The following is a 56,675-nucleotide window of genomic DNA, read 5'->3' on the forward strand; positions in this document are numbered from 1 at the left end:
GTTGGAAGCCCACCCAGGGGGCGGGCTCTCCGGACCACAGTTCGCGTCGGCCCATGTCCTGGAAGGACATGATGACCGTCTTGCCGAGCGGGTAGAGGTAGACGGCGGCGATCGCCACGATCGCCGGAAGGATCAGGAAGTAGGGGAGGAGCTCACCCTTTTTCCGCTTCCTCTTCTGTACCCGGGGCGCATCGCCGTCGGCGGACGACGGCTTCCCGGTCGGCTGCGGGTCGGGTGGTACGGGGACCGGCGGCCCGACGGCCTTGGTATCAGCGGCAGACACGTGGCTGACCTTCCATCGCGGGTCCGAGGCGGGCCCCGGAATTCACGGCGTTCACTTGCTGAAAAGGGGGCGGGGGCCCGGCATCTCTGCCGGGCCCCGCCTGGCGACCGGAAGGTCAGGCCTTCTTGTTGATCAGGGCGTTGATCTTGTCGTCGGCCTTCTTGGAGGCGTCGGCGACGGAGGAGCCCTTGAGGATCTCCAGGAGCAGGTTCTCCAGGATCTCCTCCTTCTCGATGGAGGCCCAGCCCGGCGCGATCGGCGTGAACCAGGCGTCCGGCACCGCGTTGGCGATGGCTGCGGTTTCCGGCTTCGTCTTCAGCGGCTCGAGCTGCTTCTCGTTGTTGGGAAGCACGTTCTTCGACGCGAGGACGTCGCCGCCCTTGGCGTTGGTGAAGAGGGCGATCCACTCCTGGCCGAGGTCCTGGACCTTGGACTTGGAGATCGTCGCGAGGTCCGAGCCGCCGATGAAGGACGGGAGGGCCTTGCCCTCGGGGCCGGGGATACCGGCCGTGGCGATCTTGCCCTCGAGCTTCGGGTTGCCGTTCTCGCCCGTGGTGACGCTGCCGGCCTCCCAGGCCTGGCCGTAGATCACGGCGGCCTTCTCGTTGGCCATGACGTTGGCGTGGTCCTGCTCGTCCTTCGTCTGGTCGGCCTTGTTGTACTTCTTGACCAGGTTGACGTAGTGCTCAAGGCCCTTCTGCGACTCGGGGGAGGACAGCGAGCCCTTCCACTCCTTGGCGCCCTCGTCGTACGTGGCTATCTTGCCGCCGTAGGCGGCGACGTAGGACATCGCGGCGTACCAGTAGCGGCCCGGGAAGTAGAGCGAGGAGGCGCGCTTGTCCTTCTTGCCCAGCTCGGCGTCGACCTTGTCCATCGCGGCGAGGAACTCGGCCTCGGTCTGCGGGAGGACGTCGCTGCCGGTACCGGCCTTCAGGATGTCCTTGTTGTAGACGGCCAGACGGGCACTGGCGTAGTAAGGAACGCAGTACGTCTTGCCCTCGAAGGTGCAGGTGTCCTTCAGACCCTTGATCCAGGTGTCCGAGTTCTCGTACTTCTTGGGGTCGATTTCCCCGAGCGCACCATTGAGGATGTACTGCATGGTCTCGGTGTTACCGAGTTCGACGACATCCGGGAATTTGTCGCCACCGAGGGAGGTGTCGAGCTTCTTGACCTTGTCAGCCCACTGCTGGTACTGAACGTTGACCTTGACACCCGGGTACTTCTTGTTGAACTCGGTGTTGACGTCCTTGACCAGCTCGGGCCAGGTCGACTGGGCCTCGCCCATCAGCCAGACGGTCAGGTTCTCCTTGCGGTCCGCCGGCTTCTGCGACGAAGAGTCTCCGTCACCGGAACCACATGCCGCGACCGAAACCAACATGCCCGCGACACCAATAGCCGCGATGAGCTTGCGCTTCACGTCAAACCCTCCTCAGGGATGCTGCAACCCCACCCACCGCGAAGACATTCGACGAGTTCTGCTGGGGCTGGACCTGGTCTTTAATGGTTTAGACCAGTACCGGGAGCTTGGCCTAGACCTTTAGGGGTGTCAAGGGTGTATAAGAAGTGCACTCGCGTCCGTTATAGGACCGACACCTAAGGGAGGGCGACGACCCGTGACCGGACCGTGCCACCATGTGAGCCGCGACAGACGGAGGAGCCGGTGACGGCAGCAACACAAGCGTCGGGAAGGCGGGCCATGGGTGCCGACGGGGGCAGTTCGGGGAGCGAGGCCGGCAACGGTACGCGCACCGCGCGCGTACCGAAGTACTACCGGCTCAAGCGGCATCTCCTCGACATGACCGATACCTTGCCGCCCGGTACCCCGGTGCCGCCCGAACGCACCCTGGCGGCCGAGTTCGACACCTCGCGCACCACCGTGCGCCAGGCCCTGCAGGAGCTGGTCGTCGAGGGCCGGCTCGAACGCATCCAGGGCAAGGGGACCTTCGTCGCCAAGCCCAAGGTCTCCCAGGCGCTCCAGCTGACCTCGTACACCGAGGACATGCGCGCCCAGGGCCTGGAGCCGACGTCCCAGCTGCTCGACATCGGCTATGTCACGGCGGACGACACGCTCGCCGGTCTGCTGGACATCTCGACGGGCGGCCGTGTGCTGCGCATCGAGCGGCTGCGGCTCGCCAGCGGGGAGCCGATGGCGATCGAGACCACCCATCTTTCGGCCAAACGCTTCCCCGCGCTGCGCCGTTCGCTGGTGAAGTACACCTCGCTCTACACCGCGCTCGCCGAGGTGTACGACGTCCGCCTGGCCGAGGCGGAGGAGACCATCGAGACCTCGCTCGCCACCCCGCGCGAGGCGGGTCTGCTGGGGACGGACGTGGGGCTGCCGATGCTGATGCTCTCCCGTCATTCGATCGACGGGCAGGGCGAACCGGTGGAGTGGGTGCGATCGGTGTACCGGGGCGACCGGTACAAGTTCGTGGCCCGCCTGAAGCGGCCGACCGACTGAGAACCAGCACCATGCGAACAGGCGTTGGACCGGGGATTCCCTTCCCGGGCCAACGCCTGTTTTCGGTCATCCCCGGTGGAGCCGGATCGCGTGAACCGATCCCGCCCGCCGTCCGTGTCCTTACTGCGGAACTTCGGTGGAGACATCGGCGATACGCGACCGGTATGCGGACAGGGGTTCCGGAGAGCGGCCGTACCACCTAGATTTCGCGCACGTTACGACAGTGATCACGCGAGGGGACGGATCGATATGCCGGAATCGCCCACACCAGCACCACCGGTTCCACGAGCACCGGGACGGCGGACACTGTCCCCCAAGTCCATAGTCGTCTGGAGCCTGGTCGCCCTGGCCGGCGCCATCGGCTGGGCCACCCTCGCGCTCTCGCGCGGTGAAGAGGTCTCCGCCGCCTGGATGCTGGCCGCGGCGCTGGGCTCGTACGCCATCGCGTACCGCTTCTACTCCCGGTTCATCGCCAACCGGGTGCTGAAGGTCGACAAGAACCGCGCGACCCCCGCCGAGCTGCTGGACAACGGTGTCGACTTCCACCCCACCGACCGCCGGGTCCTGTTCGGCCACCACTTCGCCGCCATCGCCGGGGCGGGCCCGCTGGTCGGCCCCGTGCTCGCGGCACAGATGGGCTACCTGCCCGGCACGATATGGCTCGTCGTCGGCGTCATCTTCGCCGGTGCCGTCCAGGACATGGTGACACTGTTCTTCTCCACCCGCCGCAACGGCCGTTCGCTCGGGCAGATGGCGCGCGACGAGATAGGCCCGGTCGGCGGGATCGCCGCCCTGATCGCGGTCTTCGTCATCATGATTATCCTGCTCGCGGTCCTCGCGCTGGTCATCGTGAACGCGCTCGCCCACTCGCCGTGGGGCGTCTTCTCCATCGGCATGACGATCCCGATCGCCCTCTTCATGGGTGTCTATCTGCGCACCCTGCGGCCCGGCAAGGTCAGCGAGGTCTCCTTCATCGGCGTCGCGCTGCTGCTGCTCGCGATCGTCTCCGGCGGCTGGGTCGCCGAGTCCTCCTGGGCGGGCTTCTTCACCCTGGAGCCGGGCACACTGGTCATCTGGATGATCGTGTACGGGTTCCTCGCCTCCGTGCTGCCCGTGTGGCTGCTGCTGGCCCCGCGCGACTACCTCTCCACCTTCATGAAGGTCGGCACCATCGGGCTGCTGGCCCTCGGCGTGGTCGTCGCGCTGCCGACCCTGAAGATGCCCGCGGTCACCGACTTCGCCACCAGCGGCTCGGGCCCGGTCTTCGCCGGCTCGATGTTCCCGTTCGTCTTCATCACCATCGCCTGCGGCGCGCTCTCCGGCTTCCACTCCCTGGTCTCCTCCGGCACCACGCCGAAGATGGTCCAGAAGGAGACGCAGATCCGGATGATCGGCTACGGCGCCATGCTGGTCGAGTCGTTCGTGGCGATCATGGCGATGATCGCCGCCTGCATCATCGACCCGGGCCTGTACTTCGCCATCAACGCGCCCGTCGGCGTGATCGGTGACAGCGTCCAGTCCGCCTCCCAGGCCGTCGCCAACTTCGGCTTCACCATCACCCCGGATGCCCTCGCCCAGGCCGCCAAGGACGTGGAGGAGGCGAGCCTGCTCTCCCGGACCGGCGGCGCGCCCACGTTCGCGCTCGGCATGTCGGAGATCTTCTCCGCGGTGATCGGCGGGACCGCGATGAAGGCGTTCTGGTACCACTTCGCCATCATGTTCGAGGCGCTCTTCATCCTCACCACCGTGGACGCCGGCACCCGGGTCGGGCGCTTCATGCTCCAGGACATGCTGGGCAACGCCTACAAGCCGTTCCGCGAGGTCAGCTGGAAGCCGGGGGTCTGGTTCGCCAGCGCCGTCGTGGTGGGCGGCTGGGGCTACTTCCTCTGGGTCGGTGTGCACGACCCGCTGGGCGGCATCAACCAGCTCTTCCCGCTCTTCGGCATCGCCAACCAGCTGCTGGCCGCCGTCGCGCTGGCCGTCTGCACCACCCTGCTCGTCAAGTCCGGCCGCCTGAAGTGGGCGTGGGTCACCGCGGTCCCGCTCGCCTGGGACGTGGCGGTCACCCTCACCGCGAGCTGGCAGAAGATCTTCTCGCCGGACGTGAAGGTCGGCTTCTTCGCCCAGCGCGACAAGTACCAGGCGGGCATCGACGCGGGCGAGGTGCTGCCGCCGGCCAAGTCCATGGACGACATGCAGACCGTCGTCACCAACTCCACCGTCGACGGCGTGCTGTGCACGCTCTTCGCCGTCCTCATCATCGTGGTGCTCGTGGACGCCGGCCGGGTCTGCTTCAACGCCATCCGCGACCCGGAGAGCGCCAGGCTCCACGAGGCGCCGTACGTCGAGTCCAAGCTCGTCGCCCCGGCCTCGCTCCTCGCGACCAAGGAGGAGAAGGCCGAACTGGCCGCCGCGGGCGTCGGCCCCGAGGGAGGCATCCGCAAGGAGGCGGCGGGGACAGGGAGCCGGACATGACCGGCGCGGACGTACGGCGGGTGGCGGGACGGATCCGCTGGTACGTCCGTGAACTGACCGGCGAGTCGGCGTACGACCGCTATGTGGCGCACGCCCGGTCCCACGATCCGGGCACGCCGGTCATGACCCGCCGCGCCTTCGAACACAGCCGCACGGACGCCCGCGAGGCGGACCCCCGCGAGGGCTTCCGCTGCTGCTGACCACCACCGGCCGAACGGGGCCGTCGCACCCCTCCCAGGGGCGCGGCGGCCCCATTTCGCACCCCCGCAAGAGGGCCCGCGTGCGCCGCCGATACGGAAAAAGCCGGGCGAAGAAGCCAGACCGCCGTACCGACATCTGTTCACGCCGACACAACATGTGGGGGCTTCCTCAACGAGCGCCCCCCACATGTATGCTCGACCTCGCTGTCGCCGCAGGGGAATCCGGTGCGAATCCGGAACTGTCCCGCAACGGTGTGATCAGTGTGCTTTTGCACACCCGAAGTCCGAAGACCTGTCGACAGCGCGTCCGGCTCGACCGAACCGGACGCCAGACGTCCGGGCCTCGCGGATGGGCCGGTGGACGCCGTGAGCAGTGCTGCCCTTCGGGGCATCGTGCTGCCCGGCTCCCCCGCTCGCCGCCGGCCCCCAGCCGAGCGAGGGAAAGCCCAGTGACCATCGCGCCCGCCGATCCGGTTTCAGCCACCGAATCCGCTGCCTCCACCGCGTCCGGAGCAGGCACGAACGACGGACCCGGGACCGCCCTGCTGCGGACCCTGACCGACCTCACCGTCGATCTGCCCGACACCGACCCCGGACGGGTCGCCGCCTCCGCGCTGCGCGGGCGCAACGCCCGCTCCGACGAGGCCGAGCTGCGCTCGCTGGCCACCGAGGCCGCCGCGGGGCTGATCTCCGAGGACCCGGCGTACTCCAAACTCGCCGCCCGGCTGCTGACCCGCACGATCGCGGACGAGGCCGCCGGCCAGGGCGCCACGCGCTTCTCCGCCTCCGTCGCCGTGGGCCACCGCGAGGGTCTGATCGCCGACCGCACCGCCGACTTCGTCGCGCTCCACGCGGCCGCGCTCGACGAACTCGTCGAGCAGGCCATGGCCGAGGGCGCGGACGACCGCTTCGGCTACTTCGGTCTCCGTACGCTGCACAGCCGTTACCTGCTGCGCCACCCGCTCACCCGTCAGGTCATCGAGACCCCGCAGCACTTCATGCTGCGCGTGGCCGCGGGTCTGGCCGAGGACGACTCGGTGCGGGCGCTGGACGAGGTCGCCGCGCTCTACCGGCTGATGAGCCGACTGGACTACCTCCCCTCCTCCCCCACGCTCTTCAACTCCGGCACCCGGCACCCGCAGATGTCCTCCTGCTACCTGCTGGACTCGCCCAAGGACGAGCTGGACTCGATCTACGACCGCTACCACCAGGTGGCGCGCCTCTCGAAGCACGCCGGCGGTATCGGCCTCTCCTACTCCCGTATCCGCGCCCGTGGTTCGCTGATCCGGGGCACCAACGGGCACTCCAACGGCATCGTGCCGTTCCTCAAGACGCTGGACGCCTCCGTCGCGGCGGTGAACCAGGGCGGCCGCCGCAAGGGCGCGGCGGCGGTCTACCTGGAGACCTGGCACGCGGACATCGAGGAGTTCCTGGAGCTCCGCGACAACACCGGTGAGGACCAGCGCCGTACGCACAACCTGAACCTGGCGCACTGGATCCCGGACGAGTTCATGCGCCGCGTCGACACGGACACCGACTGGTCGCTGTTCTCCCCCGCCGAGGTCCCCGAGCTGGTCGACCTCTGGGGCGACGAGTTCGACGCCGCCTACCGCGCGGCCGAGGCCAAGGGCCTGGCCCGCAAGACGATTCCGGCGCGTGAGCTGTACGGCCGGATGATGCGGACCCTCGCGCAGACCGGCCAGGGCTGGATGACGTTCAAGGACGCCTCCAACCGGACCGCGAACCAGACCGCCGAGCCGGGCCGGGTCGTGCACTCCTCGAACCTGTGCACGGAGATCCTCGAAGTCACGGACGACGGCGAGACGGCCGTCTGCAACCTGGGCTCGGTCAACCTGGGCGCCTTCGTGGCGAACGGCTCGATCGACTGGGAGCGCCTGGACGCCACCGTGCGTACCGCCGTGACGTTCCTGGACCGGGTCGTCGACATCAACTTCTACCCGACCGAGCAGGCCGGGCGCTCCAACTCCCGCTGGCGGCCGGTCGGCCTGGGCGCGATGGGCCTCCAGGACGTCTTCTTCCAGCTGCGCCTGCCCTTCGACTCCCCCGAGGCCCGCGCGCTCTCCACGAAGATCTCCGAGCGCATCATGCTCGCCGCGTACGAGGCGTCCTGCGACCTCGCCGAGCGTTCGGGCCCGCTGCCCGCATGGTCCGAGACCCGGGCCGCACGCGGTGTGCTGCACCCCGACCACTACGACACCGAGCTGAACTGGCCGGAGCGCTGGGACACCCTGCGCGCCCGGGTCGCGAAGACCGGCATGCGCAACTCGCTGCTGCTAGCCATCGCCCCGACCGCCACGATCGCCTCGATCGCCGGTGTGTACGAGTGCATCGAGCCGCAGGTCTCCAACCTGTTCAAGCGCGAGACGCTCAGCGGTGAGTTCCTCCAGGTCAACGCCTACCTGGTGAACGAGCTCAAGAAGCTCGGCGTGTGGGACGCCCGCACCCGTGAGGCGCTGCGCGAGGCGAGCGGCTCGGTGCAGGGCTTCGCCTGGATCCCCGAGGACGTGCGGGCGCTGTACCGCACCGCGTGGGAGATCCCGCAGCGCGGCCTGATCGACATGGCGGCGGCCCGTACGCCGTTCCTCGACCAGAGCCAGTCGCTCAACCTGTTCCTGGAGACGCCGACGATCGGCAAGCTCTCCTCGATGTACGCGTACGCCTGGAAGCAGGGGCTGAAGACGACGTACTACCTGCGTTCGCGCCCGGCGACCCGGATCGCCCGTGCCGCGTCCGGCCAGGCGTCGGCCGCCGCCCCCATTCCCGTACAGCAGGCTTCGGCTCCCGACGCGGACGCCATCGCCTGCTCCCTGGAAAACCCTGAGTCCTGCGAGGCCTGCCAGTAATGAGCACCAACGACACCAAGAACCTGCTCGACCCGGGCTTCGAGCTGACCCTGCGTCCCATGCGCTACCCGGACTTCTACGAGCGCTACCGGGACGCGATCAAGAACACCTGGACCGTCGAGGAGGTCGACCTCCACTCGGACGTCGCCGACCTCGCGAAGCTTTCGCCGGGTGAGCAGCACATGATCGGCCGGCTGGTGGCGTTCTTCGCGACCGGTGACTCGATCGTCTCGAACAACCTCGTGCTGACGCTGTACAAGCACATCAACTCCCCCGAGGCGCGGCTGTACCTGTCGCGGCAGCTCTTCGAGGAGGCCGTGCACGTCCAGTTCTATCTGACGCTGCTGGACACCTATCTGCCCGACCCGGACGACCGGGCGGCGGCGTTCGACGCGGTCGAGGAGATCCCCTCGATCCGCGAGAAGGCCCAGTTCTGCTTCAAGTGGATGGACTCGGTCGAGAAGATCGACCAGCTGGAGACGAAGGCCGACCGCCGCCGCTTCCTGCTGAACCTGATCTGCTTCGCGGCCTGCATCGAGGGGCTGTTCTTCTACGGCGCCTTCGCGTACGTGTACTGGTTCCGCTCGCGCGGTCTGCTGCACGGTCTCGCCACGGGCACCAACTGGGTGTTCCGTGACGAGACGATGCACATGAACTTCGCGTTCGAGGTCGTGGACACCGTCCGCAAGGAGGAGCCGGAGCTCTTCGACGACGCTCTCCAGCAGCAGGTCACCGACATGCTGAAGGAAGCGGTCGAGGCGGAGCTGCAGTTCGGCCGCGACCTGTGCGGCGATGGCCTGCCGGGCATGAACACCGAGTCGATGCGCCAGTACCTGGAGTGCGTCGCCGACCAGCGGCTCGCCCGCCTCGGCTTCCCGACGGTGTACGGGTCGGAGAACCCGTTCTCCTTCATGGAGCTGCAGGGCGTCCAGGAGCTGACGAACTTCTTCGAGCGCCGCCCGTCCGCCTACCAGGTGGCGGTCGAGGGCTCGGTCGGGTTCGACGACGACTTCTAGGCCTTCGCCCAACCCTTCGGGTAGGAGCGCCGCGTGACCTTATAAGGTCGCGCGGCGCTTTCCGTTTCCGTGGGCTGCGCCTCCCCCCGTTCCGCGTCGCGGAGCCGGCGGTCGATACGGCGCTCGCGGACGAAGCCGATGGCGGCCGGGAGAGCGACGAAGGCGAAGAGGGCGGTCACGGTGAGGTAGTCCAGGAAGAGGTTCATGGCTCCACCTTCGTCCGCCTGGAGAGATTTAGTCAGTGGCAGCACTGCCACACAGCATCAAATTCCTGCCACACTGGCTCCATGCTGAAAAACGTCGCCGCCCTGCTGCTGGACGAGGTCCACCCCTTCGAACTCGGCGTGCTGAGCGAGGTCTTCGGCCTGGACCGCAGCGAGGAGGGCCTGCCCGTCCACGACTTCGCGGTGGTCTCCGCCGAGGGCCCCGAGCTGCGCACCCACGCCGGCTTCACCATCCGCACCGAACACGGCCTGGAGCGGCTGGAGGAGGCCGACCTCATCGCCGTACCGGCGGGCAGCCACTTCATGGACCGGGAGTACCCGGAAGAGGTCCTTGAGGCGCTGCGCCGGGCCGTGGAGCGCGGGGGGCGGGTGCTGAGCGTCTGCTCCGGCGCGTACGTCCTCGGGGCGGCGGGCCTGCTGGACGGCCGCCGCTGCACGACGCACTGGCGCCACGCGGCGGAGCTGGCCCGCCGCTATCCGAAGGCGATCGTGGAGCCGGACGTGCTGTACGTCGACGAGGGCCCGGTGATCACCTCGGCCGGGACCGCCGCCGGGATCGACGCCTGCCTCCACCTGGTGCGCCAGGCGTACGGGCAGGACGCGGCCAACACCATCGCCCGGCGCATGGTGGTGCCGCCGCACCGGGACGGCGGGCAGGCGCAGTACATCAGCCGCCCGCTGCCCCGGAACGCGTGCGACACGGTCGGCTCCACGCTGGCGTGGATGGAGCACCACCTGGACCGGGAGATGTCGGTGGAGCAGCTGGCGGCGCTGGCCCACATGTCGCCGCGCACCTTCGCCCGCCGGTTCCAGCAGGAGACCGGGACGACTCCGTACCGCTGGCTGCTGCGGCAGCGGGTGCTGCTGGCCCAGCATCTGCTGGAGACCTCCGACCGGACGATCGACACGATCGCCGGGCAGACGGGCTTCGGCACGGCGGCGACCCTGCGCCACCAGTTCGTCCGCACGCTCGGGACGACGCCGAACGCCTACCGCCGGACCTTCCGGGGCCCGGCGGGCACGGTGCCCGACGTCGCCTGAGCGCGGTGCGGGTGGGGCGTGCTCAGGCGTTCGGGACGGTCTCGTAGCGCGGGGTGCCCTCTTCCATCTGCCGCAGCGCGTCCTTGCGGTCGCGCTTGGAGAGCCGGTCGATGTACAGGTAGCCGTAGAGGTGGTCCGTCTCGTGCTGGAGGCAGCGCGCGAAGTAGCCGCTGCCGCGCACCTTGATCGGGTTGCCCTGGGCGTCCTGGCCGCGCACCACCGCGTAGTCGGGGCGGGCCAGGGAGGCGTACGCGGTCGGGACCGAGAGGCAGCCCTCGTTGGAGTCGTCCAGCACCCGCGCCTCGGGGGCCAGCTCCTCCAGGACCGGGTTGCAGACCACGCCGGTGTGCCGGTTGCCGTCGTCGTCCGGGCAGTCGTAGACGAAGACCTTGAGGTCGACGCCGATCTGGTTGGCCGCCAGGCCCACGCCCTCGGCCGTCTTCTGGCTGGCGAACATGTCGTCGATCAGCTGGGCCAGCTCGTCGCCGAACTCGGTGACGTCCTTGCACTCCTTGTGCAGCACCGGGTTGCCCACGACCGTGATCGGACGCGACGTGCCGCGCTCCCGGTACGCGGCCTCGCGCGCCTCGCAGTCCTCGGTGTCGACGATGAACCCCTCGTCGTCCACGCCGATCCGCCCGTCCGTCTCCTGCTGCGACATGTCCGCCGTACGCCTTCCTGCAAAACCTGAACTCGGTGACCCCGCCGGACCCGGTCGAAACCCGGGAACCACGGGAGGAACAGCACCGCGATCGGTGCGCGTACAGCCTACGGGCAGCGGTCAGCAGACTTCTTCGAGATCCCGCCACTCGCGGCTGTCCGGGCTGTCGGCGACCCAGCCGTCCAGCAGCCCGCGGACCAGTCCGGCCGGGGCCGCGAGACCGCACTCGCGCTCGGGGACCCAGAGGTCACCGCCGCCCGCGGTGCGGTGGCCCAGCGGTCCCGGGTGGCCCGGCTCGCTGTGGTCGTGCGGGTCCAGGTGCTCCCCGTCGCCCTCGTCGCTCTCCATCCGGCTCTCCGAACAGGCCCGGCAGAGCAGCCGTACGGAGGAGGACCAGTCCTCGGCCGCGAACCCGGCGTCCGATGCCAGCTTCTCCAGCGCGTCCCGGTCCTCCTCGGTGGCCGCCTCCAGCAGCACCACCCAGGTCGGCACCGGGGAGGGCGCCCACAGCTCGATCTCGTCGAAGACCGGGTACGAGGGTCCGGCGGCGGTGACCCGCTCGCCGTTGGGCACCCCGTCGTGCAGCACGACCTCGCCCCAGCGCCGGCCTGAGGACGGCAGCGGGATGGAGAGCACCTCCATCCGGGCCGGGTCGAGCCGGCGCCCCCAGACGACCTCGGCCTCGCCCTCCGGCGAGAGCCGGACCGCCGCGCTGCCCAGCTCCATACCGGCAGGCTCGGTGGTGGCCGCGCTGTTCAGCCCGGAGCCGGGCACCTTGAGGCCGTACGCCTGCCAGGCCCGGCGCGCCAGCGGCCAGTCCTGGAGCGCGGTGGCGGCGATGCCCACGTTCCACCAGTCCGGGGCGCCGGACTCGCGGTCCAGCAGCGCGACCGCCCGCAGGCCCGCCGCGCGCGCCTGCTCCCAGTCGTGCCGGAACTTGTGGAGCAGCGCCAGATTGAACCAGGACTCCGAGAGCCAGGGCTCCAGATCCGCCGCGCGCGTCAGCAGCGCCCCCGCGTCCTCGTACCGGCCGTCGCCGATCAGCGTGAACGCGCGGTCCGTGGCCTGCCGCCAAGAGGCGGACGGCCGATGCCGTACCTTCCCGAAGATCCTCACGATTCCCGCCTGTCCCGACTGGACACCCTCGTTTTCCGCTCTGCTTTCGCATCCAACCATGCCCGGCCGGACGCCCGCTCATTACCCATGGGTTACCCAGCCCCGGCCCGGGTCAGACCGCCCCGGCCGAGGACTCTCGCGAGGGCTTCCACCACCTGCGGCTGGTGGTCGTGGCCGGTGGAGAGCCTGAGCTCCTCCAGCGCCCCCAGCGGCCCGCCGACGCCTTCCCCGCACAGGTCGTCGTATGCGTTGACCGTCCTGACGATCCTGGCGGCAGGGAGCTGCTCCCGGTACGGATCGGCCTGCTGTTCCACCACCGCGGCGACCTCCGGGTCCACCCCGGTCAGGCGCACCACGGCCCCGCCGAGCAGCGCGATCCGGCGCTGGTCGGCGGCGGGCAGCCGGGCGGTGGCCCCGTCGGCGACCGGGTCGAGCAGGGAGAGCTGGCCGATGTCGTGCATCAGGGCCGCGTACTCCAGCACGGTCAGCTGCGCCCCGGTGAGCCCCAGCTCCCGCCCGACGGCGGTGGCGAGCGCGGCGACCCGGCGGGCGTGGCCGGGCGGGGTGTACCCGGCGATCTCGGTGGCGCGGGCGAGCGAGGCGATGGTCTGCCGGTAGGTCGTGCGGACGGCCGCGTACCGGCGGAAGGAGACCTGGGTCAGCAGCAGCGGCACACAGAGCACGGGCAGCGCCCACAGCCCGGCGACGGCCACCCCGAGCGCCAGCACCACCCCGCTCGCCCCGACCGCGGGCCCGATCCCGGCGAGCGCCCGCAGTTCCTCGCCGAGGAACGGTCCGTACGGGGGCGGGGTCCCGGTGCCGTACGGCAGGGCCCGGCAGCGCGCCACGAGGGCGGCGAGCAGGGCGTCGCAGACGGCGGTCAGCGCCAGCAGCCCGAGCAGGAACAGCGCGAAGTACAGGCCCTCACCGAACCACCGCACCGCCTGCCCGGAGTTGTAGAGCGGCTGGAAGCAGACGGCCGCGAACCCCACGGTGAGCACCCGCCGCGCCGCCCGGTCCACCTCAGGACCGCCGCCCCCGGCGAGCTGCGGCACGGCGGCCACGAGCTGTGCGGCGACGACCACGGTGACCACCTGCAGGGGCCCGTGCCCGGTCGGCTCCCCCGCGCTGTCCCCGAGCAGGGCGTACGCGAGGGCCCCGGCGGCGGCGAGCGGCGCGGGCTCCCGCTCCCCGGGCGCCCCGCCCCGGCGGGCCAGCTCCCCGAAGGCGACGAGGAGCCCGAAGGCGAGGGCGTGGCCCGGTCCGGTGAGGCCGTATCCGAGGGTGTGGGCCGACGCGGCGAGGGTGAGGACCAGGGCGGCGGCGCGCATGGCTAGGAGGGCGGGCGGGATGAGGATCCCCGACGGGGTGAGGCTTTTCACGGGGACCGGTCCGGGGCGGGGCGGCGGTCCTGGGTCCGGGCCGGCCCGCGTGCTCCGGCCCGGCCCCGGGCCGTGGGCACCTCCGCCAACGTCTCGTCCGCCGTGACGGCGGTGCCGGCTCCGCTCCAGCCGTGCCGGTCCAGGGCACGGACGAGCGCCCGCACCATCCGCGGGTCGAACTGGCTGCCCGCGCACCGCCGCAGTTCGGCCAGGGCGGCGGGTACGGGCCGCGCGCGCCGGTAGGAGCGGGTCGAGGTCATGGCGTCGAAGGCGTCGGCGACCGCGACGATCCGGGCGGATTCGGGGATGGAAGCGCCGCTGAGCCCGTACGGATAGCCGGTGCCGTCCAGTCGTTCGTGGTGGTGCAGAATCGCGGCGCGGGCCTCGTCCAGGAAGCCGATGGACCGGACGATCTCGTGCCCGTACTCCGGGTGCAGTTCCATGACCCGGCGCTCGTCGGGGGTGAGCGGGCCGTCCTTGCGCAGCACCCGGGTGGGCACGCCCAGCTTGCCGACGTCGTGCAGGATCCCGGCGAAGCGGAGCGCCTCCAGCCGGCCGGGGTCCATGCCGAGTTCACGGGCGATCAGGACGGAGGCCCGGCCGACCCGCTCGCTGTGGCCGCGCGTATAGGTGTCCTTGATGTCGACGGCCTGGACCAGTGCGCGGATGGTGGCGCGGTGGGCGGCGTCCTCGCGGTGGTACTGGGCGAAGACCCAGCAGGAGATGTACATCGGCAGCAGCACGAAGAGCGCGGAGAGCGGCCCGTACGAGCTGCGCCAGAGCACGGCCATCATCAGCCCGGCGAGCGCGTGCACCAGGTGGGGTCCCAGGGCGCGCGGCAGCAGGGTGCGCCAGGAGCGGCGTACGGGCTGCCCTTCGGCCGCCGCGAGGATGAGGCAGTCCAGGGCGGTCAGCACCAGGGAGAAGGTGAGGGCGGCCGCGCCCGCGGGCAGCAGGGCGTACGGGAAGTCCGGCGTGGAGGCGCCCCCCAGGGTGGCGGGGCCGCCGAGGAGTACGTGGGTCCAGGAGGCGGCCCAGCAGGCGAGGGCGAGCTGGGCGGCCCGCCAGGTCCTGCGGGCCGCGAAGGGCGGCCGGTCCACCCGGCCGGCCAGTGACGCCACCGCCGCGACCAGCGCGGCGGCCGGGGGCGGCAGCAGGAAGGCGGCGGCAGGCAGCAGGGGGAGGAACGATCCGGCACCGGTCCGGACGGAGCCCGGGTCGAAGCGGCGGCCCACCGCCTCGCAGGCGAGGCAGAGAGCGGCGAGCAGCACCGCCGTGCGCCAGGGGGTTGCGGCCTCCGGGCGCAGGGCCGGGAGGGCGCAGCAGGCGGCGCAGACCACCACCGCCAGGATGCAGGCGCGCGCCGCCGCCGGTGTGCCTCTCACGCCCGCACTCGCCCCCCGCTGGTCGCTGGAGGCGCCACGTTAGCGACGCGGCGGGCTCACCGAGCCGCAACGGGGGTGATTAGCACATTCGGGTGACTATTCGCGCGCCGTGGCGGCCTGGTCCGTTCCGGCGACGGTGATGTCCTGCTCGGGCACGGCCTCGCCGGCCCTGATCAGGTCGATCCTGCCCATCACCTTGGAACGCAGGTCGGTGGGGACCTCGTCCTGTCCGCAGCAGCGCTTGACCAGCTTCTTCACGGCCTGTTCCAGGCCGTACTTCTCCAGGCACGGCGAGCACTCCTCGAAGTGCACCTCGAACTTGGTGCAGTCGCCCTCGGGCATCTCCCGGTCGAGAAACTCGTAGAGATGGTCGAGGACCTCCGAGCAATCCGTCTCGTGCGGCTCTCCGCAGCTCATGAGGTAGAGCCCTTCCGATCGTCCGAGTCACCGGCACCGGCCGCGACGAGCCCGCGCTCACGGGCGTAGTCCTCCAGCATGCCGCGCAGCTGACGGCGGCCGCGGTGCAGCCGGGACATCACCGTACCGATGGGAGTCCCCATGATGTCCGCGATCTCCTTGTAGGCAAAGCCCTCTACATCGGCGAGATAGACGGCGATGCGGAACTCTTCGGGAATCGCCTGGAGCGCCGACTTCACGTCGGAGTCCGGCAGGTGGTCGAGGGCCTGGGACTCGGCCGAACGCAGACCGGTCGACATGTGCGACTCGGCGCGCGCCAGCTGCCAGTCCTCGATCTCCTCGGCGGCGCTGCGCTGGGGCTCACGCTGCTTCTTGCGGTACGAGTTGATGAAGGTGTTGGTGAGGATGCGGTACATCCACGCCTTGAGGTTCGTGCCCTCACGGAACTGGTGGAAGGAGCCGTACGCCTTCGCGTAGGTCTCCTGGACCAGGTCCTCGGCATCGGCGGGGTTGCGCGTCATGCGCAGCGCGGCCGAGTACATCTGGTCGAGAAAACCGAGGGCGTCCCGCTCGAAGCGCGCGTTGCGCTCGGCGGTCGTCTCCGGTGCACGGCCGTCGTCGGTCCCTGTGTCGGTCCCAGTGACCGGACCCACCTCCTCCAACGATGTGGCGGAGCCGAAACCGGACCCGCTCGCCTCGGAGAATAGTCGACCTTGCTTCGAGACGGGCTGTCGATCCTGCTTCGTGGCAGGCTGCCGATCGGATCCGCCCACGGACCGCTCAGGAGTGGTCCTCGCCGCATGCAGCACGGTCCACTCCAGTTCAGCGGCGTTCGAGCGGCTCGGGCAGATGGTCGAACCCATGCGACGGACTCCCTCTCCACGTACGACGTTGTTGTACCGACGTCCCGAACAACAGCGCCCCCGTACGCCGCATTCCCGGGGTCCGGGTCACCGGAGTGCGACGAGCCACTTCTCCACCGCACCGGTCAGAACGCCCATCGCCCCGGCCTCGTCCAGCCCTGACTTCTTCGGTACGGCGAAGCCGTGGTCGCCGTACGGCACCTCCCGCAGCTCGTACGGCCCGGGCGGGAACTCGTCCGGTCGGCCGAACGGGTCGTTGCCGCCCTGGACCACCAGGGTGGGCACGCCGGTGCCGAGCAGCTCGTCCGCCCGGGACTTCTCGGGCCTGCCCGGCGGGTGCAGCGGGAAGCTGAGGGCGAGCACGGCCAGGGCGCCCAGCTCGGTGGCGGTCCGGCAGGCGACCCGGGCCCCGGCGCTGCGCCCCGAGGAGACGACCGGGAGCCCGGGGGCGGCCAGGGCGGGCCACACTCCGCGCCAGCCGGTGTCCAGGGTCTTCGGGGCGGGGGCCATCTTCTTGCCGGCCACCCGCCAGGGCTGCTCCACCAGGGCGACGGTGACCCCGTGTCCGGGCAGGGCGGCGGCCAGGGCCTTCAGGTCGCGGGCCTCGATGCCCCCGCCCGCCCCGTGGCCCGCGGCCAGCAGGAGACGGGGCTCGGGCGCGGGGAACCAGGTGATCCTGGCCTCACCGGCGTCGGTGGTGACGTTCTGCGTACGCGGTTGAGGGCTCACCGCGCCATCCTCTCCCGCACCCCGCTCAGAACAGCGTGGACTCCTCCGGCGCGGCCAGCTCCTCCAGCAGTTCGGGTCCGTTGTTGCGGACGTTGCTGACGGCGGTGGCGACCGGGTAGGCGCGCATCAGCCCGCCGGGCGGCGGCTCCAGCAGGGCGCGCAGCTCGTCGAGGCCCGTGTGCGTGGGGTCGAGCCAGGTGTCCCAGCGGTCCGGGGTGAGCATCAGCGGCATCCGGGGGTGGATGTCGGCGAGCGCGCCGGGGCCCTCGGCGGGGGCGACGGCCAGGGGCGTGGTCTCGGCCTCGGTGGTGATCACCGAGCACGTCACCCACCAGGCGTTCCCGTGGTCGCCGGGGAGGGTCGGGTCGCGCCAGAACTCGTACAGTCCGGCCATCGCGAAGACCGAGCCGTCGGCGGGGGTGACGAAGTAGGGCTGCTTGCGCGCCCTCTTCTTGCCCTTCTTCTCCTCCAGCTGCCGTTCCTCGGCGCCGGTGACCCACTCGTAGTAGCCGTCGGCGGGCAGGATGCAGCGGCGCTGGGCGAAGGCGCGGCGGAAGGAGGGCTTCTCGTGCACGGTCTCCGCGCGGGCGTTGATCATCCGGGCGGCGCCCTCGGGGGTTTTCGACCAGGAGGGCACGAGCCCCCACTTCAGGGCTCGCAACTGGCGAACCGGACGCTGGTCGTCCGCGTCCTTAACAGGACGCTCCAGTACCGCGTAGACCTCTTTGGTCGGCGCCACGTTCCAGTCCGGCTCCAGGGTCTCGGTGGGTTCCCACTTCTCGATCCCGAAAAGTCCGGTCAGGTCCTCGGGCCGCCGACTCGCTGCATACCGTCCGCACATAAGTGCCAGACTGCCACGACCGCCCGCCCCCGCCGCAAGGAGTCGCCCGGCCGATGAACAGCACCGAACTGGGCGATCTGTGGGATCGCCTCACCGGCACCCAGTCGGCCCCCGAACAGTGGCTGGTGGTGGTGACGGCCGCCCTGGCGCTCATCGCGGTCGTGCCGAACCCGATATGGCGGCTCGCGCGCAACACCATCACCATCGCCCACGAGGGCGGCCACGGACTGGTGGCCCTGCTCACCGGGCGTCAGCTCTCCGGCATCCGGCTGCACTCGGACACCAGCGGGCTGACCGTGAGCCGCGGCAAGCCCACCGGGATCGGCATGATCCTCACCGCGGCGGCCGGCTACACGGCCCCCTCGCTGCTGGGCCTGGGCGGTGCCTGGCTGCTGACCAACGGCCGGATCACGCTGCTCCTGTGGATCGCGACGGCGCTGCTCGCCACGATGCTGGTGATGATCCGCAATGTGTACGGGGCTCTCACCGTCATCCTGACCGGCACGGTCTTCCTGCTGGTTTCCTGGCTGACCTCCTCCGACGTGCAGTCCGCCTTCGCGTACGCGGTGGTCTGGTTCCTGCTGCTGGGCGGGGTGCGGCCGCCCTTCGAGCTCCAGTCCAAGCGGCGGTACGGGGGTGCGCCGGACTCCGACGCCGACCAGCTGGCCCGCCTGACGCACGCCCCGGCACCGCTGTGGCTGTTCCTCTTCCACGCGGTGTCGCTGTGCTCGCTGATCGGCGGCGGGCGCTGGCTGCTGGGCTGGTGAGGGCCCGGACCGGAGCTGCGGGGCCCTGGAGACCGGGGCTCCGAGGCCCTGAAGGGCAACTCCGGTCCGTACCAGTCTTTCGTTAGGAGCCGGTTTCCGCCCTTTTCCGCAGGACCCAGGTTCACTCGGAACCACTAAAGTGATGGCCATGACCGAGAGTTCCGTGCACCCCGCCCTCTGGCCCGCCCCTCACGCGAGCGGAGCCGTCGACGCGACCGTCACCGTGCCCGGATCGAAATCGGTCACCAACCGGGCGCTCGTCCTGGCCTCGCTCGCCTCCGAGCCGGGCTGGCTGCGCCGCCCGCTGCGCTCCCGCGACACCCTGCTGATGGCCGAGGCGCTGCGCGCCATGGGCGTCGGCATCGAGGAGACGGTCTCCTCCAGCTCCACCGTCGCGGGCGAGCCCGACGGATCCGGCGAGGCCTGGCGGGTCATCCCGGCGGGGCTGCACGGCCCTGCCACCGTCGATGTCGGCAACGCCGGCACCGTCATGCGCTTCCTGCCGCCCGTCGCCACCCTCGCCGACGGCCCGGTCCGCTTCGACGGCGACCCCCGCTCCTACGAGCGCCCGCTGACCGGCGTGATCGAGGCGCTGCGGGCCCTGGGCGCGCGGATCGACGACGACGGGCGCGGCGCGCTGCCGCTGACGGTGCACGGCGGCGGGGCGCTGGACGGCGGCCCGGTGGCGATCGACGCGTCGTCGTCCTCGCAGTTCGTCTCGGCGCTGCTGCTGTCGGGGCCGCGCTTCAACCAGGGCGTGGAGGTCCGGCACACCGGCTCCACCCTCCCCTCGATGCCGCACATCCGGATGACCGTCGACATGCTGCGGGCCGTCGGGGCGCAGGTGGACGAGCCGGAGACGGGTGGCGAGCCGAACGTCTGGCGGGTCTCCCCCTCCGCGCTGCTCGGCCGGGACCTGACGATCGAGCCGGACCTCTCCAACGCGCAGCCGTTCCTGGCCGCCGCGCTGGTGACGGGCGGCCGGGTCACCATCCCCGACTGGCCCGAGCGCACCACCCAGCCGGGTGACGCGCTGCGCGAGATCTTCACCGCGATGGGTGGCAGCTGCGAGCTGACCGAGCGCGGGCTGACCTTCATCGGTACGGGCCGGATCCACGGCATCGACGTGGACCTCGGCGAGGTCGGCGAGCTGACCCCGGGCATCGCGGCGGTCGCGGCGCTGGCCGACTCCCCCTCCACGCTGAGCGGCGTCGCCCATCTGCGTCTCCACGAGACGGACCGGCTGGCCGCGCTCACCAAGGAGATCAACGAGCTGGGCGGTGACGTCACCGAGACGGCCGACGGGCTGCACATCCGCCCGCGCCCGCTGCACGGCGGCGTCTTCCACACGTACGACGACCACCGCATGGCCACGGCCGGGGCGATCATCGGCCTCGCGGTCAAGGGCGTGGAGATCGAGAACGTGGGCACCACCGCCAAGACCCTGCCGGACTTCCCGGACATGTGGACCGGAATGCTCGGGGCCTAGGACATGCGCCGCTACGGGAAGAACCCCGACGAGGACGACATCCGCGTCCGACCCAACCGCAAGGGCAACCGGCCGCGTACGCACATCCGGCCCAAGCACGAGGACGCCGAGGACGGCATGGTCCTCACCGTCGACCGGGGCCGGCTCACCTGCCTCGTCGACGGCCGGACCGTGGTGGCGATGAAGGCCCGCGAGCTGGGCCGCAAGGCCGCCGTGGTGGGCGACACCGTCTCCATCGTCGGGGACCTCTCGGGCGAGAAGGACACCCTGGCCCGGATCGTGCGCATCGCCTCACGCCGTACGGTGCTGCGCCGCACGGCCGACGACGACGATCCGTACGAACGTGTGGTCGTGGCCAACGCCGACCAGCTGGCGATCGTGACCGCGCTGGCCGACCCGGAGCCGCGCCCGCGCATGATCGACCGCTGTCTGGTGGCGGCGTACGACGGGGGTCTCACCCCGCTCCTGGTGCTGACCAAGTCCGACCTGGCGTCGCCGGACAAGCTGCTGGAGGCGTACACGCCGCTCGGCGTCCCGTACATCGTGACCAACCGCGAGGAGCTGGAGAGCGGCGGCGCGGCGGACCGGGTGCGCGAGCAGCTGAACGGCAAGATCACCGCGTTCGTCGGACACTCCGGTGTCGGCAAGACGACGCTGGTCAACGCCCTGGTCCCGAAGGACCGGCGGCGGACCACCGGCATCGTCAACGCGGTCACCGGCCGCGGCCGGCACACCACCACCTCCGCGCTCGCGCTGCCGCTGCCCGACGGCCGCGGCTGGGTCGTCGACACCCCCGGCGTACGGTCGTTCGGGCTGCACCACGTCGACCCGTCGCGCGTCATCAACGCCTTCCCCGACCTCCAGCCGGGCACCGAGAACTGCCCGCGCGGCTGCACCCACGACGAGAATCAGCCGGAGTGCGCGCTGGACGCCTGGGTGGCCGAGGGGCACGCCGATCCGGCCCGGCTCGACTCCCTGCGTCGGCTGCTCTCGACCCGCGAGCGGCGCGAGGGCGACTGACCCGGCACCGGCGCCTTGGACCGGCCGCGATGTGACCGCATTCGGCCCTTGCGCTCCGGGCGGGTTTGCGCGAGTTTCAACGATTGGTAAAGGCATAATCGCACCGAACGGAACCCATCAGTCACCTACGCAGGAGGCAACGGACGATGGCATGGCTGCTGGTCGTGGTCGCCGGACTGCTGGAGACCGGCTTCGCCGTCTGTCTGAAGCTCTCGCACGGGTTCACCCGGCTCTGGCCGACAATCGCGTTCGCCGCTTTCGCCCTGGGCAGTTTCGGCCTTCTGACGCTGGCCCTGAAGAAGCTGGACGTCGGACCGGCGTACGCGGTGTGGACCGGCATCGGAGCGGCCGGTACGGCGATCTACGGCATGGTCTTCCTCGATGACGTGGTCTCGACGCTGAAGCTGGTGTCGATCTCGCTGGTGATCCTCGGAGTGATCGGGCTCCAGCTGTCCGGCTCCACGCACTGACGCCGCCGTCAGCCCTGGGAGGCGGCCTCCCGGATCAGCGGCTCGAACTCGTTCCGTACATAGGTGTCGAACGGCTCCCTCAGCGCGCCGTCGATCACCCGCCGCACCCGGTGCTCCGCGGCGAACGCCCTGATCGCCGCGCGGGAGCCCGGACCCACACCCCCGCCGATGATCAGCACGCCGAACTCCCCGGTCCGCAGCAGCGTCAGGGCCTCCTCGTCGGTGCTCACCCCCTGCGCGTCGAAACCGTCCGCGCGCAGCGTGGCCAGCACCGCCGTCACCCTGGCGGGCGTCCTTCCCAGCACCAGCGTCCTCATGGCCGTTCCTCTCCCGTGGGTCGACATCGGCGCCCCTGAACCTAGAGCCTCAACCAGGCTTGAGGTCAACCCCTGCTCCCCCGTCGTGGCAGCAGCACGATGCGCCGGGCAGGACCGGTCACGGCAGGGCACGATCACGCAGGAGAGCGCGAGCCTCAGCACGAGCTCGCAGCGCTCCGCCGCCCTGCCCGCCGCCTCGGCCGAGTCCGGCTCCGCAGTCGAGTCCGGCTCGGCGGCCGAGGCCGGCCCCGCGACGGGAAGCGACGCCGCCGCCATCCGGTCCCGGGCCAGCCCGAGCAGCCGCGCGGGGCCCGGGACATCGCGGCCGGGCCGCGGCAGCCCTTCCTCCCAGAGCCCCGTGAGCAATCCCTTGACCAGCGGGTCCTCGCGGGCGGCCCGTACGGTCCAGAACGCCACGGCCGCCGGGTGCTCCGGCGCGGGCGCCGTCAGTGCGCGGTCCACGCCGGTCAGGTAGCTGTCGGCGGCCTGTGTCAGCAGGGCGGTGGCCAGCCCGCCCTTGGTGCCGAACTCGTTGTAGAGGGTCTGCCGGGAGACACCGGCCAGCGCGGCGACGTCGACCATCCGCACCGTGCGCCAGGGCCGGTCGGCGAGCGCCCTGAGGGCGGCGTCCAGCAGGGCTTCTCGCGCTGTCGGCATCGCCGCCTCCCATACCCAGGGGCCTGCGGTTCAGAGTTGAGGCGCACATGACGACTGTCAAGGGTCCGCGTACGGGACGGGGGCCGGTGGCCCCTGCACCGTACGGCTGGATACTGTGACGGCATGCCCGACTACCACGATGATCTGCGCCTCGCCCACGTACTGGCGGACGCCGCCGACGCGGCGACGATGGACCGGTTCAAGGCTCTCGACCTGAAGGTGGAGACCAAGCCGGACATGACGCCGGTGAGCGAGGCCGACAAGGCCGCCGAGGAGCTGATCCGCGGCCACCTCCATCGGGCCCGCCCAAGGGACGCGATCCTGGGCGAGGAGTACGGCATCGAGGGCACCGGGCCGCGGCGCTGGGTGATCGACCCGATCGACGGCACCAAGAACTACGTACGCGGTGTGCCGGTGTGGGCGACGCTGATCTCGCTGATGGAGGCGGGCGAGAACGGTTTCCAGCCGGTGGTCGGGGTGGTCTCCGCGCCGGCGCTGAGCCGGCGCTGGTGGGCGGCGAAGGGCGCGGGCGCGTTCTCCGGGCGGAGCCTCACCTCCGCGACCCGGCTGCGGGTGTCGAAGGTGGAGACCATCGCGGACTCCTCGTTCGCGTTCTCCTCGCTGACCGGCTGGGAGGAGCAGGGCCGCCTCGACGGCTTCATGGACCTGACCCGGGCCTGCTGGCGGACGCGGGGGTACGGGGACTTCTGGCCGTACATGATGGTCGCCGAGGGTTCCGTGGATATCTGCGCGGAGCCGGAGCTCTCGCTCTGGGACATGGCGGCGAACGCGATCATCGTCCAGGAGGCGGGCGGCCGGTTCACCGATCTCGACGGGGTCGACGGTCCCGGTGGCTCCAACGGGGCCGCGTCGAACGGCCTGCTCCACGACGAGCTGCTGGGCTACCTCAACCAGCGCTACTGAGACCCCTGCCGGTCACCGGGCGCCCCGGGGAGTGCCGCGCGTGCTTGCGCACTCCCCCGGTACGCGCCCGGTCCACCCCTTGTTGAGTCGGCCCAAGGGTGCAACTCTGAGAGTCCCCCCCACTTGTGAACTTGTGAATCGGCTCACAGAGTCGGCGCACCGAGGAGGTGGCTCGTTTCATGCTCGTCCGTGACGCCATGAGCACGGTGGTCCTCACCATCGGCCCCACCCACACGCTCCGCCAGGCCGCCCGGCTGATGTCGGCCCGCCGCATCGGGGCCGCCGTCGTCCACGACCCGGACACCTGTGGGCTCGGGATCATCACCGAGCGCGACATCCTCAACGCGATCGGATCGGGCCAGAACCCCGATCTGGAGACCGCGTCCGCCCACACCACCACCGATGTGGTGTTCGCCGCCCCGGCCTGGACCCTGGAGGAGGCCGCGGAAGCCATGACGCACGGCGGGTTCCGGCACCTGATCGTGCTGGACGGCAACGGCCCGGTGGGCATCGTGTCGGTGCGCGACATCATCCGCTGCTGGGCACCGACCCGCCGCCGTACGGTGGCCTCCGCCGGGTCGGCGTAGGAACGGCCGGTGGGCCGGACCCCCGTGAGGGGATCCGGCCCACCGTCGACGGCAGGCGCCCGGTCAGCCGCGAAGGGCCTGGACCGCGGCTTCCAGCCGCTTGCCGAAGTCGCCGTCCGCCTGGCGGAAATTGTTGATCGCGCGCTCGGCGATGTCGTCGCGCGAGACCTGGGAGATGAACCCGGCGAGGTTGTCGACCAGCCGGCCCTTCTCGTCCTCGGTCAGGAGCCGGTAGAGGTCGCCCGCCTGCACGAAGTCGTTGTCCTCGGCGTGGCTGTAGGCCTCGTGGTTGCCGGTGTCACCGGTGACCGGCGTGGACTGCCAGAGCGGGCGGTCCGTCTGGAAGGGGCCGCCGAAGCTGTTCGGCTCGTAGTTCTTGGTGCCCTTGTGACGGCCGTCGTAGAGGTAGCCGTCCCGGCTGTTGGTGCGCGCCTCGGTGGCGTGCGGGCGGTTCACCGGCAGGTGGTCGGCGTTGATGCCGACGCGGTAGCGGTGGGCGTCGCCGTACGCGAAGAGACGGCCCTGGAGCATCTTGTCCGGGGACGGGCCGATGCCCGGCACGAAGTGCGCGGGGCTGAAGATCGACTGCTCGACCTCGGCGAAGATGTTCTCCGGGTTGCGGTTGAGCTCCAGCTTGCCGATCTCGATCGGCGGGTAGTCCGCGTGCGGCCACACCTTGGTGAGGTCGAACGGGTTGAAGCGGTACGTCGCCGCGTCCGCCGCCGGCATGATCTGGACCTGCACCGTCCAGGACGGGAACTCACCGCGCTCGATCGACTCGCGCAGATCGCGCTGGTGCGAGTCGGGGTCGACGCCGGAGAGCCGGACGGCCTCCTCGGTGGTGAGGTTCTTGATGCCCTGGTCGGTCTTGAAGTGGTACTTGACCCAGAAGACCTCGCCGGCCTCGTTGTTCCACTGGAAGGTGTGCGAGCCGTACCCGTTCATGTGGCGCAGCGTGGCCGGGATGCCGCGGTCACCGAAGAGCCAGGTCACCTGGTGCGTCGACTCGGGCGACAGACCCCAGAAGTCCCAGACGTTGTCCGCCTCCTGCGAGCCGGTGTACGGGTCGCGCTTCTGGGTGTGGATGAAGTCGGGGAACTTGATGGCGTCCTTGATGAAGAACACCGGGGTGTTGTTGCCGACGAGGTCGTAGTTGCCCTCCTCGGTGTAGAACTTCAGCGCGAAACCGCGCGGGTCGCGCACGGCGTCGGCGGAGCCGAGGTTGCCGGCGACCGTGGAGAAGCGCAGGAACGTCTCGGTCTCCTTGCCCACCTCGGAGAGGAACTTCGCCCGGGTCCACTGTGAGACGTCGCGGGTCAGCGTGAAGGTGCCGTACGCGCCGGCGCCGCGGGCGTGCACGACACGCTCCGGGATGCGCTCCCGGTTGAAGTGGGCGAGCTTCTCCAGCAGCGCCTGGTCCTGGACCAGGACCGGACCGCCGACGCCCGCGGTCTCGCTGTTCTGGTTGTCGCCTACCGGCGCCCCGGCCTCCGTGGTGAGCGGTCCCTGCGTCACGTGCGCCTCCTGCGTCATGTCTTGTACAAGCCTGTCCCTTGGCGAATGCCGGTCTCGATCCTACAATGGACAATGTCTAAGTCAAGTGAACATCCAACTTCACACCCGATCGGGACTCGGTCCCCCCACTGTTAGGCTGGGCTGCATGAGCGACCTGCTGGAACGACTCCGTGGACGCGGCTGGCGCATGACGGCGCAGCGGCGTGTCGTGGCCGAGGTCCTCGACGGGGACCATGTGCACCTGACGGCTGACGAGGTCCACGCGAGGGCCGTCGACAGGCTGCCCGAGATCTCGCGCGCCACCGTCTACAACACCCTCGGCGAGATGGTGTCCCTCGGTGAGGTGCTGGAGGTCTCCACCGACCGCCGGGCGAAGCGGTACGACCCGAACGCGCACCGCCCGCACCACCACCTGATCTGCGGCAAGTGCGGCGCCATCCGCGATGTGCACCCGGCGGGCAATCCGCTGGCGGACCTGCCCACGGAGGAGCGCTACGGCTTCACGGTCTCCGGCGTCGAGGTGACGTACCGGGGAGTCTGTCCGAGCTGCGCCGCCACTGCCTGAGCATGCCGGGCCCGCCTGTCGAACAGGCGGGCCCGGATCTTTTCGTTCCTGATCGGTTCCGGACATGACGAAAGCCCGGATCTCTGATCGAGATCCGGGCCTTCGTTCTTCAGTAGCGGGGACAGGATTTGAACCTGCGACCTCTGGGTTATGAGCCCAGCGAGCTACCGAGCTGCTCCACCCCGCGTCGGTGAATGCAACATTACGTCAGCAGGTCGAACGGCGCAAATTCATTCACACCGGCCCCCAGAGACCGCACCGGCCTCCGGAGACCGGGTTCTCCCGGCGTCACCCGGCTCCGGCGTTACGCAGTTCCGGCGTCACCCGGCTCCGGCGTCAGGCGGTGAGCTCCTGGTGCAGGGCGTCGCGCAGCCGGGCTGCCCGCTCGGACACCTCGGCCGGACCCAGCTCCACGGCCCGGGCGCACCAGCGTTGCCCCTCGGTGAGCTCGCCCCGGCGGGCGGCGAGCAGGGCCAGGCGCAGTGCGGCCCGGCCGTGACCGGCGTTGGCGGCGCGGCTCCACCACAGGGCGGCCTCGCGCTCGCTGCCCTCGCGGGCGAGCAGCAGCCCCAGGTTGAAGGCGCCGTTGCGGCTGCCCGCCTCGGCGGCCTCCCGGTACCAGTGGGCGGCGCTCTCCACGTCCCCCCGGGCGGCGGCGAGCATGCCGACCCGGACCTGGGCGCGGCGGTGGCCCTGCTGCGCGGCCCGCTCGTACCACTCCTCGCACTCGGTCTTCTCCGGCATCGGCTCGCCCAGCGCGGGCGGTCCCGGCGGCGGCTGGCGCGCGTCGAGCAGCCCGGCCAGCCGGAACGCCGCCTCGGCGCTGCCGCCTCCCGCGGCGCAGCGCAGATGACGCTCGGCCTCGCGGTCCTCGCCGTCACGCAGCAGGGCCATGGCGACCTGGAGCGCGGCGTCGGTGTGCCCGGCCGCCGCGGCCCGCTGGTACCAGCCGAGCGCCGTACGGTCCTCGTCGCGCCCGGCGTGCAGGATGCCGAGGTTGAAGGCGGCGTCCACGCTGCCGGCCTCGGCCGCCTTGGAGAACCAGGGCTCGGCGCCGGTGTGGTCGCCGGCCTGGAGAAGGAGCACGGCGAGCGCGTTGGCGGCCTCGCGGTGCCCGGCGTAGGCGGCGCGGCGGTACCACTGCTCGGCCTGCGGCGTCCGGTCCTGGGCGGCGCAGAGCAGCCCGAGGTTGTACGCGCCGTTGACGTCACCGGCGTCCATGGCTGCCCGGTACCAGCGCTCGGCGGTCTGCTGCTCGCCGCGCGCCGCGTGCAGGGCACCCAGCGCGTTGGCGGCGTTGCCGTCGCCGTCCTGGGCAGCGCGCAGCCACCACACGGCGGCGCTCTCCTCGTCGCCCGCGTCGCGCAGCAGGAAGCCCAGGGCACAGGCGGCACGGGCCTCGCCGTCCTTGGCGGCGGTGAGGTACCAGCGGCCCGCCTCCTTGAGCTCGCCGCGCTGCTCCAGGATCGCGCCGAGGTGCAGGGCCGCGCGCCGGTGGCCCCGGGCTGCGGCCCGGCGGTACCACTGCTCGGCCTCGCCGACCCGGCCCGTCGCCGGACCGGCGACGGGGCTGTCGCCGCTCTTTCCGCCCTTCGCGCCCGCCGCACCCGGCGTACGGGCGTCGGGCGCGGCCGGGTCGCCGGGGAGGCCGAGGCCGGGCGCACTCCGGCCGGTGCCGGTCCCCCGGCCCAGGCCGAAGGCGTCGTGCGGGTCCTCGACCGCGTTCCGCTCCAGGGTGCGGGCCAGCCGGTAGGCGGCCTCCCGGTGGCCCTGCTCGGCGGCGGCGCGCAGCCAGCGCTCGGCACCGATGTCGCCGCGGTGCTCCAGGAGGTCGGCGAGCGCGTAGGCGCCCAGCGCGTGGCCCTGCTCGGCGGACTGACGCAGCCAGTACTCCGCGCCCGGCTCGTCCCCGCGCTCGCGGAAGTGGCGGCCCAGCGCGTGCGCGGCGGCGGCGGAGCCGGCCACGGCGGCGATACGCCACCAGCCGGCGGCCTCGTCGGGGTAGCCCCGCTGGTGGAGCAGGACGCCCAGGTTGTTGGCGGCGGCCCGGTCGCCGTCGGCGGTGGCGGCGCGCAGGTAGGTCTCGGCCCCGTCCAACTCGCCGCGGCGCAGCAGCAGGGCGCCCAGCACGCTCATGGACGCGGTGTCCCCGGCCTCGGCCGCCCGTCGGTGGCGCGCCTCCGTCTCGGCGCTGTCCGCCGCGTCGACGGCGTCCGTGGTGCCCGCGTCCGGCGTGGTCACGCCCGTGGCGTGCACGGCGTCCGCGTCCACGTGTCCCACCGTCGCGGTGGTCTCGCTCGTGGTGCGCCCCCTGCCCCGGGCCGGCGCCTCCACGGCGGGCCCTGCTTCACCGGCGGTGGTGGCGTCCCGTGGTCCGGGTGTGCTCGCGCTCGCTCCGACCGCCCCGGCGATGACAGCAGCGAAGGCCGCATCTGCCACCTTGTCCGCCTTCTGGCCGCGCCGCTGCACAAACCGCCCTGTCTCCAACAGAGTTGCCCTGTCCCCCATAAATACCATCGTCGCACCACCTGTAACCCGCGTACACCTGGTATATCGCGGCCAGTGAGGTCACTTCAGCGTTTTGTCGACATGCCCACAGAGAGACAAGTCAAACACGTCGGAACCCAACTAGTGCCCAGCGAACCGCACTTCACGCCCACGGACCCAGAAAGACACGACGACACGACGAAGGCCCGGATCCCATAGGATCCGGGCCTTCGTCTTTCAGTAGCGGGGACAGGATTTGAACCTGCGACCTCTGGGTTATGAGCCCAGCGAGCTACCGAGCTGCTCCACCCCGCGCCGTTGTGTTCAAACCGTACCACGGCGCGGGGTGGGTCCTTCTCAGCTGCCCTGGTCGCCGACCTGCTCGGCCTCTTCGCCCTTCTCGGGCTTCGTGGCCGCGTCGGCTCCGGCGTCCTCGTCCGGAGCCGCGGCCTTGTCGCCCTCGGCTCCGGCCTTGGGCTGGGCCGCGGCAGCCCGCTCCAGAGCTTCCTGGAGCGCCTCCTGGGCCTTGCCGTAGGCGGGCCAGTCCTGCTCCTTCAGCGCCGCCTCACCGTCGGTGTACGCCTTCTGGGCGTCCGCGATGGCCTGCTTGAGCGCGTCGCTGCCGGTGGCCGGCGGCTTGGTCGTGTCACCCGGCGGCTCACTGGGATCGGGCGGAGTGGTGTCGGACTCGCCGTCGACCCCGAAGACCGCGTTGAGCGCGTCTCCCAGGCTGTTCTCGAAGACGATCTTCGAACCGTACGAGGCGGCCACCTTGCGCAGCAGCGGGTAGTTCTGCGTGCCACCGCGGGTGTAGACGGGTTCGATGTAGAGGAAGCCGCCTTCGAGCGGCACCGTCAGCAGGTTGCCGTACTCGATGTCGGAGTCCGTGCCCTTGAGGTTCCTCACGAACTCGGCGACGTCGTCGTTACCGTTGAGCTCACTCTGTACCTGACCCGGGCCCTTCACCGTGGAGGTGACCCGCAGCAGTCTCATCGTGCCGTAGTCCTTGCTGGCCGCGTCCGCGTTCACCGCCATGAAGGCGCCGAGGTTCGGGCGCCCCCTGGGGGTGAACGTGGTGGTCAGCGAGAACGCCTGCTGGTCCTGGCCCGGCATCTTCATGGACAGGTAGTACGGCGGGACCGAACCCGGCTCCTTGTTGGTCGGGTCGTCCGGCACCTGCCACGCGTCGGAGCCGCTGTAGAACTGCGCGGGGTCCTCGACGTGGTAGCGGGTGAGCAGCTCGCGCTGGACCTTGAAGAGGTCCTGCGGATACCGCAGGTGGTCCATGAGCTCCTGCGGGATCTTCGAACGGGCCTCCACCGTGCCCGGGAACGCCTTGCGCCAGGTCTTGAGGACCGGGTCCTTGGTGTCCCACTCGTAGAGCTTGACCTTGCCGTCGTACGCGTCGACGGTGGCCTTCACCGAGTTGCGGATGTAGTTGACCTGGTTCTGCTGGGCGACGACCGCGCGCTGGTTGGTGGTCAGCGAGTCGGCCGTGGTGTCGCCGAGCGTCGTCCGCGAGGCGTACGGGTAGCCGTTCGTCGTGGTGTAGGCGTCGACGATCCACTGGATCCGGCCGTCGACGACCGCCGGGTAGGCGTCGCCGTCGATGGTCAGCCACGGGGCGACGGCCTCGACGCGCTCCTTGGGTGTGCGGTTGTACAGGATCCGCGAGCCGTTGCCGATGGCCCCCGAGTACATGATCTGCGGCTCGCTGAACGAGACCGCGTACGCGGCACGGTTGAAGGTGTTGGAGAGGCTGACCCCGCTGCCGCCCTTGTAGCTGGTGGTCTTCTCACCGTCCTCCTCGTAGTCGAGCTCCTTCTGGGGCCCGCCGACGATGGAGTACTGCTCGGTCTTCTCGCCGTAATAGATCCGCTGCTCGTACTTCCCGAACTCACCGGTGGACGGCAGACCCGACTCGGTGAAGTCCGGGGACCCCGGCGGGTTGGTGCCGGTGGTGGTGCCGCGGGCCGCGATGGCGCCGTAGCCGTGGGTGTACGTGAAGTGATCGTTGATCCAGTTCCGCTTGGGCAGGCCCTGGATGTTCAGCTCTCGCAGACCGATGACCGTGTCCTGCTCCTTGCCGTCCGCGTCCTTGTAGCGGTCGACGTCCAGCGTCTTGGGGAACTGGTAGTAGTTCCTGCGCTGCTGGAGCTGCTGGAAGGCCGGGGAGACGACGTTGGGGTCCATCACGCGGTAGCTTGCGGCCGTGTTGGCGGCGGCCCGCAGCTTGGTGTCGTCGCCCGTGGTGGCCTGGCCCGAGTAGTCCTCCATCTCCGCGTCGGCGATGTCGTACGCATCGCGTGTCGCGTCGATGTTCTTCTGGATGAACGGGGCTTCCTTGGCCTGCTCGTTCGGCTGGACCTGGAACTTCTGGACGATCGCCGGGTAGAGCCCGCCGATCAGGATCGCCGAGAGCACCATGAGACCGAAGCCGATGACCGGCAGCTGCCAGGTGCGGCGCCACAGCGTCGCGAAGAACAGCACGGCACAGATCGCCGCGATGAAGAACAGGATGGTCTTCGCCGGAAGGTAGGCGTTCGCGTCGACGTACCGCAGGCCCGTCCAGTTGTCCGCGGCCTTGAAGTCACTGGACTTCACCGCGAGACCGTACCGGTCGAGCCAGTAGGCCACGGCCTTCAGGGAGACGAAGATGCCGAGCAGCACCGAGAGATGACCGGTGGCCGCGGCGGTGGCGCGGGCGCCGGGACTGGTGATGCGCAGCCCGCCGTACAGATAGTGGGTCAGCGCGGCCGCGATCAGCGAGAGCACCGTCGCCGCGAAGCCGAAGCCGAGCAGGAAGCGGTACCACGGCAGGTCGAAGGCGTAGAAGGCGACGTCCAGCTTGAACTGGGGGTCCTTCGTGCCGAACGGCACGCCGTTGACGTACATCAGCCAGGTGCGCCACTGGCCGGAGGCGGATGCCCCGGCGATCAGACCGACGAGCGCGGTGACGGCGAGCAGCACCCACTTCTTGAAAGGGGCGACGCTCATCCGGTAGCGGTCCAGGCTCTGCTGCTCCAGCGACATCGCGCTCAGCGGCGGCCGGAGCCGGTGCGCGAGCCAGATGTTCAGGCCGATGGCCAGGGCCATCAGCAGTCCGAAGACGAGGAACAGCCCGATCTTGGTCCGCAGGGTGGTGGTGAAGACGGAGGAATACGCGACCGACCGGTACCAGAGCCAGTCCGTCCAGAACCCGGCGAACATGACGAAGGCCATGGCGAGAACCGCCAGGACCCCCAGGGTCATGAGCAGGGTGCGGACGCGCCGGGACGGGCGGCCGACACTGATCCGTGGCCCGGTGGGGCCTCCGCCGCGGTCCGGCATCTGGAAAGCCAACGTGCGCACCTCGAAGTTCGCGGTCGTGTGGAGCAGGCCCCAGCGGTCGTAGAGCCCACCTATGCAACTTACTGAAGCTTTACCTAGTTCCCGATACCGGGGCCGAAGGAGGCAGGATATTGCCCATGCCCAACGTTTCCCCCGCAGGACCTCCGATGGCAGCGAGCCCGCTCACCGTCGCCGTCCTCGAAATCGACGCCTATGCCTCCACTCTCGGCTGGGACCAGCCGGCCCGGCTGTTCGCCCTGGTCGACACCGCCCGGCTGCGGGTCCAGGAGCCCGGTCTCGCCGCTCAGCTCGGGCTGGACGACGCCGCCGCCACGACCGCTTCCCTCACACCGATCGAGCAGGAGGAGCTGCCCGCCGGTACCGCCCTGGACGATTTCCTCGGCACCATCGCCTGGCCCGACGCCGTGGTCGGCTGTGCCATGACCGTGGAACGGCTGATGCTGCCGCCGTCCGCCGAGGCCTCCGTACCGGAAGGGCTCAGCGACAAGCAGCTCACCAAGTGGGTGGCCAAGCACCCGGACCGGCAGGAGGTGCGGATGACGGTGGCCGTGCTGCGGGACGGGGCGCGCGACTCCGCCGTACGGCTGCGCGAGAAGGACTCCCCCACCGAGGTGCTGACCGGCGCCGGTCTGGTGCCGGGGCTCGCCGAGGCCCTCGCAGCGACGTTCGAGTCCTGACGGCCCGTCGTCCGGTGCCGGCCCTCGCGCCCGGTTTCCGCCCGGTCCGGGCCGGAACCGGGCGCGGGGGTCAGCCTGCCGAGCAGCTCGGCAGCGCGTCGGTCTTCCCGGCGCTGATCTGCTCCAGCGACTTCCTGGCGTCGTCGAGGGTCTTGACCCGGACCAGGGTCAGCCCGTCGGGGGTGTCCGACGCGGCCGCGGCACAGTTGTCCTCGGGCGTGAGGAAGTAGCGGGCGCCCTCCTCACGGGCACCGACCAGCTTCATGTTGATCCCGCCGATCGGGCCGACCTTGCCCGCGTCGTCGATGGTTCCGGTGCCCGCGACGAACTTCCCGCCGGTCAGATTGCCCGGGGTGATCTTGTCGATGATGCCCAGGGAGAACATCAGCCCGGCGCTGGGTCCGCCGACGTCCGCGAGCTTGATGTCGATGTCGAACGGGAACGTGTGGTCCGTCCCGGCCCTGATCCCGACGATCGCCCGGTCCTCCTCCTCGCCGCCCTGCTCCGTGGCGGGCGCCTTCTCGGTCGTGAGGGTGATCTTTCTGCTGCCCTCGGGGACCCGGCCGGCCTTCTCGGCGGCGGCCGCCTCCTCGGCGGGGACGATGGTGAAGGTGACGTCCTCGCCGGGCTTGTGCTTCGTGACGAGTTCGGCGACGTCACCGGGCTCCTTGACCGCGGTACCGTCCACGGCCTTGATCACGTCACCGGCGTGCAGCTTGCCCTCGGAAGGGCTGCCCTTGACCACGGTGGAGACCACGACCTGGGTGGCGACCGGGATGTCCAGCTCCTTCAGGGCGGCGACCTTGGCGCTCTCCTGGGACTGGCTGAACTCCTCGGCGTTCTCCTGGGTGGACTGCTCCTCGGTCTTGCCGTCCGGATAGAGCGTGTCGTGCGGTACGACGACGCTGTCGTGGGCCAGCCAGCCCCAGACCGCCTCGCCCAGGTTCATCCGGTAGTCCGCTCCGGTGACCCGGACCGTCGTCATGTTGAGATGCCCGGATGTCGGGTACGTCTTACGACCGGTGATCCGCAGGACCGGCTCGCCACGCGCCTCGCCCAGAGTGTTCACCGTCGGCCCGGGAGACATCTCCGAATACGGCACTTTGATCAGCAGGCCTGCGCAGAAGAGCGCGATGAGGATGAGGGTGGAGGCGAGCATCGTCGCGGTGCGGCGTGGCATGGAACGACAGTACGGGAAGGGCCTGTAGGTCCACCGCCGGGGCCGGTCCGTCCGGGGAGCGGCCGAAGCGCGGCGGGGAGAGTGTCACGCGGCGTTCGACGGCCTCAGAGAGCCTCGGAACCGGAGTGCGATTTCTCCATCGCGTCACGGAACCTGGCGTATCCGGCGAGTTCGGTGACATCGCCGGTCGTGCGGTTGCGAGCAGCCCAACTTGCCCATATCGCACCGCCGACAGCAGCGAAAAGTGGAATCAACAGCCAAGCGAGTGCCGCCATCACGACCTCCCTACCCCATGAGCGACCGAGTGATCGATCTGCAGATTAACGATCCGGAAGACCAACGCTCACGGCAGGGGTGCGGTTACGCAAATCGGGGCTGATGCGCACCGGTCCGGTTTGCGCTCAGCAGGCCCCGACCCACTCCTCGGTGCCGTCGGAGAAACGCTGGTGCTTCCAGATCGGAACCTCGTGCTTGAGGTCGTCGATGAGCTTGCGGCAGGCGGCGAAGGCCTCCGCGCGGTGCGGGCAGGCGACGGCGACGACCACCGCCAGATCGCCCACGTCCAGTTCACCCACCCGGTGGACGGCGGCGAGGCCGCGGACCGGGAAGTCGGCGACGACCTTCTCCGCCACTCGGCGCAGCTCGTCCTCGGCCGAGGGATGGCAGGAGTAGCCGAGCGCACCGACGTCCTGCCCGCCGTCGTGATTGCGCACGGTGCCGACGAAGAGGGCGATGCCGCCTGCCGCGTCGTCCCCGACGGCACGGAAGACCTCGTCGACGGAGAGTTCGCTCTCCCGGATCGCCAGCAGCCGGATGGGGTCCGATGCCGCCTGCTCGCCGGGGTGGTCCTGGGTGCGTGCCATGCCCCCATCGTGCCGTACGGCACCGACATCGCGGAATTGCCTGTTCGACCGGCGGACGGGCGACCGCATTGGAGCCTTCTACGGGACGGCTGCCGGGCCGCTGGGGGGTGCGGTCAGATGCGGCGGCGGGCCTTACGGGCGCGACGGACCAGGGCGGCCGTGCCGAGCAGGGCGACCGTGGCACCGGCGGCGGTGGCCGTGGCGGCGGTGGCGTCCTTGCGGCCGAGGCGGCGTCCGGCGAGGGTGTGGCGTCCCTCGACCTCTTCGAGGAGCGCTCCGAGGACCTCCTCGTTGGTCCACTTCGGCCGCCATCCCACGTCGTGCAGCCGACTCACGCTGACCACCCAGGGGTGCATCGTGTACGCCAGGTCACCGGCCGGGGACGGGGTGAGTCCGATGCGGTGCAGCCGGGCGGCCGCCCCCAGGGCGACGGCGGAGGGCAGCTCCATCCGGCGTACGCCGCTGAGCTCCTCGACCTCCTCCTGTTCGAGCCAGCCGTCGCAGCCGACCGCGAACTCCCCGTCGATCTTCTCAAGCGCGGCGTACTCCAGGGCCGTGACCAGGTCGTCGACATGGCAGAACTGCCAGGTGGGGCGCGATCCGGCGACAACCAGGAGACGCGGTGACTCGAAGTAGCGGGTCAGCGCGGTGTCCGTGCCGCCGACCAGGACTGTGGGGCGGACGACGGTGACGTTGAGCCCGGGGTGGGCGCGCGGCGCGCGGCGGCCGAGCCGTTCGATCTCCAGGAGGTCGCCGACCCCGGTGGCCTCCGCGGTGGCGCGCAGTTCGGCGTCCTCGGAGAGCGGCACGTCGTTGTCGGCCAGCGCGCCGTAGACCATCGCCGAGGTGCACAGCACGACCCGGTGGACCCCGGCGGCGGCCGCGGCGGTGAGGACGGTCTGGGTGCCGCGTACGTTGTACGCGGTGCGGGCGGCGGGGTCGGTCTCCAGGTCGAGATCGAGCGCCAGGTGCACGACGACGTCCGCGCCGCGCAGCTTCTCGGCGATGGCCGGATCGCGTACGTCCAGGATGTGCCAGGTCGCCTCGGAGACCTCTCCGCGGCGTTCGTCGATCGCGATGACCTGCTTGACCTCGTCGGATGCGGCGAGGCGGGCGGTCAACAGCTCACCGACGCCGGTCGCGGCACCGGTGACCGCGACGACGGGGCCCCTGTTTCTGGGGGTCCTGGGGCGTTTCTTCTCGGGTGTGCTCTCGGGCGAGGGGTCGGTCAGGTTTCGCGCTGCGCGAACCTGTGGATCTGGGGAACTCACCGGGCGTCTCCAGCGGTTGTCTTCAGTACGTACCCGACTGACGCGTACGTACCAGGTGGCGTCCATCCTGCCGCAGGCCGGGAGTCGGCGGAGCACTGAGGCCCGAAGCGGGCGTGGTGTCTACGCTGGATGGTGATGTCGGGCAGTCGCCGCCGGTTCCAGCCGGCGGCCCTACGAGCCGAGGAAACCCGTGAGTGACACCCCATTCGGATTCGGCCTTCCGCCGGAGGAGCCGGAGAACGGCGACGAGGGCAAGAAGAAGGACCCCACCGAAGGTGGGCAGAGCGCGGGCGGGCCCGGGGGCCCGTTCGGATTCGGGCCGGGGGCGGGCGGGGACAACCCGTTCGCCGCAATGTTCGGCTCGATGAATCCGAACGATCTCGGCGCGGCCTTCCAGCAGCTCGGCCAGATGCTGAGCTACGAGGGCGGTCCCGTGAACTGGGACATGGCCAAGCAGATCGCCCGCCAGACCGTCTCGCAGGGGACGGCCGACGGCACCAAGGACGCGAGCGTCGGCCCCTCCGAGCGGACGGCGGTCGACGAGGCGCTGCGGCTGGCCGATCTCTGGCTGGACGGCGTGACCTCGATGCCCTCCGGTTCGGTCTCCACCGTGGCGTGGAGCCGCGCGGAGTGGGTCGAGGCGTCGCTGCCGGCCTGGCAGCAACTGGTCGACCCGGTGGCCGAGCGGGTGGGCCTGGCGATGGGCGATGTGCTGCCCGAGGAGATGCAGGCCATGGCGGGCCCGCTGATCGGCATGATGCGGTCGATGGGCGGCGCCATGTTCGGCCAGCAGATCGGGCAGGCCGTGGGCACGCTGGCCGGTGAGGTGGTCGGGTCGACGGACATCGGGCTCCCGCTGGGTCCGGCGGGCAAGGCCGCGCTGCTCCCGCTGAACGTGGCGCAGTTCGGCAAGGACCTCAGCGTCCCGCAGGACGAGGTGCGGCTGTATCTGGCCCTGCGCGAGGCCGCCCACCAGCGGCTCTTCGCCCATGTGCCGTGGCTCCGCTCGCACCTGTTCGGTGCGGTCGAGTCGTACGCACGGGGCATCAAGGTCGACACCAGCAAGCTGGAGGACGTCGTCGGCCAGTTCGACCCCTCGAACCCCGAGCAGCTGCAGGACGCCCTTCAGCAGGGCATGTTCCAGCCCGAGGACACGCCCGAGCAGAAGGCCTCCCTGGCCCGTCTGGAGACGGCTCTCGCGCTCGTCGAGGGCTGGGTGGACGCCGTGGTCCACGAGGCCGTGAAGTCCCGGCTGACCTCGTCGGACGCCCTGCGCGAGACGATGCGCAGGCGCCGTGCCTCCGGTGGTCCGGCCGAGCAGACGTTCGCCACGCTCATCGGTCTCCAGCTGCGCCCGCGCCGGCTGCGGGACGCCTCGCGGCTGTGGGCCTCGCTCACCGACGCCCGGGGTCTTGAGGGCCGCGACGCGCTGTGGGCACACCCGGACATGCTGCCGACCGCCCATGACCTGGACGACCCGGACGGCTTCGTCCACCACGAGCAGGCCGACTTCTCCGAGCTGGACAAGATGCTCGGCGAGGCCGCGAAGGGCCCGCAGAAGCCCGCCGCGGAGGACGAGGGCAAGGACGACAGCAACGACGACGGCAAGGAAGACGGCAAGGACGGCCGCGACCAGTGACCCTGCACGACGACGCCACCCTCGTACTGAAGGGTTACGCGCCCGAGCAGGGGGCCGGCGACCAGGCGGAGCTGCGCCAGGCCTACCTGGACCATCTGGCGCAGCACGACGACGGCATGTGGAAGGCGTGCGGGGCCGGGCATGTGACGGCCAGCGCCCTGGTGATCGATCCGGAGCGGGAGAAGGTGCTGCTCACCCTGCACCGCAAGCTCCGGATGTGGCTCCAGATGGGCGGCCACTGCGAGCACCGGGACGCCACCCTGGAGGCGGCGGCGCTCCGTGAGGCGACGGAGGAGTCCGGCATCACCGGGCTCACCCTGCTGCCGGGCGGACCGGTCCGGCTGGACCGGCACCCCATTCCGTCCCCCTGCAACTGGCACCTGGATGTGCAGTACGCCGCACTGGCCCCGGCCGGAGCGGCGGAGCGGATCAGCGACGAGTCCCTGGAGCTGCGCTGGTTCGGCTACGGGGACGTGCCCGAGGTTGCCGACGCCTCCGTCGTACAGCTGCTGGAGGCGACGCGGTCCCGGCTGTAGCAGCGAGCTGTACGGATGTGCGTAAGGGGCAGCCTCCGTAGAGGCCGCCCCTTACCGCTGTGCTCTGCGGGTGTCGGTCAGTTCCAGGCGTTGTTCTGGTTCTGGCCGTGGGAACCCTGCTGGCCCATGCCGAACTGGGCGCCGGCACCCTGGCCGATCTGGGCGTTCTGCGGAGGCATGACCTCGCTCGGCTGGACCAGCGCGAAGCCCTGGCCCAGGAAGCTGAGCTCCCAGCCCTCCCCGGTGTTGCCGCGACGCCGGAAGGCACCCGAGGAGTGCGTCTGGGCCTGCATCTGCACCCGCAGGGCGCTGGACCAGGCCACGATCGCGTCGGCGTCCACGTTGACGTACTTCTCGGGCGTGACCTGCATCATCAGGGGCTGGCCGGACGTCATGAGGGCGACCTTGCCGGAGCCGGAGATGTTGAGCTGGTACTTGCCGCTGCCGGAGATCCCGTACTGGCTGTCCACCGCGATGACCTCGGTGTGCAGCGAGGAGTCGAGCGCGAGGACGTAGGAGCTGTCCACGGTCATCCCCTCACGGTCGACGTCCACGACGTGGACGTACTGGGCGAGGTTGGCGAAGTAGACCGTGCCCTGGCCGGACACGCGCATCAGGTCGAGGCCCTCGCCGGTGCGCGCGCGGGCGCGCCGCTGGCCCTGGGACTGGTACTCCCCGTCGAAGTCCATCAGGCCCTGGTAGGCGACCATCGCGCCCTTCCGGGCGAGGATGTCGTCCTGGCCGGTCAGCGTCACCCGCAGGAGCTGCGGGTTCTGGATCGCGTACCGGTCCTGGGACTGCTGCTCGGTGTAGCTGAAAAGCGGACTCTGCATGGTGTGTTCCCTCCCCTCAGTTCCGGATCCGCAGGCGGTCCGTACTGTCCTCGCTCGGCTGGACGACGACGATGCCCTGTCCGGAGAAGGCCATCTGGTACGCCTCGCCGCTGCCGCGGCCGATCAGCGCCCCGGCCTTGAAGCTGCGCTTGCCCTTCACCTTGAGGTTCGGGGACCAGGCGACGAGTGCGTCCGGGTCGACGTACGTCTCGTCCTCGCCGCGTCCGCAGTCGACGACGATCGGGGTGCCCCGGGAGGTGATGGCGACCCATCCGGTGCCCTGGACGACGACGTTCCACAGCCCCTGTCCGGCGAACTTGGCCAGCCCCTTGACCTTCTCGACGCCCCAGGTGAGGTGGGCGTCGAAGGCGAGGAGGTTGGTGCCGTTGACGGAGAGGGAGTCGTTGTTCAGGTTGATGACCACCACGTCGGCGCCGTAGTCGGCGAGGTAGAGCAGTCCGTCGCCGGAGCACTTCATGACGGGTGCGCCCTCGCCGGTGATCCACTGGGAGGCGATCTGACGGACGGCGGGCGGGTTGGGCTCGTACTGGATGAACCCCTCGTACGCCACCATCGAACCGGTGCGCGCGTAGAGGTCCTGCCCGGAGGCCATGGCGACCTTGAGCATGGTCTTGCCGTGGTTCTCCATACGGGCCGTGACGGGGGTCGGGGCGAAGCCCGCGAGTTGCTGGTTCATGACGGGCTCCCTCAGACCTCGTAGGGCTGGACGACGATGAAGTTGCCGGGCGCTCCCCGGAACTGGAGGTTCACGGTCTCGCCGCTGTGCCCCGGGTACGCGTTGCGGCGCAGCCGGACCTGGCTGGAGACGATCACCTGGGAGGCGGCCGACCAGGCCACCACCGCGTTGCAGTCGGCGAACGTGGTGGGGGTGACCGGCAGGACGACGGGGGTCCCGTGGGTCTTGATGACCACGGTGCCGGTGCCCTGGAACTGCATGGTGAACAGGGCACCGCCGGGGATGCCGTGTCCCTCGACCCTGCGGACCTCGTACTGGAGGGACTCGTCGAAGGCGAGGACGCTCTCGGCGGAGACGCAGATGGCGTCGCCCTGGAGCTCGATCGGGTGCAGGTGCGAGCTCTCCTCCGCGAGGAAGACCTGGCCTCGGCCGGTACAGCGCATCAGCTGCATCTCCTGGCCGGTGGCGTTGCCGACGGCGCGGCCGACGAACCCGGCGCTCTTGTAGCCGAAGTCGACCTTGCCCTGGTACATCACCATGCTGCCCTGGCGGGCCAGCACACCGGCGCCGCCCATGGTCAGGTCGACCCGCATGAGCTGCTGGTTCTGCGGGGTCCAGCGCTGCCCGGTGGCGGTCTCCTTGTACAGCTGGAGGGCCGCCTGGAGCCCGGCGCCGGCCGCCGGAACGCCCTGCGGCACACCGGGGGGCTGCTGCCCGAAGGCCGGCGGGGCGGGCTGGCCGTAGGGAGCGGGCGCAGGCTGGCCGTAGGGCGGCGTGGGCGGGACGCCCTGGCCGGGGACCTGGCCGAACTGCGGCTGCGGCGGCTGGTGACCGGGCTGGCCGTACGGGGCCGGGGCCGGGGGCGCGTGCGGGGTGAGCGGTGCCGCGATCGTGGGCGCCGCGTGCATCGGCTGCGGGGCGGGGGCGGGCGGGGCGCCGAAGGACGGCGCGGGCTGCGGGGCCTGAGGAGCGGGCGGGGCCGCGAAGGCCGGGGGCGCGGTGGCCTGGGCCGGCGGGGCGAATCCCGGGGCCGCCTGCGGCGCCGCCGGTGCCTCTTCCTCCTCGGCGACCTCGCCGCCGAAGTTCTTCAGAAGCGCGTCGAGACCGCCGTCGAAGCCCTGGCCGACGGCGGCGAAACGCCAGACGTCCTTCAGGTAGAAGTCACCGAGCATCACCGCGCGCTCGGTGGTGAACTCCGAACCGGTGAAGGCGTATCTGACCACTTCTTCGCCGCCCGCGACGATCCGGATGTACCCGGGGCCGATCTGCGACATCTGTCCGGCACCGTCGAGCGTCGCGGTGAAGGAAAGCTTGTGGATACCGGCCGGAATACGGTCGAGCGTGACGCGGAAGGACTCGGTGTCGCCGGACTGCGCACCGAGGAGCTGGACCGACTCCTCGGGCGATTTCGGCTGGTTGAAGAAGATGAAATACCGGTCGTCCGAGAGCTTCTCGTCGGCATCCAGGCCGAAGCAGCTGATGTCGAAGGTCAGTCCAGGGGCGGCGATCTGCACACCTACGTACAGATCTGTCCCTGGTGTGAGATCACTGATCTTGGCCTTGTGGCCTCGTTGGAATTCCCTGGCCATACGTAACGACCGTCCCCCATCCCGAAGGTGAATGCGTCGCGTCAGGCTAACCGCAAACCGCGACATCCGGCCAAGCCGGTACACACCCGGTACAGAATCACCGAACGCGGCTCATCGGGACCGCGGAACGGTGCGGTCTCACTCCTCGCGGGCGGCGGGCAGCTGGGGCAGCTGATCGGCCGCCACCACTCCTTCGAGGTAGCCGCGGGCCCGCTCGGTGCGCGGATACGCCTCCAGCAGCCGCCAGAACCCCGGGCCGTGTCCGGGAACGAGCAGATGGGCCAGCTCATGGAGGAGTACGTAGTCGACGACGTACTCCGGCATGCCCTGGAGCCGGTGCGAGAGCCGGATACTGCCCTCGGCGGGGGTGCACGAGCCCCAGCGGGTGTTCTGGTTGGTCACCCAGCGCACAGAGACGGGCCGGGTCCTGCCGTCGAAGTACTGGGCGGACAGCCGCTCGGCCCGCTCCGTGAGCTCGGCGTCCCCGAGGACCCGCTTGCTCTCCTGGGCCGCGAGCTTGTCGAGCATCACGCCCACCCAGCGCCGCTCCTCCGCCTCCGACATCCGGGCGGGGATGAGCACGATCGTGCGGTCGCCCTCGCGGTACGCGGAGACCGATTTCCTGCGCCGGGTGCTCCTGCGGACCTCGACCGCGCTCGTCGCCGAGGCGCGGGGCGCACGGGCGGCCGCGCGGGGCTGATGACTTCCGGCGCTGCGCGCGGGGGTCTCCCCGGCCACAGCGGGTGACGGGTCTGCGGGCACACCTCGACGTTACCCGCTGTCAGTGGGGGAAGTCCCGCCTCCGGGTCCGTTCGCCACCGATCCCCTCCACTCCCTTCCACGACACGCACCATGTCGCCCGCCATGACCCGCACCATTTGAACGACTAATACCCCCTACCTGTGGATAACTCCGCGCACACTTCGCCGGGGGCGCGCATTCTGGCAATGGCTCGACGCGGCCGGGAATCGTCCCCGGCACGCGGCGGACACGACACAGAGGTCACGACACAGAGGGGGAATGCCGTGCGTCTCGGGGGAGAAGTTCCGCATCCGATGCTGAAGCCCGCGCTGCGCCGGGCATGGCGCGGACGGAACACCGTGCAATTCGGGGTGACACCCGCACACGCCGTGACACTGGGTCCGGTGGACATCGCGACGGGAAGCTTTCTGGAACTGCTCGACGGAACGCGCGGCCTGCCGTTGCTGCGCGAGGAGGCGCGGGCCCTGGACCTGTCGGACCGTCATGTGGATGTCCTGGTGCGGCGGCTGGCGGAGGCGGGGCTGCTCGACGATCCGCGGGCCGGCGGGCCGCAGGCGGATGTCCTTCGCCACCGGGCCGAGGTGATGGAGCGTCAACGCCCCGATGTGGCCTCGCTCTCCGTCGTCCACCCCGGTCCGGGCGAGGGTCTGCGCCGGATGGCGGCCCGGCGGGCGATGCGGGTCCAGGTTCGGGGTGCGGGCAGGGTCGGTGCGTCGATCGCCGCCGTGCTGTCCGGATCGGGCGTGGGCCAGGTGGAGGTGCTCGACGGGGGCCGGGCCGAGCCGGGGGACGTGGCGCCGGCCGGGCTTCCGCCCGCGGCCGTGGGGGAACGGCGCGATGTGGCGGCCCGCCGGCTCGTCCGCCGGGCCGCCGCCGGGCCCGCGCCCCGGTCGACGGGGGCGGACCGGAGCCCGGCGGGTGGGCAGCCCGGCCTGTCGCTGATCGTCGTCGCGCCTCGGGACGGCCTCTCGGTGTACGCGCCGGTCCCGGACACCGCGGCTCCGTGGATCGCGTCCGGCACTCCTCATCTCTATGCGGGAGTGATCGAGGCCACCGGGGTGGTCGGACCGCTCGTGCTTCCGGGCGGCACCGGCTGTGCGGGGTGTCTGGAGCTGCACCGCGCGGACCGGGATTCGCAGTGGCCCCGGATGCTGGCGCAGTGGCGTTCGGGGCGGCGGGGGGCGGTGCCCGCCTGCGATCTGGCGCTGGCCACGGCGGTCGCCGGCCTCGCCGCGGCACACGCCCTGTCCTTCCTCGACGGGGAGCTGCCGGCCAGTACCGGGGCGCGCTGGGAGGCCGCGCTGCCCCTGCTGGACTGGCGGGGCGAGCGGATCGGCCCCCATGCGGACTGCTCCTGCGGAGCGGCGACGGGCACCGAGGGGGCAGGGGCCTCCGGCTCCGTTGCGGCGCAGGACACAATGGCCGGGTGACCGCCGTCGACGGGTGACACCGGAGGATCAAGCGGCACGGCAGTCTGGGAACTGGAGGGGCACATGTCTGATCTTCCCCGGAAGGCGGTTACGCGTACCGCCAAACTGGCCGCGCTCCCGCTCGGCTTCGCCGGCCGTGCCACATGGGGTCTGGGCAAACGGATCGGCGGCAGGTCGGCCGAGCTGGTCGCCCGCGAGGTGCAGCAGCGCACGGCGGACCAGCTGTTCAAGACCCTGGGAGAGCTGAAGGGCGGGGCCATGAAGCTGGGCCAGGCTCTCTCCGTCTTCGAGTCCGCCCTGCCCGAGGAGGTCGCGGGCCCCTACCGCGCCGCGCTGACCAAGCTGCAGGAGGCCGCGCCGCCGCTGCCCGCCCACACCGTCCATGGGGTGCTGGCCGAACGGATCGGCGAGGACTGGCGGGAGTATTTCCTGGAGTTCGAGGACAGGCCGTCGGCCGCCGCCTCGATCGGGCAGGTTCACCGAGGGGTGTGGCACGACGGCCGTGAGGTCGCCGTGAAGGTGCAGTATCCCGGTGCGGGCGAGGCACTGCTCTCGGATCTCACCCAGCTCAGCCGCTTCGCCCGGCTGCTCGGCCCTCTGATCCCCGGCATGGACATCAAGCCGCTGATCAAGGAGATGCGGGACCGGGTGTCGGAGGAGCTGGACTACGAGCTGGAGGCGCAGGCCCAGCGGGTCCACGCGGCGGAATTCGCGGACGATCCCGATGTGGTGATCCCGGGGGTGGTGCACCAGTCCGACCAGGTGCTGGTGACGGAGTGGATCGACGGGATCCCGCTGGCCGACATCATCGCGGACGGTACGGCGGAGCAGCGGGACCGCGCCGGACAGCTGCTGGCCCGTTTCCTGTTCTCGGGTCCGGCACGCACCGGCCTGCTCCACGCCGACCCGCACCCGGGCAACTTCCGGCTGCTCCCGGAGGAGGAGGGCGCCTCGGCCGGTGCGTGGCGGCTGGGGGTGCTGGACTTCGGCACGGTCGACCGCCTTCCGGGCGGGCTGCCGGGGACCATCGGTGAATCTCTGCGGATGACGCTGGAGGGCAACGCGGCCGCGGTGTACGGGCTGCTGCGCGAAGAGGGGTTCGTGAAGGAGTCGATCGAGCTGGAGCCGGACGAGGTGCTCGACTATCTGCTCCCGATCATCGAACCGGCGCAGGTGGAGGAGTTCACGTTCTCCCGGGGCTGGCTGCGGGACCAGGCGGCCCGGATAGCCGATCCGCGCTCCCCCGCCCACCAGCTCGGCAGGCAGCTGAACCTCCCACCGTCCTATCTCCTGATACACCGGGTGACGCTCTCCACGATCGGGGTGCTGTGCCAGCTCGGTGCGGCGGTCCGGCTGCGGGACGAGCTCGAAGCATGGCTGCCGGGGTTCGTCGCGGAGGCCGAGGAGACCGAGAAGACCGAGGCGCCCGAGTCCGACTTGGAGAGCGAGGACCCGGAGCCGGTCCCGGAGGGCGACTCGTAGGCGACGGTCAGCACCAGGACGCTGGGCGGGTCACCACCAGAGGGAGTCGAGGCGGCTCTCGATCGCTCTGATGTGGAGGCGGGCGCAGGTCTCGCAGAAGTGGAGGCGGCGGCCGTCCTCCACGGCGGAGAGCCAGGTGAGCGGGGCCGTCCCGCCTTCGGCGGCGGTGCCGCAGCGGGCACACACCACCGCTTCGGCGGCCGGTTCTTCGGGGGGATGCGTCTCCTCGTCCACCTGGTGACGATATCTCCGACACCGGGGCCCGGCAGTACAACGCACCGCGGGGCCGTCCTTGTTCGGACGGCCCCGCGGTGCGTTGTACTGCCGGGTGGTGGCCCCTCACCGGGCAGAGCGGTTGCCCGGTGAGGAGTCGTGGTGCTCCTTCGTGGAGCGTCGGTGCTCCTTCGTGGAGCGGAGAGGTGGGGCCTCTCAGTGCATGACGGCCATGGCCAGCGCCCGGCGGGCGCGCAGCGAGGCGCGCTCCGCTCGGCGCTGCATCCTGCGGGCGGCGACGAGGCGCACCGCTTGGCGGTCCACCTCGGCCTCCCGCAGGCGGTCGTGCATATGGGCACGAGCCAGGGCTTCTGGGATGAGTTGCATCTCGCGGGTCCTGTTCTGACGCGAGTCGTTCGCGCCGATGATGGTGACGTCAGGGGTTGCGGAGCCGACGGGCTCCTTCGTGGGGGTGATCATTGGTGCCTGATTCCGGGGGTCATGGGTCTGGGGACGGTCGATGGTTCCGAGGCGCAGCCACCGTGTGGGGGCGGGGACGCCACAGCCGGCGGTCACGCTGCGACCGGGTTCTTGCGCGGACGGCCACGCGGCCGCTTGCGGGCCACGACGACACCCTGGACGAAGAGCTCGCCGCCCCAGACGCCCCACGGCTCGCGCCGCTCCTTGGCACCGGCGAGGCAGGCCTCGACGAGCGGGCAGGTACGGCAGAGAGACTTGGCGTACTCGACATCGGCCGGGGACTCGGCGAAGAAGACCTCCGGGTCGTACGAGCGGCAGGGGACGGGTACGCCGAGGTTCTCGATGGCGTCGTCGAGCGCGGTGAGCGCGGTGAGGGGGAGCAAGGTGGAGTCCTCCGTGGAGCCGGGCGGGGAGATCGAGTCGGACTGCGGTACTGACGGGGCGTGCGCTTCGAGTTGCACGGTGGGTGGTGTCCTCGTCTGGTCGTGCCGGCCTGTTGGCCGGTTGGCGGCTGGTACTGCTGGCCCGAGGCGCCTTCGGTGTGTCCCGTCCGTTCGGACAAAACAAAAGGGCCGCGGATCCCGAGTGGGGTTCCGCGGCCCTGAGGCGCCGGCCTGATGCTGGATCAGGCTGGATCGCTCCAGGGTTCAGGCCCACGGAAGGCCCACATCGTGTGGTTGTGCTGCGTCTGCTTCTTGGCTCCGGCACCGGCTGCCGCAAAGGCATAGGCCTGAGCCTGTGCATCCTTCGCTACTGCTGCCGCCGGTGCCTCGATCGGTCGCTCATTGCGCTCTCGCACCACGGGGAGGCTCGCCAGAGACAGCGGGCTGACGGCGGAGACGCCGGACAGACCGGTGGCACGGAGCGAAGCAATCGGGGAGCGGGTGAGGCCGAGCGAGCAGGTGGAGACGACCGAAAGACCGGTCATTTTCTGGGTTTCGATGATGCTGATCACTTCAATCGCCTCCTCTCGGCGTCTCAGGGGGACCGGCCGGAGCCGGTCCTGCGTATTCGGATAAGTACAGCACGGATTCAGGGCTTCAGAGAAGTCGCTGTTCCCGTGGTTAAGAACCTATGGTGACGACTGGGGCGGGCGCAAACTATTTTCTGGACGAGTTTTTCTCAACTCTCCTCGCCGCCATCGGCAGACCCCTCACCGACCGTCTCACCTGCACAGATGGCGAGTACGTCGGCTCCGAAACGGGTCAGCTTCCGGTTCCCGACGCCGGCGATGACGACCAGCTCCCCCTCGGTGGACGGCACGGCCTCGGCGATGGCCATCAGGGTCTTCTCGGTGAAGACGCAGTAGTCCGGCTGGCGCAGCCGGGACGCCTGGGCGGCACGCCAGTCGAGCAGCCGTCCGTAGAGCGCCTCGTCCATGTCGGAGGGGCACTCCTCGCACCTCATCAGCTTCATCTCCCCCGCGTCGGTGAGGGTCCGGCCGCAGACCCGGCACCGCACCGTCTGCCGGGGCCTGAGTTCGGGCTCGACCGCCGCAGTCCGCTCGGCGGGTGCGGCCCGGCCGGTCCCCCGGACGATCCCGCCACCGCCTCCGGCCACGCCCCGGGCGCCGAGCGCCGCCGAGCCCGGGCGCAGGCCGTTCAGGAACCGGGTGGGCCTGCGGCTCGCCCGTCCGCCGGGAGAGCGCGACAGGGACCAGGAGAGCGAGAGGTGGAGGCGGGCCCGGGTGACGCCGACGTACAGCAGGCGCCGCTCCTCCTCGACCTGCTCGTCGGTCTTGGCGTAGGCGATCGGCATCATGCCTTCGGTCAGGCCGACGAGGAACACCGCGTCCCACTCCAGGCCCTTCGCCGAGTGCAGCGAGGCCAGCGTCACCCCCTGGACCGTCGGGGCGTGCTGGGCGGCCGCCCGTTCGTCGAGCTCGCGGACCAGGTCGGTCAGGGTCGCCCCCGGCTTGGCCGCCTCGAAGTCCTCCGCCAGCCGCACCAGCGCGGCCAGCGACTCCCAGCGGTCGCGCACCGCTCCCGATCCGGCGGGCGGGCGGGTGGTCCAGCCCTTCGTGGAGAGCACCGCCCGCACCTGGGACGGCAGCCCCTCCGCCCCGTCCAGCAGGGAGTCGTTGCGCCCGGCGCGGGCCGCGCCGCGCAGGGCGGTGCCCGCCTCGCGGACCTCCGCCCGCTCGAAGAACCGCTCGGCGCCGCGCAGCTGGTAGGCCACGCCCGCGTCCGCGAGGGCCTGCTCATAGACCTCGGACTGCGAGTTGACCCGGTAGAGCACGGCGATCTCCCCGGCCGGGACGCCCGCCGCGATCAGGTCGCGGATGCGCCGGGCGGTGGACTCGGCCTCGTGGGGCTCGTCGGGATACTCCGTGTAGACCGGCTCGGGGCCCTTGTCGCGCTGCGAGACCAGCTCCAGCCGGTGATCGGCGGCCTTGCCGCGGGCCTGGCTCAGGAGCCCGTTGGCGAGGTGGACGACCTGGGGCGTGGAGCGGTAGTCCCGGACCAGCTTGACCACCGTCGCGCCGGGGTGGCGGGTGCGGAAGTTCAGCAGATGGTCGGGGGTGGCCCCGGTGAAGGAGTAGATCGTCTGGCTGGCGTCGCCGACGACGCAGAGGTTGTCCCGGTCACCGACCCAGAGGTCGAGCAGCCGCTGCTGGAGCGGGCTCACGTCCTGGTACTCGTCGACGACGAAGTGCTGGTACTGGCCGCGCACGTGGTCGGCGATGTCGTGCCGGTCCTGGAGGATGCCGACGGTGAGCAGGAGCACGTCCTCGAAGTCGATCACCGAACGGTCGCGCTTGAGCTGTTCGTACGTGGAGTAGATCTGGGAGAGGACGGCCGGGTCGCGCGGGGCGTCCCGCTGGGTCTTGGCGACCGCGGCCGGATAGTCGGCGGGCACGGTCTGGGTGACCTTGGCCCACTCGATCTCGCTGGTGACGTCCCGCAGCTCGTTGCGGTCGAGCCGGAGATCGCAGCGGGCGGCGGCCTCGGCTACCAGCTGCACCTTCCGTTCCAGCAGCCGGGGCAGCTCACCACCGACTGCTTTCGGCCAGAAGTACTGGAGCTGCCGGAGCGCAGCGGAGTGGAACGTCCGCGCCTGGACGCCGGTCGCTCCGAGCTGCCGGAGGCGTCCGCGCATCTCCCCGGCGGCCCGGTTGGTGAACGTGACGGCGAGGATCGTGGCGGGCTGGAGGATGCCCGCCCGCACCCCGTACGCGATGCGATGGGTGATCGCGCGGGTCTTGCCCGTGCCCGCTCCGGCCAGCACGCATACCGGTCCGTGCAGGGCGAGAGCCACCTCGCGCTGCTCGGGGTCGAGCCCGTCGAGCACGGCGTCCGGGGTCTCGGGAACCTGCGGGAAGAGGGTGGAGTGCGTTGCTGCTGTCACCCCGCCATGCTGCCAGGTCCCGAGGGGCGGATGCGGCGGTTGTCCACAGGGGTGAGGTATTCGTCGTACTGATACGGGACGGTCGGCGCCCCGGCGGGACCGGGTGCGGGAATGGTGGCCGCCTCCCGTACGTTCCACTCGGTGCGGGAAGGCGGCCCAGGCCGCCGGGCCGCATGTGACGCTGCCGGCCGGGCAGCGGGACGGACGAGACAAGGGAGCGCCAGCGACATGGCGGGCACTGTGACGATGTACAGCACCACCTGGTGCGGCTACTGCCGTCGGCTCAAGGGCCAGATGGACCGCGAGGGCATCGCGTACAACGAGGTCAACATCGAGCACGACCCGGATTCGGCGGCGTTCGTCGAGAAGGCCAATGGCGGAAACCAGACGGTTCCGACCCTGCTGATCGTCTCCCCCTCCGGCACCGAGTCGGTCATGACGAACCCGTCCCTGGCCCAGGTGAAGCAGGCTCTGGCCGTCTGACGCCAAGCGCTCGGCGCACCGGACTTCCACCACTGCCCCCGGCATCCGCCGGGGGCAGTGGTGTTTCCGCGTTCAGTTCGTGCGGTTCTGGCTGCCCGGCCTGGGCAGCGGCTTCCCGTACCAGAGCTCGATGAGGCGGGCGGCGATCGAGATGCCGAACGGGGGCATGACCTCGCCGGACTCGAAGGCGGCCCGGAGGTCCTCACGGGAGAACCAGCGGGCCTCCTCGATCTCCTCGCCGTCGACGTTGATCTCCGAGGAGGTCGCCCGGGCCATGAAGCCCAGCATCAGACTGGAGGGGAAGGGCCACGGCTGGCTGGCGACGTACTCGACCTCGCCGACGGTGACGCCCGCCTCCTCGTACACCTCGCGGACCACGGACTGCTCGATCGACTCCCCCGGCTCGACGAACCCGGCGAGCGTGGAGAAGCGGCCCTCGGGCCAGTGCACCTGGCGGCCCAGCAGCGCGCGGTCCTGGTCGTCGGTGACGAGCATGATGACCGCCGGGTCGGTGCGCGGGTAGTGCTCGGCGCCGCAGGCCTGGCAGCGGCGGATGTGCCCGGCCGCCGCGATGACGGTGCGCTCGCCGCAGCGGGAGCAGAAGCGGTGCAGGCGCTGCCAGTTCTCCAGGGCGACCGCGTGCACCATCAGGCCCGCGTCGCGGGGGCCGAGGAGAAGCCCGGCCTCGCGGAGTCCGGCGGGGCGGGCCGACTGGTCCATGCGGCCGGGCAGCGAGTCCTTCTGGAGCGCGAAGTAGCTGACGCCCTCCTCGTCGGTGCCCAGGAAGTACCGGTGGGTCTCGGTGACCGGGGCCTCGAAGGCCGGGGTCATCACGATCGAGGTGCCCCCCTCGGGGGTGTCGTCGATCAGCACCTGCCCGCCGGAGACGACGAAGACGCGGGTCGTCGGGTGGCTCCACGCCACGGCCAGCCATGCCTCGTCGAGGCGGTGGTGCGCCGCGCGGTCGATGCCGCTGGGCGCGGTGAGGCCGATCGGGCGGTCTGCGGTGGCGTTGTCGAAGGTGCTCACAGGTGCTTCCTACTCCCCCTGGGTGGTTCGGGTGTGCGGAGGTGGGGCCGGGTTCATCGGCCGAGCGCCGTGGCCAGTTCGCCCCACAGGTACGCGGCCGTCTCCACGCCCTTCAGCAGCAGGTCCAGCTCGACCTTCTCGTCGGGGGCGTGCCAGCCGTCGGAGGGTACGGAGATGCCGAGGAAGAGGACGGGGGCGCCGAGGACGTCCCTGAGGTCGGCGGCCGGGCCCGAGCCCCCTTCGCGGGTGAAGAGGATCTTCTTCTGGAAGGCGCGGCCCATCGCGCGGGCCACCGCCTGGAGAGCGGGGTGGTCCAGCGGGGTCAGACAGGGCCGGGTGGCGGGCTGGAAGGCGATCCGGTGGCGGATGCCCGCCGGGATGCGGGACTCCACCCAGGCTCGGACGGCCTGCTGTACGCGGTCGGGGTCCTGGCCGTCGACCAGCCGGAAGCTGATCTTCACCAGGGCGGAGGAGGGGATGATCGTCTTGCTTCCGGCGCCCTGGTAGCCGCCGCCGATGCCGTTGACCTCGGCGGTGGGACGGGCCCAGACGCGCTCCAGCGTGGAGTACCCGGCCTCGCCGGATGCGGCCTGCGACTTCGCCGTACGCAGCCAGGTCGCCTCGTCGAAGGGCAGCTGGGCGAAGAGGGCCCGCTCGGTCTCGGTGAGGTCGGTGACCCCGTCGTAGAAGCCGGGGACGGCGACCTTGCCGTCCTCGTCGTGGAGGGCGGCGACCAGGCGGGCGGTCTCGGTGGCCGGGTTGGGGACGGCTCCCCCGAACGAGCCGGAGTGGATGTCCTGGGCCGGGCCCCGCAGCTCGATCTCGCACTCCGCGAGGCCGCGCATGCCGGTGCAGACGGTCGGCGTCTCCTCGTCCCACATGCCGGTGTCCGAGACGATCACGGCGTCGGCGGCGAGACGGGCCGCGTGCTGCTCGGTCAGGGCGCGGAAGTTCGGGGAGCCCGACTCCTCCTCGCCCTCGATCAGCAGCTTGAGGTTCACGGCCGGGGTGGTGCGGCCGGTCGCGGCGAGGTGGGCCCGGACGCCGAGGGTGTGGAAGAAGACCTGGCCCTTGTCGTCGGCCGCGCCGCGTCCGTACATCCGGCCGTCGCGGATCACCGGCTCGAACGGGTCGGTCGCCCAGCCGTCCTCGCGGGCGGCGGGCTGCACGTCGTGGTGGCCGTAGACCAGCACGGTCGGGGCGCCCTGATCCTCGCTGGGCCACTCGGCGAAGACCGCCGGGGCGCCGGGGGTCTCCCAGATCTCGGTGACCGGGAAGCCGGTCTCCTTGAGCTTGGCGCTCAGCCACTCCGCACTGCGCCGTACGTCCCCGTCGTGCTCCGGCTGAGCGGATACGGACGGGATGCGCAGCCACTCGGCGAGGTCGTCGAGGAAGGCTGCACGGTGCTGTTCGGTGTACGTACGGACGGCGCTGTCCGGGGTCTCGCTCATGCTCTTGAGCCTATCCGTCCTGCGGGGCGGGCTCGTCCAGCAGGATCCGCTCCAGCTCCGCCCGGCCCGGCAGACCCTGCGGGTGGACGGTCTCCCCGCTGCGTACGTAGAGGAAGGTGGCGGTGACGGCGTCGAGCGGCAGATCGTGCAGCTCGGCCCAGGCCAGCCGGTAGACGGCGAGCTGGAGCGGGTCGGCGGTGCGGTGGCGGGTGGTCTTCCAGTCGACGATCTCGTAGCGGTCACCCGTGCGGTACACGGCGTCGATCCGGCCCCGGATCACCCGGCCCGCGAGGGTGATCTGGAACGGGGTCTCCACCCGGTACGGCGTGCGCCGGGCGTACGCGGTGCGCTCGAACGCCTCCTTCAGCTCGGCGAGATCCCGCTCGTCGGCGATCTCCGCGTCGCTCTCGTCGCCCCCGGGCAGCTCGTCGGGGCCGAGCATGGGCAGCGGCAGCTCCTCGTACCGGGACTCCACCCAGGCGTGGAACCGGGTGCCCCGGCGGGCGGCCGGCTGAGGCGGCCGGGGCATGGGCCGGGCCAGCTCCTTGGCGAAGGCGTCGGGGTCCTCGGCCAGGTGCAGCAACTGGGTGGCGGAGAGCGAGGCGGGGACGAGGACGTCGTGCACGGTGGCACGGGCGCGGCGCAGCTCTCCGGCGAGGGCGTCGAGATCCCGGTCCCAGGAGGCGAGGGTGCGAGTCTCCTCGGGGGTGAGCCGTTGGGCGGGGGCGGTTTCCTCGGGGTGGCGGGCGGCCGGGATGTGCGGGGGCGCGTCCGGGGGGCGTTCCGTGGGGAGCGCGTCCCAGTCCCAGTCCTCGTCGGCCGGAGGCTCGCCGATCGGGGGCTCGTCGTCCCAGGGCTCATGCGCCGTTACGTCATCGGGTTCGGGCTCGTACGCCGGTTCCTGCTCGTCCCCGTGGAGGGCCAGGCTCTCCAGATGGGCCAGCACCGTGTCGCGGGCGGCGCGGCGGCGGGCGAGGGCCGTGGCGTCGAGCGGGAGTGGCCAGGCCAGGTCGGTGCCGGGCGCCGCGAGGGCCGGGTTCTCCTCGTCCTCGGCGGGCTCGTCCGCCCAGGCCTCGATCTCGCCGTGGCCCGCCGCGCAGTGCTCGTACAGCGCGTCCAGGAAGGCGGACGGGCCGCGCGTCCTCTTCTGGGACGGGCCCCACCAGTGGCCGGAGCCGAGGAGCAGGGAGCGGGGGCGGGTGAAGGTGACGTAGCCCAGGCGCAGTTCCTCCGTGTGCTGGTGCTCCTTCATCTCCTCCTTGAACGCCTTGATCCCCTTGGCGTCGAACGTGTCCAGGGCCGGGAGCGTCGCCGCGTCGCCGCGCAGGGCGTGCGGGAGCACCTTGGCCTGGGCGGTCCAGGCGTCCCGGGCCCGGTCGCTGGGGAACTGGCCGGTGACCAGTCCTGGTACGGCGACCACGTCCCACTCCAGGCCCTTGGACTTGTGCGCGGTGAGGACCTTGACGGTGTTCTCGCCGCCGGGCAGCGCGTTGTCGAGCCCCTTCTCGTACTGCGCGGCGGTCCGCAGGAAGCCGAGGAAGGCGAGCAGCGACGCCTCGCCGTCCAGGGAGGCGAAACGGGCCGCTGTGTCCAGGAAGTTGGCGAGGGTCTCGCGGCGGCGGGCGGCCAGCGCCTGCGGGGATGCCGACAGCTCGACCTCCAGGCCCGTGGTGGCAAGGACGCGGTGCAGGACGTCCATCAGGGGATCGGCCAGCGAGCGGCGCAGGTCGCGCAGCTCGCGGGCGAGGCGGGCGAAGCGGATGCGGGCCTCCGCCGAGAACGGCAGCCCGTCGTCCGCCGTGTCCCCCGCGATCAGGAAGGTGTCCAGGGCGTCCGCGAGCGATATCACCTCGGCCGGGTCGGTGCCCTCGACGGCCTCCGCGAGCCGCCGGTCCGGGTCGGCGTCGTCCCCGTGGGCGGCCCGGTGCACGAGGAGGCGGGCGCGGCGGCCGAGGAGCGCGAGGTCACGGGGTCCGATGCGCCAGCGCGGTCCGGTGAGGAGGCGGACCAGGGAGGCGTTGGCGCCCGGGTCCTGGAGGACCTCGCAGACGGCGACCAGGTCGGCCACCTCGGGCAGGTGCAGCAGCCCGGCCAGGCCGACCACCTCGACCGGGATGTCCCGGGCGACCAAGGCCGCCTGGATCTGCGGGAAGTCCCCGGCGGTGCGGCACAGGACGGCGATCTCACCGGGCGGGGTGCCGGTGCCGACGAGGTGGGCGAGGGAGTCCGCGAGCCAGTCGATCTCTTCGGTGTGGGTGCTCAGCAGGGCGCACCGGACCATTCCGTCGCGCTCGGCCCCCGGTGCGGGGCGCAGCGCCTCCACGCCCTCGTGCATCGCGCGCAGAGGCTCCGCGAGGCCGTTGGCGAGGTGGAGGAGGCGGCCGCCGCTGCGCCGGTTCTCGCTGAGGCTGTAGCGGGTGGCGGGGGTGCCGTCGGCGTGCGGGAAGTGTTCGGGGAAGTCGTCGAGGTTGGCTACGGAGGCGCCGCGCCAGCCGTAGATCGCCTGGCAGGGGTCGCCCACGGCGGTCACCGCGTGGCCGGCCGAACCCGACTCCGTACCACTGCCGAACAGCGCCGACAGCAGCAGGCGCTGGGCCACCGACGTGTCCTGGTACTCGTCCAGCAGCACGACCCGGAACTCGTCCCGCAGGATCGCCCCGACCTCGGGCCGGGTCAGGGCCAGCTCGGCGGAGAGGGCGATCTGGTCGCCGAAGTCCAGGAGGTCCCGGCTCCGCTTGGCGGTCCGGTACCGCTCGGTGAGGGCGAGGAGGGAGCGGCGGGCCTCGGCGGTCTCGGGGATCTTGCGCAGGTCGGCGTTGCTGAGCTTGGCGGTGGCCAGCTCCCGCAGCAGCTCGGTGTCGTACGTGTCCAGCGCCCCGGGCCGTACGAGGTGTTCGGACAGCTCCCCGTCGAGCGCCAGGAGATCGCTGACCAGGGTCGGGAAGGAGCGGGTGAGCGCCGGATACGGGCCGGGCGCCTCGCGCAGCACCTTTGCCGCCAGCTGGTAGCGGGTGGCGTCGGCGAGGAGGCGGGTCGACGGCTCCAGGCCGATGCGCAGGCCGTGCTCGGTGAGGAGGCGGCCGGCAAAGGCGTGGTACGTCGAGATCGTGGGCTCGCCCGGCGGGTTGTCCGGGTCGATGACCTCGGGGTCGGTGACTCCGGCGGCGACCAGCGCCTTGCGCACGCGCTCGGCCAACTCGCCCGCCGCCTTGTTGGTGAAGGTGAGGCCGAGGACCTGCTCGGGGGCGACCTGGCCGGTGCCGACGAGCCAGACCACGCGTGCGGCCATCACCGTGGTCTTCCCCGACCCGGCTCCGGCCACGATCACCTGCGGGGCGGGCGGCGCGGTGATGCAGGCCGTCTGCTCCGGGGTGAAGGGGATCCCCAGAAGCTCCTTGAGCTGCTCGGGATCGGTGATGCGTGAGGACACCTGAGCAACGGTAACCGGACCCACTGACAACCCGGGCCGATGCCCACGAAAGGGCCTACCGCACCAAAGGGGGGCTACTACTCCACCACCTGGCGCCCCTCCGGCTGCGCGCTGCACGAGGCGCGGAAGGTGCAGTGGGAGCAGTGGGTGCCGGTGGTGGGCGTGAACCGTTCGTCCAGGACCTTCCCGGCGGCGGTGGCGAGCAGGTCGGAGACCCACTCCCCGGCCAGTGGCTCCTGCGCCTGGACCTTGGGGAAGGCGTCGCCGCCCTCCTTCTTGGGGGCGGGCCGGCGGAGCTGGACCAGTTCGGCGCCGCCGGGTTCGGGCCGCCGGCCGTCGAAGACCTCGTCGACCGCGCCCTCGCGCACGGCCAGCTGGTAGACGGCGAGCTGGGGGTGGGTGGCGACCTCGTCCTTGGTGGGAGCGCCCTTGCCGGTCTTGAAGTCGACGACGTACGCCCTTCCCTCGGCGTCCTCCTCCACCCGGTCCATGGAGCCCCGGATGCGGACGGCGTACTCGCCCGCATCCAGGGTCACGTCGAAGTCGTGCTCGCTGGCGGTGGGGGTGCGGCCGCCGCGGTCCAGGACGTGCCACTGAAGGAAGCGTTCCAGGGCGGCGCGGGCCTGGTCCTTCTCCTGCTCGGACTTCCAGGGGGCGTCGAAGGCGAGGCCGTTCCAGACGGAGTCCAGGCGTTCCATGAGGACGTCGAGGTCGGCGGGCGTACGGCTGGAGGCGACCTCGTCGGCGAGTACGTGGACGACGTTGCCGAACCCCTGGGCGGCGGTGGCCGGGGCGTCGGCCTTCACCTCGCGGCCCAGGAACCACTGGAGGGCGCAGGTGTTGGCGAGCTGGTCCAGCGCACTGCCGGAGAGGGTGACGGGCTGGTCGCGGTCGCGCAGCGGGACGGCGGAGCGGGTCGGCTCGTCCAGGCCCCACCAGCGGGACGGGTGGGCGGCGGGCACGAGCGCCTGGCCCTCGTCGTCGGTGAGTGCGGCGAGCCGGGCGAGACGGTGGGCGGCGGCGTCCCGCAGGGCGTCGGAGGCGGCGGGGTCGACCGTGGTGGCGCGCAGCTCGGCGACGAGCGCGGCGACGGCGAGGGGGCGGCGCGGGCGGCCGGTGACATCGCGGGGTTCGACGCCCAGCTCGGTGAGGAAGCGGGAGGGCTGGTCGCCGTC

49 protein-coding genes, 2 tRNA genes, 1 pseudogene and 1 riboswitch (2 of these 53 cut by a window edge) are annotated in these 56,675 nt (G+C 71.1%); of the genes and pseudogenes, 19 read left to right on the plus strand and 33 right to left on the minus strand.

The window, feature by feature from the left end:
* Together ACK8N7_RS10955 and ACK8N7_RS10960 are read right to left on the minus strand one after the other, a co-directional pair.
* Nucleotides 1-283, minus strand: partial view of a carbohydrate ABC transporter permease gene (locus tag ACK8N7_RS10955; RefSeq protein WP_032757899.1) — the beginning only. It extends 728 nt beyond the left edge of the window; the window shows 283 of its 1,011 coding nt (coding positions 1-283); it begins with the start codon at nt 281-283; its stop codon lies off the left edge, out of view.
* A 115-nt stretch (nt 284-398) separates the two neighbouring features.
* Nucleotides 399-1,700, minus strand: a complete 1,302-nt coding sequence (locus ACK8N7_RS10960) for a sugar ABC transporter substrate-binding protein (RefSeq protein WP_403209604.1) — start codon at nt 1,698-1,700, stop codon at nt 399-401.
* 279 nt (nt 1,701-1,979) lie between these two features.
* Here ACK8N7_RS10960 and ACK8N7_RS10965 point away from each other — a divergent pair, with 279 nt between their 5' ends.
* The 5 genes from ACK8N7_RS10965 to ACK8N7_RS10985 all read left to right on the plus strand — a co-directional run bounded on the left by ACK8N7_RS10965 (nt 1,980) and on the right by ACK8N7_RS10985 (nt 9,299).
* A complete protein-coding gene (locus ACK8N7_RS10965) occupies nt 1,980-2,744 on the plus strand; it encodes a GntR family transcriptional regulator (RefSeq protein WP_015611260.1) in 765 nt (254 codons plus the stop codon).
* Between the two features lie 249 nt (nt 2,745-2,993).
* A complete protein-coding gene (locus ACK8N7_RS10970) occupies nt 2,994-5,219 on the plus strand; it encodes a carbon starvation CstA family protein (protein WP_403209602.1) in 2,226 nt (741 codons plus the stop codon).
* Nucleotides 5,216-5,419: a YbdD/YjiX family protein gene (locus ACK8N7_RS10975; protein ID WP_500442079.1), complete on the plus strand. Its 204-nt coding sequence runs from the start codon at nt 5,216-5,218 to the stop codon at nt 5,417-5,419. Before ACK8N7_RS10970 ends, ACK8N7_RS10975 begins: the two co-directional genes overlap by 4 nt.
* Nucleotides 5,420-5,610: 191 nt before the next feature.
* Nucleotides 5,611-5,733, plus strand: a riboswitch (cobalamin riboswitch).
* A gap of 135 nt (nt 5,734-5,868) precedes the next feature.
* On the plus strand, nt 5,869-8,283 hold the full coding sequence (locus ACK8N7_RS10980) for a ribonucleoside-diphosphate reductase subunit alpha (protein WP_403209598.1): 2,415 nt from the start codon (nt 5,869-5,871) through the stop codon (nt 8,281-8,283).
* Entirely contained in the window at nt 8,283-9,299 is a 1,017-nt protein-coding gene (locus ACK8N7_RS10985) for a ribonucleotide-diphosphate reductase subunit beta (RefSeq protein WP_319342872.1), read from the plus strand. The genes ACK8N7_RS10980 and ACK8N7_RS10985 overlap by 1 nt, the downstream gene beginning before the upstream one ends.
* Here ACK8N7_RS10985 and ACK8N7_RS10990 read toward each other — a convergent pair.
* Nucleotides 9,296-9,505: a hypothetical protein gene (locus tag ACK8N7_RS10990; RefSeq protein WP_500442081.1), complete on the minus strand. Its 210-nt coding sequence runs from the start codon at nt 9,503-9,505 to the stop codon at nt 9,296-9,298. The two genes, ACK8N7_RS10985 and ACK8N7_RS10990, sit on opposite strands and share 4 nt — an antisense overlap.
* 81 nt (nt 9,506-9,586) lie before the next feature.
* On the opposite strand from ACK8N7_RS10990, the gene ACK8N7_RS10995 reads away from it, so the two are divergent.
* Nucleotides 9,587-10,564 carry a GlxA family transcriptional regulator gene (locus ACK8N7_RS10995; protein WP_500442083.1) on the plus strand — a complete coding sequence of 326 codons (978 nt, stop codon included), beginning with the start codon at nt 9,587-9,589 and terminating at the stop codon, nt 10,562-10,564.
* A 22-nt stretch (nt 10,565-10,586) separates the two neighbouring features.
* Here the strand turns inward: ACK8N7_RS10995 and def are convergent, their stop codons facing one another.
* The 8 genes from def to ACK8N7_RS11035 form a co-directional block, all read right to left on the minus strand.
* Nucleotides 10,587-11,225: a peptide deformylase gene (def, locus tag ACK8N7_RS11000; protein WP_403209592.1), complete on the minus strand. Its 639-nt coding sequence runs from the start codon at nt 11,223-11,225 to the stop codon at nt 10,587-10,589.
* Nucleotides 11,226-11,345: 120 nt separating this feature from the next.
* Nucleotides 11,346-12,341 carry a tetratricopeptide repeat protein gene (locus ACK8N7_RS11005; protein ID WP_403209590.1) on the minus strand — a complete coding sequence of 332 codons (996 nt, stop codon included), beginning with the start codon at nt 12,339-12,341 and terminating at the stop codon, nt 11,346-11,348.
* 92 nt (nt 12,342-12,433) lie between these two features.
* Nucleotides 12,434-13,672 carry an HD-GYP domain-containing protein gene (locus tag ACK8N7_RS11010; RefSeq protein WP_403210070.1) on the minus strand — a complete coding sequence of 413 codons (1,239 nt, stop codon included), beginning with the start codon at nt 13,670-13,672 and terminating at the stop codon, nt 12,434-12,436.
* 47 nt (nt 13,673-13,719) lie between these two features.
* Nucleotides 13,720-15,108: an HD-GYP domain-containing protein gene (locus ACK8N7_RS11015; RefSeq protein ID WP_403209588.1), complete on the minus strand. Its 1,389-nt coding sequence runs from the start codon at nt 15,106-15,108 to the stop codon at nt 13,720-13,722.
* 96 nt (nt 15,109-15,204) lie between these two features.
* Complete coding sequence (gene rsrA / locus ACK8N7_RS11020; RefSeq protein WP_015611246.1) at nt 15,205-15,525, minus strand: mycothiol system anti-sigma-R factor; 321 nt, start codon at nt 15,523-15,525, stop codon at nt 15,205-15,207.
* Nucleotides 15,522-16,178, minus strand: a complete 657-nt coding sequence (locus tag ACK8N7_RS11025) for a sigma-70 family RNA polymerase sigma factor (RefSeq protein WP_018510075.1) — start codon at nt 16,176-16,178, stop codon at nt 15,522-15,524. The genes rsrA and ACK8N7_RS11025 overlap by 4 nt, the downstream gene beginning before the upstream one ends.
* 297 nt (nt 16,179-16,475) lie before the next feature.
* Nucleotides 16,476-17,117, minus strand: a complete 642-nt coding sequence (locus tag ACK8N7_RS11030) for an alpha/beta hydrolase family protein (RefSeq protein WP_403209586.1) — start codon at nt 17,115-17,117, stop codon at nt 16,476-16,478.
* Between the two features lie 25 nt (nt 17,118-17,142).
* Nucleotides 17,143-17,958 carry an SOS response-associated peptidase gene (locus ACK8N7_RS11035; protein WP_500442086.1) on the minus strand — a complete coding sequence of 272 codons (816 nt, stop codon included), beginning with the start codon at nt 17,956-17,958 and terminating at the stop codon, nt 17,143-17,145.
* Between the two features lie 53 nt (nt 17,959-18,011).
* Here ACK8N7_RS11035 and ACK8N7_RS11040 point away from each other — a divergent pair, with 53 nt between their 5' ends.
* The 4 genes from ACK8N7_RS11040 (at nt 18,012) to ACK8N7_RS11055 (ending at nt 21,704) form a co-directional block, all read left to right on the plus strand.
* Nucleotides 18,012-18,725 (plus strand): M50 family metallopeptidase, encoded by a 714-nt coding sequence (locus tag ACK8N7_RS11040; RefSeq protein ID WP_403209582.1) that lies wholly within the window; start codon nt 18,012-18,014, stop codon nt 18,723-18,725.
* Nucleotides 18,726-18,873: 148 nt separating this feature from the next.
* Nucleotides 18,874-20,214, plus strand: a complete 1,341-nt coding sequence (gene aroA, locus ACK8N7_RS11045; protein ID WP_403209580.1) for a 3-phosphoshikimate 1-carboxyvinyltransferase — start codon at nt 18,874-18,876, stop codon at nt 20,212-20,214.
* A gap of 3 nt (nt 20,215-20,217) precedes the next feature.
* Complete coding sequence (gene rsgA, locus ACK8N7_RS11050) at nt 20,218-21,234, plus strand: ribosome small subunit-dependent GTPase A (protein WP_015611240.1); 1,017 nt, start codon at nt 20,218-20,220, stop codon at nt 21,232-21,234.
* Between the two features lie 146 nt (nt 21,235-21,380).
* A complete protein-coding gene (locus ACK8N7_RS11055; RefSeq protein ID WP_015611239.1) occupies nt 21,381-21,704 on the plus strand; it encodes a DMT family transporter in 324 nt (107 codons plus the stop codon).
* 443 nt (nt 21,705-22,147) lie between these two features.
* Here ACK8N7_RS11055 and ACK8N7_RS11060 read toward each other — a convergent pair.
* Nucleotides 22,148-22,678: pseudogene (locus ACK8N7_RS11060) on the minus strand (TetR/AcrR family transcriptional regulator); the annotation flags it as partial.
* Nucleotides 22,679-22,801: 123 nt separating this feature from the next.
* Here ACK8N7_RS11060 and hisN point away from each other — a divergent pair.
* Both hisN and ACK8N7_RS11070 read left to right on the plus strand, forming a co-directional pair.
* A complete protein-coding gene (hisN, locus tag ACK8N7_RS11065) occupies nt 22,802-23,602 on the plus strand; it encodes a histidinol-phosphatase (RefSeq protein ID WP_403209577.1) in 801 nt (266 codons plus the stop codon).
* A gap of 179 nt (nt 23,603-23,781) precedes the next feature.
* Nucleotides 23,782-24,189 (plus strand): CBS domain-containing protein, encoded by a 408-nt coding sequence (locus ACK8N7_RS11070; RefSeq protein WP_403209575.1) that lies wholly within the window; start codon nt 23,782-23,784, stop codon nt 24,187-24,189.
* A gap of 63 nt (nt 24,190-24,252) precedes the next feature.
* Here the strand turns inward: ACK8N7_RS11070 and ACK8N7_RS11075 are convergent, their stop codons facing one another.
* Nucleotides 24,253-25,722 (minus strand): catalase, encoded by a 1,470-nt coding sequence (locus ACK8N7_RS11075; RefSeq protein WP_403209573.1) that lies wholly within the window; start codon nt 25,720-25,722, stop codon nt 24,253-24,255.
* Nucleotides 25,723-25,849: 127 nt separating this feature from the next.
* Here ACK8N7_RS11075 and ACK8N7_RS11080 point away from each other — a divergent pair, with 127 nt between their 5' ends.
* Nucleotides 25,850-26,269 (plus strand): Fur family transcriptional regulator, encoded by a 420-nt coding sequence (locus ACK8N7_RS11080; protein WP_500442090.1) that lies wholly within the window; start codon nt 25,850-25,852, stop codon nt 26,267-26,269.
* Nucleotides 26,270-26,382: 113 nt separating this feature from the next.
* Here the strand turns inward: ACK8N7_RS11080 and ACK8N7_RS11085 are convergent.
* The 4 genes from ACK8N7_RS11085 to ACK8N7_RS11100 form a co-directional block, all read right to left on the minus strand.
* Nucleotides 26,383-26,456, minus strand: a tRNA-Met gene (locus ACK8N7_RS11085).
* A gap of 149 nt (nt 26,457-26,605) precedes the next feature.
* Nucleotides 26,606-28,786 carry a tetratricopeptide repeat protein gene (locus ACK8N7_RS11090; protein WP_403209571.1) on the minus strand — a complete coding sequence of 727 codons (2,181 nt, stop codon included), beginning with the start codon at nt 28,784-28,786 and terminating at the stop codon, nt 26,606-26,608.
* Between the two features lie 211 nt (nt 28,787-28,997).
* Nucleotides 28,998-29,071: transfer RNA gene (locus ACK8N7_RS11095), tRNA-Met, on the minus strand.
* Nucleotides 29,072-29,113: 42 nt separating this feature from the next.
* Nucleotides 29,114-32,086, minus strand: coding sequence for a UPF0182 family membrane protein (locus tag ACK8N7_RS11100; protein ID WP_403210068.1), 2,973 nt, complete (start codon nt 32,084-32,086; stop codon nt 29,114-29,116).
* A 137-nt stretch (nt 32,087-32,223) separates the two neighbouring features.
* Between ACK8N7_RS11100 and ACK8N7_RS11105 the strand changes: the two genes are divergently transcribed.
* The gene (locus ACK8N7_RS11105; protein ID WP_403209569.1) at nt 32,224-32,784 is read left to right on the plus strand and encodes a PPA1309 family protein; all 561 of its coding nucleotides are present in this window, start codon (nt 32,224-32,226) and stop codon (nt 32,782-32,784) included.
* Nucleotides 32,785-32,854: 70 nt separating this feature from the next.
* On the opposite strand, the gene ACK8N7_RS11110 is transcribed toward ACK8N7_RS11105, so the two are convergent.
* The 3 genes from ACK8N7_RS11110 to ACK8N7_RS11120 form a co-directional block, all read right to left on the minus strand.
* Nucleotides 32,855-33,964, minus strand: a complete 1,110-nt coding sequence (locus ACK8N7_RS11110) for a YlbL family protein (protein WP_403209567.1) — start codon at nt 33,962-33,964, stop codon at nt 32,855-32,857.
* Nucleotides 33,965-34,365: 401 nt separating this feature from the next.
* Complete coding sequence (locus ACK8N7_RS11115) at nt 34,366-34,827, minus strand: molybdenum cofactor biosynthesis protein MoaE (RefSeq protein WP_403209566.1); 462 nt, start codon at nt 34,825-34,827, stop codon at nt 34,366-34,368.
* A 113-nt stretch (nt 34,828-34,940) separates the two neighbouring features.
* Nucleotides 34,941-36,098: an SDR family oxidoreductase gene (locus ACK8N7_RS11120; protein ID WP_403209564.1), complete on the minus strand. Its 1,158-nt coding sequence runs from the start codon at nt 36,096-36,098 to the stop codon at nt 34,941-34,943.
* A 190-nt stretch (nt 36,099-36,288) separates the two neighbouring features.
* On the opposite strand from ACK8N7_RS11120, the gene ACK8N7_RS11125 reads away from it, so the two are divergent.
* Together ACK8N7_RS11125 and ACK8N7_RS11130 are read left to right on the plus strand one after the other, a co-directional pair.
* Nucleotides 36,289-37,737: a zinc-dependent metalloprotease gene (locus tag ACK8N7_RS11125; RefSeq protein WP_403209562.1), complete on the plus strand. Its 1,449-nt coding sequence runs from the start codon at nt 36,289-36,291 to the stop codon at nt 37,735-37,737.
* Complete coding sequence (locus ACK8N7_RS11130; protein WP_403209560.1) at nt 37,734-38,273, plus strand: NUDIX hydrolase; 540 nt, start codon at nt 37,734-37,736, stop codon at nt 38,271-38,273. Before ACK8N7_RS11125 ends, ACK8N7_RS11130 begins: the two co-directional genes overlap by 4 nt.
* A 77-nt stretch (nt 38,274-38,350) precedes the next feature.
* On the opposite strand, the gene ACK8N7_RS11135 is transcribed toward ACK8N7_RS11130, so the two are convergent.
* From ACK8N7_RS11135 to ACK8N7_RS11150, 4 genes are all read right to left on the minus strand, one after another.
* Nucleotides 38,351-39,106 (minus strand): AIM24 family protein, encoded by a 756-nt coding sequence (locus tag ACK8N7_RS11135; RefSeq protein WP_403209558.1) that lies wholly within the window; start codon nt 39,104-39,106, stop codon nt 38,351-38,353.
* A gap of 16 nt (nt 39,107-39,122) precedes the next feature.
* Nucleotides 39,123-39,803, minus strand: a complete 681-nt coding sequence (locus ACK8N7_RS11140; RefSeq protein WP_015611223.1) for an AIM24 family protein — start codon at nt 39,801-39,803, stop codon at nt 39,123-39,125.
* A gap of 11 nt (nt 39,804-39,814) precedes the next feature.
* Entirely contained in the window at nt 39,815-41,392 is a 1,578-nt protein-coding gene (locus ACK8N7_RS11145; RefSeq protein ID WP_403209556.1) for a TerD family protein, read from the minus strand.
* Between the two features lie 138 nt (nt 41,393-41,530).
* Nucleotides 41,531-42,154 carry a M48 metallopeptidase family protein gene (locus tag ACK8N7_RS11150; protein WP_403209554.1) on the minus strand — a complete coding sequence of 208 codons (624 nt, stop codon included), beginning with the start codon at nt 42,152-42,154 and terminating at the stop codon, nt 41,531-41,533.
* A 293-nt stretch (nt 42,155-42,447) separates the two neighbouring features.
* Here ACK8N7_RS11150 and ACK8N7_RS11155 point away from each other — a divergent pair, with 293 nt between their 5' ends.
* Nucleotides 42,448-43,584 (plus strand): ThiF family adenylyltransferase, encoded by a 1,137-nt coding sequence (locus ACK8N7_RS11155; RefSeq protein ID WP_403209552.1) that lies wholly within the window; start codon nt 42,448-42,450, stop codon nt 43,582-43,584.
* 63 nt (nt 43,585-43,647) lie between these two features.
* Nucleotides 43,648-45,066, plus strand: a complete 1,419-nt coding sequence (locus ACK8N7_RS11160) for an ABC1 kinase family protein (protein ID WP_403209550.1) — start codon at nt 43,648-43,650, stop codon at nt 45,064-45,066.
* A 30-nt stretch (nt 45,067-45,096) separates the two neighbouring features.
* Here ACK8N7_RS11160 and ACK8N7_RS11165 read toward each other — a convergent pair whose 3' ends face one another.
* The 5 genes from ACK8N7_RS11165 to ACK8N7_RS11185 all read right to left on the minus strand — a co-directional run bounded on the left by ACK8N7_RS11165 (nt 45,097) and on the right by ACK8N7_RS11185 (nt 49,107).
* On the minus strand, nt 45,097-45,300 hold the full coding sequence (locus ACK8N7_RS11165) for a hypothetical protein (RefSeq protein WP_403209548.1): 204 nt from the start codon (nt 45,298-45,300) through the stop codon (nt 45,097-45,099).
* Nucleotides 45,301-45,495: 195 nt separating this feature from the next.
* On the minus strand, nt 45,496-45,855 hold the full coding sequence (locus ACK8N7_RS11170) for a putative WhiB-interacting protein (protein WP_031123062.1): 360 nt from the start codon (nt 45,853-45,855) through the stop codon (nt 45,496-45,498).
* Complete coding sequence (locus ACK8N7_RS11175; protein ID WP_015611216.1) at nt 45,852-46,220, minus strand: WhiB family transcriptional regulator; 369 nt, start codon at nt 46,218-46,220, stop codon at nt 45,852-45,854. The genes ACK8N7_RS11170 and ACK8N7_RS11175 overlap by 4 nt, the downstream gene beginning before the upstream one ends.
* A gap of 164 nt (nt 46,221-46,384) precedes the next feature.
* Entirely contained in the window at nt 46,385-46,714 is a 330-nt protein-coding gene (locus tag ACK8N7_RS11180; protein WP_403209546.1) for a hypothetical protein, read from the minus strand.
* A 167-nt stretch (nt 46,715-46,881) separates the two neighbouring features.
* Nucleotides 46,882-49,107, minus strand: coding sequence for an ATP-dependent DNA helicase UvrD2 (locus ACK8N7_RS11185; protein WP_403209544.1), 2,226 nt, complete (start codon nt 49,105-49,107; stop codon nt 46,882-46,884).
* 228 nt (nt 49,108-49,335) lie between these two features.
* Between ACK8N7_RS11185 and ACK8N7_RS11190 the strand changes: the two genes are divergently transcribed.
* Complete coding sequence (locus ACK8N7_RS11190; protein ID WP_358723701.1) at nt 49,336-49,590, plus strand: glutaredoxin domain-containing protein; 255 nt, start codon at nt 49,336-49,338, stop codon at nt 49,588-49,590.
* A 72-nt stretch (nt 49,591-49,662) separates the two neighbouring features.
* Here the strand turns inward: ACK8N7_RS11190 and nudC are convergent, their stop codons facing one another.
* From nudC to ACK8N7_RS11210, 4 genes are all read right to left on the minus strand, one after another.
* A complete protein-coding gene (gene nudC, locus ACK8N7_RS11195; RefSeq protein ID WP_031123066.1) occupies nt 49,663-50,619 on the minus strand; it encodes an NAD(+) diphosphatase in 957 nt (318 codons plus the stop codon).
* Nucleotides 50,620-50,672: 53 nt separating this feature from the next.
* Nucleotides 50,673-52,070, minus strand: coding sequence for a dipeptidase (locus ACK8N7_RS11200; RefSeq protein ID WP_403209542.1), 1,398 nt, complete (start codon nt 52,068-52,070; stop codon nt 50,673-50,675).
* A gap of 10 nt (nt 52,071-52,080) precedes the next feature.
* The gene (locus ACK8N7_RS11205) at nt 52,081-55,500 is read right to left on the minus strand and encodes an ATP-dependent DNA helicase (RefSeq protein WP_500442097.1); all 3,420 of its coding nucleotides are present in this window, start codon (nt 55,498-55,500) and stop codon (nt 52,081-52,083) included.
* A 77-nt stretch (nt 55,501-55,577) separates the two neighbouring features.
* A protein-coding gene (locus ACK8N7_RS11210; RefSeq protein WP_500442099.1) for an ATP-dependent helicase crosses the window boundary here: on the minus strand, nt 55,578-56,675 show its 3' portion. 2,298 nt of this gene lie beyond the right edge of the window; 1,098 of the gene's 3,396 nt are visible here — the last part of the coding sequence; its start codon lies off the right edge, out of view; its stop codon occupies nt 55,578-55,580.

Origin of the sequence: Streptomyces griseobrunneus, assembly GCF_046713465.1 — a bacterium.
In the GTDB taxonomy this organism is placed as follows: domain Bacteria; phylum Actinomycetota; class Actinomycetes; order Streptomycetales; family Streptomycetaceae; genus Streptomyces; species Streptomyces microflavus.

Coding starts and splice junctions, on each gene's coding strand:
- ACK8N7_RS10965 (WP_015611260.1), top strand. CDS start 1,980: ATGGGTGCCGACGGGGGCAGTTCGGGGAGCGAGGCCGGCAACGGTACG.
- ACK8N7_RS10970 (WP_403209602.1), top strand. CDS start 2,994: ATGCCGGAATCGCCCACACCAGCACCACCGGTTCCACGAGCACCGGGA.
- ACK8N7_RS10975 (WP_500442079.1), top strand. CDS start 5,216: ATGACCGGCGCGGACGTACGGCGGGTGGCGGGACGGATCCGCTGGTAC.
- ACK8N7_RS10985 (WP_319342872.1), top strand. CDS start 8,283: ATGAGCACCAACGACACCAAGAACCTGCTCGACCCGGGCTTCGAGCTG.
- ACK8N7_RS10990 (WP_500442081.1), bottom strand. CDS start 9,505: ATGAACCTCTTCCTGGACTACCTCACCGTGACCGCCCTCTTCGCCTTC.
- ACK8N7_RS10995 (WP_500442083.1), top strand. CDS start 9,587: ATGCTGAAAAACGTCGCCGCCCTGCTGCTGGACGAGGTCCACCCCTTC.
- def (WP_403209592.1), bottom strand. CDS start 11,225: ATGTCGCAGCAGGAGACGGACGGGCGGATCGGCGTGGACGACGAGGGG.
- ACK8N7_RS11010 (WP_403210070.1), bottom strand. CDS start 13,672: ATGCGCGCCGCCGCCCTGGTCCTCACCCTCGCCGCGTCGGCCCACACC.
- rsrA (WP_015611246.1), bottom strand. CDS start 15,525: ATGAGCTGCGGAGAGCCGCACGAGACGGATTGCTCGGAGGTCCTCGAC.
- ACK8N7_RS11035 (WP_500442086.1), bottom strand. CDS start 17,958: ATGTGCGGACGGTATGCAGCGAGTCGGCGGCCCGAGGACCTGACCGGA.
- ACK8N7_RS11040 (WP_403209582.1), top strand. CDS start 18,012: ATGAACAGCACCGAACTGGGCGATCTGTGGGATCGCCTCACCGGCACC.
- aroA (WP_403209580.1), top strand. CDS start 18,874: ATGACCGAGAGTTCCGTGCACCCCGCCCTCTGGCCCGCCCCTCACGCG.
- rsgA (WP_015611240.1), top strand. CDS start 20,218: ATGCGCCGCTACGGGAAGAACCCCGACGAGGACGACATCCGCGTCCGA.
- ACK8N7_RS11055 (WP_015611239.1), top strand. CDS start 21,381: ATGGCATGGCTGCTGGTCGTGGTCGCCGGACTGCTGGAGACCGGCTTC.
- hisN (WP_403209577.1), top strand. CDS start 22,802: ATGCCCGACTACCACGATGATCTGCGCCTCGCCCACGTACTGGCGGAC.
- ACK8N7_RS11070 (WP_403209575.1), top strand. CDS start 23,782: ATGCTCGTCCGTGACGCCATGAGCACGGTGGTCCTCACCATCGGCCCC.
- ACK8N7_RS11075 (WP_403209573.1), bottom strand. CDS start 25,722: ATGACGCAGGAGGCGCACGTGACGCAGGGACCGCTCACCACGGAGGCC.
- ACK8N7_RS11080 (WP_500442090.1), top strand. CDS start 25,850: ATGAGCGACCTGCTGGAACGACTCCGTGGACGCGGCTGGCGCATGACG.
- ACK8N7_RS11090 (WP_403209571.1), bottom strand. CDS start 28,786: ATGGTATTTATGGGGGACAGGGCAACTCTGTTGGAGACAGGGCGGTTT.
- ACK8N7_RS11100 (WP_403210068.1), bottom strand. CDS start 32,086: ATGCCGGACCGCGGCGGAGGCCCCACCGGGCCACGGATCAGTGTCGGC.
- ACK8N7_RS11105 (WP_403209569.1), top strand. CDS start 32,224: ATGCCCAACGTTTCCCCCGCAGGACCTCCGATGGCAGCGAGCCCGCTC.
- ACK8N7_RS11110 (WP_403209567.1), bottom strand. CDS start 33,964: ATGCCACGCCGCACCGCGACGATGCTCGCCTCCACCCTCATCCTCATC.
- ACK8N7_RS11115 (WP_403209566.1), bottom strand. CDS start 34,827: ATGGCACGCACCCAGGACCACCCCGGCGAGCAGGCGGCATCGGACCCC.
- ACK8N7_RS11135 (WP_403209558.1), bottom strand. CDS start 39,106: ATGCAGAGTCCGCTTTTCAGCTACACCGAGCAGCAGTCCCAGGACCGG.
- ACK8N7_RS11140 (WP_015611223.1), bottom strand. CDS start 39,803: ATGAACCAGCAACTCGCGGGCTTCGCCCCGACCCCCGTCACGGCCCGT.
- ACK8N7_RS11145 (WP_403209556.1), bottom strand. CDS start 41,392: ATGGCCAGGGAATTCCAACGAGGCCACAAGGCCAAGATCAGTGATCTC.
- ACK8N7_RS11155 (WP_403209552.1), top strand. CDS start 42,448: ATGCTGAAGCCCGCGCTGCGCCGGGCATGGCGCGGACGGAACACCGTG.
- ACK8N7_RS11160 (WP_403209550.1), top strand. CDS start 43,648: ATGTCTGATCTTCCCCGGAAGGCGGTTACGCGTACCGCCAAACTGGCC.
- ACK8N7_RS11190 (WP_358723701.1), top strand. CDS start 49,336: ATGGCGGGCACTGTGACGATGTACAGCACCACCTGGTGCGGCTACTGC.
- ACK8N7_RS11200 (WP_403209542.1), bottom strand. CDS start 52,070: ATGAGCGAGACCCCGGACAGCGCCGTCCGTACGTACACCGAACAGCAC.